This is a genomic window from Phenylobacterium sp., from assembly GCF_035309685.1.
Lineage (GTDB): Bacteria > Pseudomonadota > Alphaproteobacteria > Caulobacterales > Caulobacteraceae > Phenylobacterium.
On sequence record NZ_DATGEX010000009.1, the window covers coordinates 1 to 55,775 of the forward strand.

The window sequence follows — 55,775 nt, forward strand, 5'->3', positions numbered from 1 at the left end:
GTTCGGCGTGAAACTGGCCGACCTCGGCGGCCGCGTCTCCAGCGAGATCGTCGCCGAACTCGTCCCCGGCGCGCGGGTCGTCAAGACCTTCAACCACTTCGGCGTCGAGCTGCTGCTCGAGCCCGAGGTCGCCGGCGGCCAGCGCGTGCTGTTCTATTCGGGCGACGACCCCGCCGCGAAGGCCGAGGTGCGCCAGTTGATCGAGGCCCTGGGCTTCTTCCCGGTCGATCTCGGCGCGCTCAAGGTGGGCGGCGCGCAGGCCACGCCGCTGGGCCCGCTGTCGATGACCAACTTCGTCAAGGTCTAGCGCATTTCCGTTCGCGCAGGCCTTCATTGTCGCATTTTAGGAAACGATACTTTTCGGAAGTTTCTATTTTTGAGCTCAGACGGCCTGGCTAACGTCCCGGTGCGCAATGACAAAACGCCGCGCAAACCCGAGGAGGAACCCTGTCATGCAAGCCGCCGTCGCGCTCTCGACCGAACAAGGCCTTGGCCAATACCTGCGCCAGATTCGCGAAATGCCCATGCTGCAGCCGCAGGACGAATACATGCTGGCGCGCCGCTGGCAGGAACACCAGGACCCTGACGCCGCCCAGCGGCTGATTACCTCGCACCTGCGGCTCGTGGCCAAGGTCGCCATGGGCTACCGCGGCTACGGCCTGCCGGTCTCCGACCTGATCTCCGAGGGGAACATCGGCCTGATGCAGGCGGTGCGCCGCTTCGATCCGGACCGCGGCTTCCGCCTGGCCACCTACGCCATGTGGTGGATCCGCTCGACCATCCAGGAGTTCGTGATCCGCTCCTGGTCCCTGGTGAAGATGGGGACCACCGGCGCCCAGAAGAAGCTGTTCTTCGGTCTGCGCCGCGCCAAGCAGGCGATCTCCGCCCTGGAGGACGCCAATCTGCGTCCCGAGCAGGCGCAGGCGATCGCCGAGCGGCTCGGCGTCCTGCCGCAGGAAGTCGTCGAGATGAACCAGCGGATGGCCGGCGACAACTCGCTGAACGCCCCGATGGCCGACGCCGAAATGGGCGGCGCCGAATGGCAGGACCAGCTGGCCGACCAGGCGGCCTCGCCGGAAGCCGAGCTGATCGAGAGCCAGGAGACCGACTACCGCCGCCAGGCGCTGACATCCGCCCTGACCACGCTCAGCCCCCGTGAGCGGGCGATCTTCGAGGCGCGCCATCTGCGCGAGGAAGCGGCCACCTACGGCGAACTCTCCGAGCTGCATGGGGTCTCCCGGGAGCGGGTGCGCCAGATCGAGGCGCGGGCGTTCGCCAAGGTGCAGTCCGCCGTGCTGGGCCGTCCGATCGGCGCCTCCGATGCGCCACGCACCGACATCCGCCGCCGCGCCCGCAGCACGGGGCCGGTGGCCATGGAGCTGCGCGCCGCCTGACCGGCCGGCGCCTCGCCCGGCCCGGACCCTCTCCAAGACCCCTCACCGACGCCGGGCGCGCCACACGCGACCCGGCGCTCGGCGTTGGCGGCCGTGTCAGTCCGGCGCGGCGGGGCCCGCCAGCTGCCGCCGGCGATAGGCCTGCGGCGTCAGGCCGAAGGCGTGGCCAAAGGCGGTCGTCAGGTGCGCATGGCTGGAAAAACCGGTCTGGACGGCGAGCAGGGCGAGGTCCTCGGCTCCTGCCTCCAGCCGCTGGCGCGCCTCGGCCAGCCGGCGCGTCAGGACGAACTGGTGCGGGCTTTCACCGGTGGCGGCCTGGAAGGCGCGGGAGAAATAGCCGCGGCTCAGGCCCGCCACGCTGGCCAGCTCTTCCACCGTGATGCGCTCGGCGAGCCGGCTGTCGATGTGCTCCTGCACGCGGCGCAGATTGAACGGCGCGAGGTCGGGGCGCCGCCGGCGCGGCGGCTCGGCGCCGCTGACCTGCAAGGCGCGCGTGACCAGGGTGTCCGCCAGACCCGCCAGATAGTCCCGCGCCTGATCCCCCTCGCTCAGCAGCACGCGGCGGATCTCATGCGCCAGGGCGCGCACGCCGGGATCGGCGCCCCTCAAGAGCGCCGCCTCCGGCGACTTGACCTTGCTGCACGCCGCCGGGAGGTCGAAGGCCACCGCCAGAGTCTCAACCGGCCCGGCGCTCTCCAGGCTGCGCGGCTGGCCTGGCAGGAGGACGCTGAACACGCCGCGCGGAATGGCCGGCCCGCCGCTCGCCGGCCGGGCGGGACTGAACAGGAAGATCAACATCGGCCGCCGGCCGTCATACTCAAGGCGGAACGGCGCCAGCGTCTGGTGCCGGATCCAGATCCGCGTCAGGTCGACCAGGGTGACGGGGCCCTGGGCGGCCAGCCCGAGGGGTGGGCCGGCGCCGTCGGGCGCCGTCAGTGAGGCTCTTAGGGTCACGCGCAACGCTCTCCGTCTGCGACACAGATAGGCGCGGCAATCTGGACGGCAACAGCCTGAGCGACTCGGCGAATTCCGGCGAGACCTTGTCGGGAATGCGCGACTTTTGGGTCACGCCTTTGAAAGGCTGACGCCATTCCTGGAAGCGAACCCGCGCCGCGGCGCCGATCTGCGACATCACAAGCCCGCAAACGGGCCGACGTCCAAGTCGGAGTACAAGAAAATGAAATCTCTCATCCTATCCGCGGCCGCTGCGGCCGCCTTGACTGCCGCCGCCGCGCCGGGTGCGTCCCAAGCGGCCGACGACAACAGCTGGTACGTCCGTGGCGACGCCGGCGCGACCTTCTCGGGCCGCATCGACGGGACCAACGGCCCGCGCAGCGACGACGGCTGGACCGTCGACGTCGGCGCCGGCAAGAGCCTCGGCAACGGCTGGCGCGCCGAAGGCCAGGTCCTCTACCTGGACAACAGCGGCAAGTCCGGCGCCGGCGACACCAAGGTCACGGCGGGCCTCGCCAGCGTCTACTACGACTTCCTGCCCGACAGCCAATGGCGGCCCTTCCTGGGCGCCGGCGTCGGCATCGCCCAGGTGAAGGAAGACGGCGGCCCGGCGACCGCCCCGCACGGCGAAAAGACCACCTTCGCCTACCAGCTCGGCGGCGGGATCAGCCACCCCTTCAACGACCAGCTGACCGGCGAACTCGCCTACCGCTACCTGGGCGCGCCCAGCGTGAAGTTCGGCGCCGCGGGGAACCGCGTGAACGGCGACTTCGGCGCGTCCCTGGTCACCGTCGGCCTGCGCTACCGGTTCGGCGGATAGCGTGGTCCCAGGGGCCCCGCGCGGCGTCTCCCTCCCCCCGGACCGCGCCGCGCGGGGCTCCTCCCCTTCACCCTCCAATCCGGCAGCCTCGCCATGACCACCTCCCGCACCTTCGCAACCGCCGCCGCCAACGCCTGGACCCAGGCCCGGTTGGCGAGCTTCCTGCTGCTGGCGGCCCTGGTCCTGCTCTCGGCCTGCGCGCCCAGGGGCCTGCAGTTCATCGAGGCGACGCAGGCCGGCCCGGCGGCGCCGCACATCTCGGTGCTGCAGAGCGACGTCCTGGTCATCGACGGCCAGACCGTCCATCTCGCCGACGCCGTCACCCCGCAATCCTCGCCCGACGCCCGCTGCGCCGCCGAGGCCCTGGCTTCACGCCAGGCCGCCCATCGCCTCAAGGAGCTGGTCCACGGCGTCCGCACCGTGACGGTCACCCCGACCGGAACCCGCGACGACCAGAACCGTCCGAACGCGCGCGTGCTGCTGGACGGCGAGGATCCGGCTCACGAGCTGATCGAGGATGGCCTGGCCGTCGCGCCGGGCGCCAAGCGGTTCGACTGGTGCGCCCCGATCTCGGCCGTCTTCCCCCGCGCGGAGCACATCGCGGCCCTGTCGTTCTCGGGGACCTGACCGTGCCTCCCAGGCGGGCGGGCCCCTGCGCCGGCGTGGCCCAAGCCCCTCAGCCTTGATCTCGGGCCGCCGGTGCTCCTTGATGCCCCGGAGCGCCATCAGCTGAGGCCGCCGTGCCGGGCCCATCGCACCTTTTCGCCGCTGTGGCCGCCGCCGCGAGCCTGCTGCTCGCCGGCTGCGGGTCGATCGAGCGCCCCGACCTGGCGGGCGCCGTGGCGGCCGAGCCGTCCGGTCCGCTTGAGGCGATGAGATTCGCGTCGGCCGACCGCGAGGCCTTCCTGCGCTGGGACGGCGCCTGGACGGCGCAGCGCGAGGCGCGGCGCCTGGGCGGCGTCACGGTGCTGGCGCTGTCCGGCGGCGGGGCCAACGGCGCCTACGGGGCCGGCCTTCTGGTCGGCTGGACGCAGGCCGGGACCCGCCCGCAGTTCGACCTGGTCACCGGCGTCAGCACCGGAGCGCTGATCGCCCCGCTCGCCTTCCTGGGTCCGGCTTGGGACGGCAAACTGGCCGCCGCCTATCACGACCCGGCGCTGCAGCACGTGACGCAGGGCCGGCTCGGGGCCCTGGTGCGGCCGAGCCTCTACAGCTCCAGGCCCCTCGCTCAGATCATCGCCCGCTACATCGACGACGCCACCCTGGCGGCGATCGCGCAGGCGGACGACCAGGGCCGGCGCCTGGTCGTGGTCACCACCGACCTCGACCGGCAACAGGCCATCCTGTGGGACATGGGCGCGATCGCCCGGTCCGCCCGCGCGCCGGACGACCATGGCGCGGCGGTGACGCTGTTCCGCCAGGTGCTGCTCGCCTCGGCCAGCATCCCCGGCGTCTTTCCCCCGGCGCTGATCGCCCCCAGAGGGGCCGGGCAGCGGGCGGAACTGCACGTCGACGGCGGGGTTGCGTCGCCGTTCGTGGTCATTCCCGAGGCCATGACCTTCTGGACGCCCAGTGGCGGGACGCGCCCGCAGCACCTCTACGTCATCGTCAACGGGCCGCTGAACCCCAGCTACGCCCGCACCAAGGGCGGGTTCGGCGCGATCCTGCTGCGGGCCTACGACACCCTGAGCCGGGGCGAGGTCCGAACCCAGATCGACACCGCGCGCGTCTTCGCCGAACGGAGCGGGGCGCCGCTCAGCATCGCCTGGCTGCCGGAAGAGGCCGCGGCGGACCCCCTGGACTTCCGCCCCGACCACCTGGCGAGCCTGTTCGAACTTGGCCGCACCCAGGCGGTCCGGTCGCAGGCCTTCCGGCCGACGCCGGCGATGGCGGCGGACAGCGCCCCGCCGCCCTAGGCCCGACGGACGCCGGGGTGACCGATCTCCAGTTGATCCCCATCACCAGTTGACGTGAGCCGGACCAGGGCCGAGCCTGCGGGCATGTGGCTCCGGGGACTTGCATCCATGAGACGCTCGACAATCGCTGGCCTGACCGCCGCCGCGTTTGGCCTGGCCGTGGCCGGCCTCGCCCAGGCGGCCGATGGCCCAGGCGGCGGCGCCGCGGGCGACTATCACGCGCCGCGCAACGGCTTTGGCCAGCCGGATTTCGGCGGCAGCTGGACCAACACCACGCTCACGCCGCAGGCGCGCCCGGCGCTCTACGGCACGCGCCGCGCCCAGACCCCGGAGGAGGTCAGGCTGCTGGAAGGCGCGGTCGCGGCCAAGGACGCCGCCTCCGCCGCCCCGGTCACCGCCGCCAGCGCGGGCGGCGCCTCGGACAATGTCGGGGCCTACGACCGCGCCTGGATCGACCAGGGCGCCAAGGTCATGCGGGTGAACGGCGAGCCGCGCACCTCGCTGATCACCACCGCCGACGGCCAGCCGCCGCCGCATAGGGGCGAGGCCGCCCACGCGCTTCCGCCTGGCGCGGGCTCGGTGGACGCGGGGCGGACGGCGGTGAAACAGGCCGCCGACTTCGACCAGTTCGCCGCCCAGGGCAACGTCGCCATCGGCAAGATGGGTTCCTTCGACAATCCCGAGAGCCGCGGCGTCGGCGAGCGCTGCATCATCGGCTTCGGCCGCAACGCCGGCCCGCCGATGTTCCCCAACGGCTGGTACAACAACAACTACCTGATCGTGCAGGGGAAGGACGAGGTCGGCATCGTGGTCGAGATGAACCACGACGTGCGCCACATCCGGCTGAACGCCCGCCACCGCACCGACGACGTCCGCCCCTGGTTCGGCGACTCGATCGGCCGCTATGAGGGCGACACCCTGATCGTCGAGACCGACCACTTCCCGCAGGCCCAGGCCTATTTCGGGGCCTGGAAGGACCTGAAGGTCACCGAGCGCTTCACCCGCGTGGGCAAGGACCGCGTGCTCTACCGCTTCACCGTCGAGGCGCCGTCGGTCTGGGACAAGCCCTGGGGCGGCGAATACGAGTTCGCGCCGCTGAAGGGCCAGCTCTACGAATACGCCTGCCACGAGGGCAACCACGCCCTGCCCGGCATCCTGTCGGGCGCCCGGGCCGAGGAACGCGCGGCGGCGGCGCAGGGCAAGGCCGGCCCGGCCGGCGGCGGAAAATAACACCGCGCCATCGCGCGCCATCTCTAGGGGGAAATCCGATGAAAGCCGTCGTCAAAGCCGCCTGCGCGCTCGCGCTGGTCCTGCCCGCAACCGCTGCGCTCGCCCAGCCGCCGGCGCCGCCGAAGATGCAGACCGAGGCGCCGAACTACGTCTCCATTCCCATGCAGATCGACGTGAAACGGCCGGCCGCCGAGGTCTGGAAGCGGATCGGCAAATACTGCGACATCGCCGAGTGGCTGCAGATCGCCACCGGCTGCCAGATCACCTCGGGCAAGGACGGCGAGGTCGGCGCGGTGCGGACGGTCGGGCGCGAGATCCTGGTCGGCAAGACCGACCTTTCCTACACCTACACTCAGCCGGTCTATGAGGGCCGGCCCTACAACCTCTATCACGGGACGCTGGAGGTGAAGCCGCTCACCGCCAAGACCAGCCGAATCGTCTACACCCTGATCTACGACAACTCCCGCATCCCCGGCGACGACGCCGCCAAGGCGGCCGAAATCCAGCGCCGCCGCACCGCCTTCGAAAAGGGCGTGGCCAACATGAAGATCCTCGCCGAGGGCGGGACCCTGCCGCCGCCGGCGCCCCCCGCGCCGCGCTAGACGGTCCGAAGGTCCACGTTCTTCAGCGGCAGCTTGCGCACCCGCTTGCCGGTGGCGGCGAAGATCGCGTTGCAGAGCGCCGGCGCGATCGGCGCCACCGAGGGCTCGCCGATGCCGCCCCAGCGCGGCCCGCCGGTCAGCACCAGATGGGTCTCGATCGGCGGGGTCTCGGCCATGGTCAGCAGGGGATAGTCGTTGAAGTTGCCCTGCACCGGGGCGCCGTCCTTGATGGTGATCTCGCCGTGCATGGCGGCGGTCAGGCCAAAGACGATGCCGCCCTCGATCTGCTGGGCGATCGTGTTGGGGTTGGCCGCGTGGTAGCAGTCGACGGCGGCGACCACCCGCTCCACCTTCAGCTTGCCGGCCTCGCTGACGCTGACCTCGATCACCTGGGCGGTGACGGTGCCGTAGGTGTCGACGATGGCGATGCCGCGCCCATGGCCCTTCGGCAACGGGGTCCCCCAGCCGCTCTCCTTGGCCACCTTGTCCAGCACCGCCACATAGTCCGGCCGGTCGGCCGCCAGCTTGCGGCGGAACTGGTAGGGGTCCTGCCCGGCCTCATGCGCCAGCTCGTCGATGAAGCTTTCCAGGAAGAAGGTGTTCTGCGAGGCGCCGACGCTGCGCCAGAACATCACCGGCACGTGGGCGTTCTTCAGCACCACGTCCACGCGGTTGTTGGGGATCTTGTAGGCGTGGGTGGCGATAACCTCCACGGCCATGGGTTCGAGCCCGTTCTCGACCTTGCTGGCGCCCAGGGAGCGGAGCAGCGAGCCGACGGCCACCTGGCTGGCGATGGCCGTGGGCGTCCCGTCCGGGCCCAGGGCGGCCCTGAAACGGACGGCGGCCTGCGGGCGGTAGCGGTCGCGGCGGATGTCCTGCTCGCGCCGCCAGATCAGCTTCACCGGCTTTCCCACGGCCTTGGCCGCGGCGATGGCGTGGATCAGCTCGTCGTGCTGGGTGCGCCGCCCGAAGCCGCCGCCCACGAAGTGGTTGTGGACGTAGACGTTTTCCGGCGCGACGTTCGCCTGCTGGGCGGCCAGCCGCAGGACGGCCATGGGCGCCTGAGTGCCGATCCAGACGTCGACGCGGTCGGGGGCGAGCTTCACCGTGCAGTTCAGGGGCTCCATCGGCGCGTGCGCCAGGTAGGGCGCCTCGTAGAGCGCCTCGATCACCTTGGGCGCGGCCGCCAGCGTGGCCGGCGCGTCGCCGACGTTCTTGGCCTGGACCAGCGGCCCGTCGAGCGCGTCGCGGTAGGCCTGGTCGAGCTGGGCGCTGTCGACCTTCGAGGCCCCGCCGGAGGCCCAGACCGGCTTCAGCAGGTTCAGCGCCGAGCGGGCCCGCCAATAGCGGTCGGCCACGACGATCACCGCGTCGTCGGTCTTCACCACCGCCAATACGCCGCGGCGGCCCTGGATCGGGGTTTCGTCGACCGAGACCAGCTTGCCGCCGAACTCGGGGCAGCTGAGGGCGTCGGCGTAGACCATGCCTTCGACCTGGGCGTCGAGGCCGAACTGCGCCGAGCCGTCCAGCTTCGAGGCGGTGTCGAGCCTGGGCGTCCACTTGCCGAGCAGCTTGTACTGGTCGGGCGTCTTGATCGCCGGCTCGGCGGTCAGGCTGACCTTGGCCGCGTCGGCGGCGAGGTCGCCGTAGGTGAAGCTGCGGTTCGACGCCTTGTGCAGGCACTTGCCGGGCGTGATGCTGCAATCGGCCGGGTCGACCTTCCAGCGCTGGGCGGCGGCGAGGCGCAGGCGCTCGCGGGCGCTGGCCCCGGCCTGCTGCATCATGGCGACCGAGGAGCGCACGCCCGCGCTGCCGACGGTCTGCATCTGGCCATAGAGCTTCATGCCCGACCGGGCGTTGCGGTTGGCCGAGGCGTATTCGACGCGCACCTTGGCCCAGTCGCAGTTCAGCTCTTCCGCCACCATCATGGCGAGCGCCGTCGAGGTGCCCTGGCCCATCTCCTGGTGCGGCAGGCGGATGGTGACGCTGCTGTCCGGGTCGATCACCAGGAAGGCGGTCATCTCCGGCTTCAGGTCCTGGCCGTCGGCCCAGGAGACCTTGCGCAGGCCTTTCGTGGCCGCGCGCACCGGAAAGCCGATGGCCAATCCCCCGGCGGCGGAAAGCCCGCAGAGGATGGCGCGGCGGCTGAGCTTGGGTTGGAAAGCGATGTCGTTCATGGCGCTACGCCTTGACCTTGGCCGCCAGCGCGGCGGCGCGATGGACGGCTTTCCGGATGCGCGGATAGGTGCCGCAGCGGCAGAGGTTGGTGAGATTGGCGTCGATGTCGGCGTCTGTGGGTTCGGGGTGGGTCTTCAGGAAGGCCGCCGCGCTCATGATCTGGCCGGACTGGCAGTAGCCGCACTGGGGCACGTCCTCCTCCAGCCAGGCCTGCTGCACCGGGTGGCGCAGATCGGGCGACAGCGCCTCGATGGTGACGATCTCGGCGCCCTGGGCGGCCTTGGCCGGCAGGATGCAGGTGCGCTGCGCCTTGCCGTTCATGTGCACCGTGCAGGCGCCGCACTGGGCGATGCCGCAGCCGAACTTGGTCCCGGTCAGGCCCAGCTCGTCGCGCAGCACCCAGAGCAGCGGCGCGTCGTCCTCGACATCGAGTTGATGGGTCTTGCCGTTCACTGAGAGGGTGATCAAAGCGAACCTCCTGCACGACATCGCCACGATCTAGGCCCCTGCGGACGGCTTTGACAAGGAAGGCCTGGGCGCGGGCTCGGCCTGTCCAGCCGGCCTGTCTCAAATCGCCCTGCGGGGACAGGATTGGACAGAACGGCGCCACGCGGCTTATGTCGCCGATCGGCAGAGCGGTGAGAAGGCCCAAAGCACATGCGCGCGACGATCAAGGACGTCTCCGCCATCGCCGGCGTCTCGACCAAGACCGTCTCGCGGGTGCTCAACAAAGAGCGCTATGTCTCCGATGAGACAAGGCTGCGGGTCGAGGCCGCGGTGGCGCAGCTCAACTTCCGCCCCAGCGCCGCGGCCCGGACGCTGGCCGGCCGGCGCAGCTTCCAGATCGCGCTGATCTACGACAACCACAGCCCGCACTACATCCACCAGATCCAGACCGGGGTCTGGGCGCGCTGCATCGAGGAGGGCGTGCGCCTGCTGGCCCAACCCACCGACGCGGCCTCCACCCAGCTGGCCGATGAGGTCGGCGGCCTGATCGACCAGACCCAGGTGGACGGCGTCATCCTGTCTTCGCCGGTCACCGACGCGGCGGCGGCGCTCGACGAGCTGGAGCGGCGCGGCATCCCCTATGTGCGGATTTCGCCCGGCACCGACCACGGACGCTCCTCCTCGGTCTCCATGGACGACGTCCAGGCGGCCGACGAGATGACCAGCCACCTGATCGCACTCGGCCACCGGCGGATCGGCTTCATCATCGGCCACACCAACCATACGGCCAGCGACCTGCGCCTCTATGGCTATCGCCGCGCGCTGGACCGGGCCGGCATCGATTTCGAGCCGAAATATGTGCGCCAGGGCCAGTTCGATTTCGCCTCGGGCGAGGCCGCCGCCGACCGTCTGCTCGACCTGCCGATCCCGCCGACCGCGATCTTCGCCAGCAACGACGATATGGCCGCCGGCGTGCTGACCGTCGCCCACCGCCGCGGGATGTCGCTGCCGCGCGACCTTTCGGTCGCCGGCTTCGACGACACCGCGCTCGCCGGCCAGCTCTGGCCGCCGCTGACCACGGTGCGCCAGCCGACCCGCGACCTCGCCTACGCCGCCACCGACCTGCTGTTCGAGGGCCAGGAGGCCCCGGTGCACCGCCGCCTCGCCCACGAGCTGGTGCTGCGCGCCTCGACCACCGCGCCTCGCCCCGACGCCAGCTAGGCGATTCCCCAACAACCGCTGGCCGGCGCCATTGTCAGGGTTCCGAACGTCTGGTTAGTATGACAGCGATGTCAGAACTCCCAGCGCCTTCGCCGACACGGCCGCTCTACGCGGGCGGCCCGACCGTCTCGTCCGTGGCCTGGGGCATGTGGCGGTTCGCCGGCGAGGACGTCGGCCTCGCCGAGGCGCGGGTGCAGGCGGCGCTGGACGCCGGCGTCACCCTGTTCGACACCGCCGACATCTACGGTCCCGACAACGGCGAGCCCTTCGGCGCCGCTGAGCTGCTGTTGGGCAAGGTGCTGAAGCGCAATCCGGCGCTGGCCGACCGCATGGTGCTGGCCACCAAAGGCGGCATCTCCATGGGCGTGCCCTACGATTCCAGCGCCGACTACCTGACCTCGGCGATCGATGCATCCCTAAGGCGGCTGGGCGTCGAGCGCGTGGCGCTCTGGCAGATCCATCGGCCGGACATTCTGACCCATCCCGCCGAGATCAGCCGCGCGATGGAGGCGGCGCACGCCGCCGGCAAGATCGGCGCCTTCGGCGTCTCCAATTTCACGGCCGCTCAGGTCGCCGCCCTGGCCGCCCACTCCGCCCTGCCGGTCGTCAGCACCCAACCCGAGTTCTCGCCGCTCGCCATCGAACCCCTGACCGACGGCGTCCTCGACCAGGCCGTCGCCAAGGGGATCACGGTGCTCGCCTGGTCGCCGCTGGGCGGCGGGCGGCTGGGCGATCCGCGCGACGAACGGACCCTTGCGGTCGCCAGGGCGCTGGATGCGAAAGCCGAGGCCTGCGGCGTCAGCCGCGCGGCCGCCGCCTACAGCTGGATCATGGCCCATCCGTCGCGGCCGATCCCCATCGTCGGGACCCAGACCCCGGCCCGCATCGCCGAGATCCCCGACGCCTATCGCCCGACCTGGACGCGGGCCGAGTGGTACGCCGTCCTGATCGCCTCCAGGGGAGAGCCGCTGCCATGAACCCCCTCCCTGTGATGAAACCTTGCGAGATCAGCTGGTTCTCCGCGCTCTGCGACGACGACTACGAGTTCCTGGGCGTGCCGGACCCCATGCTGCAGTCGAGCTGGGAGCATTGCCGCGACATCGTCTGCCAGGCCGAGGCCGGCGGCTTCGACAACATCCTGCTGCCGTCGGGCTACGAGCTCGGCATCGACACCACCGCCTTCGCCGCCGGCATCGCGCCGCTGCTTAAGCGCATGCGGCTGTTGATGGCCACCCGCATCGGCGAGGTCTGGCCGCCGCAGCTCGCCCGCCAGATCGCCACCATCGACCGGATGCTGGGCGGCCGGCTCACCATCAACATCATCTCTTCCGACATGCCGGGCGAGAAGCTGGCGTCGGCGCCGCGCTACGCGCGCACGGTCGAGGCGATGAGCATCCTGAAGACCCTGCTGAACGGCCAGCCGCTGGACCACGACGGCGAGTTCTGGAAGCTGAAGCTCAACCCGCCGCGCATCGGCACGCTCAGCGGCAAGGCGCCCCTGCTCTACTTCGGCGGCCTGTCGGAGGACGCGCGCGAAGCGGCGGCCAAGGGCTGCGACGTCTTCCTGATGTGGCCCGACAAGAAGGAAACGGTCGCCGCGATCATCGAGGACATGACCGCGCGGGCCGCCAAATACGGCCGCACGCTGAAGTTCGGCTACCGCGCCCACATGATCGTGCGCGACACCGAGGCTGAGGCCCGCACCGCCGCCGACCGCCTGCTGTCGAAGCTCGACGACGAGGTGGGCGCCGCGATCAAGGCCAAGGCGCAGGACTCGACCTCGGCCGGCGTGCAGGCCCAGGTGGCGCTGCGCCAGTCGGCGGCGGACGACGGCTATGCCGAGGCCAACCTGTGGACCGGCGTCGGGCGCGCGCGGTCGGGCTGCGGCGCCGCCATCGTCGGCGACCCGGATCAAGTGCTGGCCAAGCTCAACGACTACCGCGCCATGGGCATCGAGGCTTTCATCCTGTCCGGCTATCCGCACGCCGCCGAGGCCGACCTCTTCGCCCGCCACGTGCTGCCGCACATCGACCACGGCCCGCTCGTCATCTGACCTGACAGCGCTGTCTCCACACCCCCGGGAGTTGAAACTTGAGGAACACCGTCCGCTACGGCCTGGTCGGGACCGGCCTGATGGCCAACGAGCACCTGCGCAACCTGGCGATCACGCCGGGCGCGGTGGTGACCGCGCTGGCCGACCCGGTGGAAAGCTCGCTGGCGACCGCCAAGGCGACGCTCGGCGCGGCGGCGGACGAGGCCCAGACCTTCGCCGACAGCGCGGCCCTGGCCGCCAGCGGCCTCATCGATGCGGTGATCGTCGCCAGCCCCAACTACACCCATCGCAGCGTGCTCGAGCCGCTGTTCGAGGCGGGCGTCGCGATCCTCTGCGAGAAGCCGCTCGCGACGACGCTGGAGGACGCCCGCTGGGTGGCCGGCCGCGCCGCAGAGTCCAAGGCCCCGTTCTGGGTGGCGATGGAATACCGCTACATGCCCCCGGTCGTGGAATACATCGACCAGATCCGCGCCGGCCGCATCGGCACGCTGCACATGCTGTCGATCCGCGAGCACCGCTTCCCGTTCCTGAAGAAGATCGGCGACTGGAACCGCTTCAACCGCAACAGCGGCGGGACCATGGTCGAGAAGTGCTGCCACTTCTTCGACATGATGCGGCTGATCACCCAGTCTGAGGCCGTGCGCGTCTACTGCTCCGGCGCCATGGACGTGAACCACCTGGACGAGCGCTACGGCGGCGAGACGCCCGACATCATCGACAACAGCTACACCACCGTCGACTTCGCCAATGGCGTGCGGGCCATGCTGGACCTCTCGATGTTCGCGGACGGCGCGGAGAACCAGGAGGAGATCACCGCGGTGGGTGACAAGGCGCGCCTAGACGTGCTGATCCCGGAGGGCGCGATCGTCTATTCGCCGCGTGTGGGCGTGCGCAATCCCAAGCGCGTGGAGCGCCAGGTGGTCGAGGTCGATCCGGCCGCCCTGAAGGCCGGCAGCCACCATGGCTCGACCTTCTACGAGCACCAGAAGTTCATCGCCGCCGTGCGCGGCGAAGGTCCGGTGGAAGTCACGGCGCACGACGGCCTGATGGCCGTGGCCATCGGCATGGCCGCCGAGATCAGCGCTCGCGAGAAGCGGGTGGTGGAGATGTCCGAACTGGGGTTCTAGACCGCGACGGGCTCGGCGACGGGCGTCAGCCGCGGCACCCAGAGGTGCAGCCAGACGAGGCCCAGCAGGTAGGACACCGCCGCGATCGCCAGCAACGGCATGTAGCCGAGGCCCGCGGTGAGGATCTGGCCGGCCAGGTAGACGATGCCCATCCCGGCCAGGTTGCCGCAAAAGGCCCCGAACGAGGTCACCGTGCCCACCCGCGACCTGGGCGTGATGTCGGCGATGATCGAGAAGATGCTGACCGAGAACCCCTGATGGCCGGCCATGGTCACCGCCAGCAGGCCCGCGGCGGCCCAGAGGTTGTGGGTCACCAGCGCCAGCGGCAGGGTGGTCACCAGCAGCGCGCTGACCAGCATCACGCTCTTGCGCACGGTGTTGAGCGAATAGCCCCGCGCCAGCAGGCGCGTGCCGGCCCATCCGGCGATCACCGACCCCAGGGCCGAGCCGGTATAGGCGACCGCCAGCGGCGGCCCCAGCTGGGCCACGCCCACGCCATAGACCCGGTGGAAGAAGTCCGGCGCCCAGAACAGCAGCAGCCACCAGATCTGGTCGGAGAGCACCTTGGCGCCGGCGATGCCCCAGGTGCGCCGGTCGCCGAGCAGGGTCTTGAGGCCGCTCAGCCTCGGCAGCCGCGAGGCGGCCGGCTCGGTGTCGGCGAAGCTCACGCCGCGGCTCACCACGATCCAGACCGCGACCCAGACGAAGCCCAGCACGCCCACGAAGAAGAAGACGCCGCGCCAGCCGAGCGCCAGCCCCATCAGCGGCAGGAACAGCGGCGTGACGATGGCGCCGATGGACGAGACGCCGTTGGAGAAGCCGAAGGCCAGCGACCGGGTCCGCGCCGAGAAGATGCCGCCCAGCGTCTTCACCCCTGTGGGCGTGCCCATCGCCTCCGTGGCGCCGAGCGCGATCCGCACGGCGGAGAACTGGCCCAGCGTCACCGCCCAGCCGTGGGCCATGGCCGCGAGGCTCCAGGCGAAGACGCCCGCCGGGCCCGCCCATTTCGCGCCCAGCCGGTCGACGGCCCAGCCGGCGCCGAGGAAGGCGATGGCCGCGGACAGCTGGAACAGCGAGGCCAGGCGGCCGTAGTCGACATCGGTCCAGTGCAGGTCGGCCTCGATCAGCGGCTTCAGCACCGAGATCACCTGGCGGTCCACCAGGTTCAGGATGCCCGCGGCCATCACCAGGGCCAGCAGCCACCACTTGCGTCGCTCCAGCAGCCCGCCCCGCGCGATGACCGCGCCTTCGGCTGCGTCGGCGAGCGCCTCAGCCACGGGTCACGTGCTCGCCCTTCTGGACGACCGGAATGGCGTTGCGGCGCAGCTGGCGGGTGCCGGGGTTGAGCATCACCTCGGGAGTATACTGCGCCAGATACACCCTGCGCATCTTGTCGGTCCGGTTGGCGCCGGTGGTGTGCAGGAGGCGGCTGGAGAAGGCCACTACGCTGCCGGCCGGGACCTCCAGCACCACGCCCTCGTCGTTGCCCTTCCAGCCGACCAGGTCGTTAGTCCCGGGCTGGCGCTCGTGCGGCATGATCCAGTCGCGCGACAGCGGGACCTCGCTGAACGGCAGCACCCGCACCGTGCCGTTGTCGGCGGTGGCGTCGTCCAGCGGGCACCAGCAGGTGAGGTAGGGCGCGTGGTCCACCGGCCCGCCGTTGCCGACCACATAGCCCGAGTCCTGATGCCAGCCGAACGGCAGGCCGCCCTCGGGCCCCTTCACGACATACTGGTCGAAGAAGAAGTAGGCGTCGTCGCCGAGCGTGGCGCGGCAGACGTCGGCCATCGTCTCGCTGAACAGCATCTGGCGCAGGCTGGGTTCCTCGCGCTGGCACTCGTTGGCGAAGTAGCGTTTGCCCCGGTGGCTGATGCCCAGCGTGTCGACGCCGGCGGCGTCCATCCGCGCGTCCTCGCGCGCCACGAAGGCCGCGCACTGCTCACGCAACAGCTCCAGCAGCTCGCCCTCGAGCACCCGCTCGAACACCGCGTAACCTTCGCGCGCGAACTGCTCGCGCTGTGGTTCGAAGCCCATGGTCGTTCCCTGAGTTACAAGGTTCTCACGTGACAGGCGGGGCCAGTCATGACAACGTTATCATGACGCAAACCCACGGGGAGGCAAATTGCGATCCCAAGCTGAGCCGAGTCGCCTCTTCGGCTGAGGATTCCGCGGATTATGGTGTTTCCATAAGAAATCCGCGACGGGGCGCGAGAAAAATTACAACGACATCCCGTAGTTGCAGGTTCTAAATCCTACTTGTTAGATAGGATAATGACAGCGCTATCATGATCGCCGGCAGGCTAGAGCGCCGGCGCACCAAGACAAAAAACGATAGGGGGAAGACCATGATTTCAGCCAAGACCCGCCATCCGCGCGCGCCACGCGCGGCCGGCCGCATCCTGCTCGCCGGCCTGCTGGCCAGCTCCAGCCTTGTCGCGGCGACGTCGGCGATGGCCGCCGAAGCCGCGGCCGGCAAGACCGACGCCCAGGGCGTCACCACGCTCGAGGATCTGGTGGTCACCGCGCGCCTGCGCTCGGAGACCCTGCAGAACGTCCCCGTGGCCATCAGCGTCGTCACCGGCGCGCTGGCCATGGAGGAAAACCGCAACGACCTCACCGCGCTGGTCGCGGTCATCCCCAGCGTCGAGTTCCGCAGCCAGCCCTCCAACAAGGACCAGGACATCCTGATCCGGGGCCTGGGCACCATCACCACCTCGGCGGGCGCGGAGCCGACCGTTTCGACGGTCATCGACGGCGTGGTGCTGGCGCGGCCCGGCCAGATGGTCTCCGACCTCATCGACCTCGACCACATCGAGGTGCTGCGCGGGCCGCAGGGGACGCTGTTCGGCAAGAACGCCTCGGCCGGCGTGATCAGCATCGTGACCAAGGACCCGACGCCGACGCCCGGCGGCTTCATCGACGCCAGCTACTACACCGGCAACGAGTACCGCATCGCCGGCGCCGTGAACGGCGAGATCATCAAGGACAAGCTCAGCGGTCGCCTCGCCGGCGTCACCAGCAGCTTCGACGGCAACGTCACCAACGTCTTCAACCACACGAAGATCAACGGCGACGACTTTCAGGGCGCGCGCGGCAAGCTGCTTTGGACGCCGTCGAGCGACCTGCGCGTGGTGTTCGGCGCGGACTATATGTACACGACGCAGTCGGGGAACCCGGGCGTCTTCATCAACAACCGTAACGTCGCCTATCCGACGGGCGTGGTGACCACCAGCGCGAACCTGCTGTCGGTCCTGACCACCGAGGGCGTCACGCCCTCGTTCGGCAACCACAACGTCTCCCAGAACTCGCCCTACGACGACCGGGACCTGACCTCAGGGGCCTATGTGCAGGCCGACTACTCGTTCGGCGGCGGCTACACGCTCACCTCGATCAGCGCCTACCGGTACTGGCGCAACGTCCAGCGCGGCGACCTCGACCTGTTCTCGATCCTGACAGCGCTCTCGCCGACCCAGCAGGTCGATCTGGGCCACGTCTGGGAGAAGCAATATTCCGAGGAAATCCGCCTGGCCTCGCCGAAAGGCAACCTGCTCGACTATGTGATCGGCGCCTACTACCTGCATGAGCCGGACAAGGAACAATACCGCCGCGACGTCACCCAGCTGACCGCGGCGACCGGCGCGCTCACCTCGAACTTCGGCGTGAACAACTTCGGGGCGAGGACGACGAACTACTCGGTGTTCGGCGAAGCCAACATCAACTTCACCAAGGACTTCCGCGCCATCGCGGGCCTGCGCCTGGTGCATGACGATCTGAGCTTCTACACCGGCCGGACCTCGACCTCCGCGACCGCGGTCCCAGGCGTCTCGCCGGCCTTCGCGGCGACCGGCTCGACCGGCGTCAGCGGCTACGCCGACCGGCTCGGCCTGCAGTACGACATCAGCCCCACGGCCAACGCCTATTTCACCTATTCGCGCGGCTACAAGGGCCCGGCCTACAACGTCTTCTTCAACATGACGGCGCTGCAGACCAACCAGCTGAACCCGGAAACCTCCAACGCCTTCGAAGTCGGGTTCAAGTCCAAGCTGCTCGACAACCATCTGCAGCTGAACGTCGCGGTGTTCGACGACAAGGTCTCCAACTATCAGGCGAACGAGCCGGACCTGGTCGCGGGCACGGTGGTCACCCGGCTGATCAACGCCGGCGACGTGTCCACAAAGGGCGCCGAGGTGGATGCGGTGGCCCGGGTCCTCGACAACCTGACCTTCAGCCTCGACTACTCCTACGTCGACGCGCGGATCGACAGCTTCAGCTGCCCGCCCGGCTCGGCCATCAGTTGCCAGGTCAACGGCAAGCCCCTGCCCTTCGCGCCGAAGAACAAGTTCACGATCCGCGGGGATTGGACGGCCTGGACCAACGGGCGCTACGAGGTCGCCTTGAAGACCGACTACTCCTGGCAGGCCAAGCAGCAGGACAGCATCGGCCAGACCCCCGACACCATCCAGCCGGCCTATGGGATCTGGAACGGGTCGATCGCGCTCACCGACCGCCAGGCGGACTGGAACGCGCGCCTGATCTTCAAGAACATCGCCAACCAGCACTACTACCTGATCCAGGCCGAGGGGAACGGCGGCCTGATCGGCAGCGTGCCGCGCGACTTCAGCCGCTACGCCGGCATCTCGCTGCACAAGGACTTCTGACCTCGACGCAGATCCACGAGCCGGCCGGGGCGCGTCGCAAGGCGCGCCCCGATGGCTGTGTGGTCGCGCCACTGGACAAGGCTTCCGGTCGGGGTGACGGTGCGCGCCGTTCGCTAAGGCGTCCTGGGGAGGAACCTGCATGCCGTCGATCGCCGTCCGCACGATGCTGGCCGCAGCCCTGATCTCGGCCGGCGCCTCCGCCGCCCTCGCCCAGGCCCCGGGCGCGCCGCCGGCGGCCTCCGCGCCGCGCCCGCCACTGGTCGTCAAGCCGGTGAAGCCCGGCCTCTTCATGATCGTCGGGGCCGGCGGCAACACCACCGTCCGCGTCACCGACGACGGCCTGATCCTCGTCGACTCCAAGAACCCCGGCCAGTCGATCTATGACGAGATCGTCGCCGACGCCCACACCATCAGTCCCAAGCCGATCAAGTACCTGATCGACACCCACATGCACGCCGACCACACCGGCAACAACGGCCGCTTCGAGGCCGCCGGGGTCAAGGTCGTCGGCCAGAAGAACATCGGGGTCCAGCTGGCGAAGTTCACCCCGCCGCCGAACAATCCGGCAGCGCAGGCGCCGGCCAGCCCCGACGTCACCTACGACAAAACCTACGAGATCAAGCTCGGCGGCAAGACCGTGAAGCTGAACCACTTCGCCCCGGCGCACACCGATGGCGACACGGTGGTCTATTTCCCTGACCTGAAGGTGGTCTCGATGGGCGACGAGCTGGTGGCCGTGACCCCCAACTGCGACTACGGCGGCGGCGGCTCGATCACGGGATGGCTGAGCTCGCTCGACCAGACCCTGAAGCTCGACTGGGACCTGGCCATCCCCGGCCACGGCGACACTCCGCTGACCAAGGCCGACATGAAAGCCTTCCGCGACAAGTGGGCGACCTTCCTCGACCGCGCCAGGGCGGCGGTGAAGGCCGGCGCGACCAAGGACAGGCTGGTCGCGGCGATCAAGACCGACGACCTCTGGACCTTCAACCCCAACGCCTGGACGGGCGCCCGGCTGGACGGCCTCTACGCCGAGGCCGGCGGGAAATAGTCGTGAGCGAGCGCGCCGACAGCCTCGCGCGAGCCCTGGCCGAGCGGCACGCGCGGCGCGAGGTCTTCACCAGCATTTTCGAGAAGGGCGAAGCGCCCGACGTGCCCCTCGCCTATCGGGTTCAGGAGCGCTTCGTCGCGGGCCTGGGCGGGACGGCGGTCGGCTTCAAGGTAGGGCTCACCACCGCGCGCATGCAGCAGATGTGCGGCGTGAACGAGCCGATCTCCGGCGTCGTGCTGGCCTCCCGCGTGCTGCGCTCGCCGGCCAGCGTGAAGACGGGCGACTATGTGCGCCTGGGCCTGGAGAGCGAGATGGTGGTGCGGATTGCCCAAGGCGCTGGACGGACCGGCTTGGAACTGCAGGACCTGCCGCTGCATCACCTGATCGACCAGGTCTGCGCCGCCTTCGAACTCGTCGAGGACAGCGGCGCGGACTACAGCAAGCTCTCTGCCGCTTCGATCGTCGCCGACAACAGCTGGAACGCCGGCCTGGTGCTGGGCCCGCCGATCCCGGTCGGCGGCCTCGCCCACCTGCGCGGGCGCAAGGGCGTGCTGAGTCTGAACGGCGAAGAGGCGAACCAGGGCATGAGCGACGAGGTGCTGGGCGATCCGCTGAACGCGGTCCACTGGCTCGCCTCGCACCTGCGCCGGCGGGGCCAGGCGCTGCGACCGGGCCAATGGGTCAGCACCGGCGCCATCGTCCCCACCCGCTTCGCCCAGCCGGGCGAGGCCTACCGTTTCGAGATCGACGGCCTGCCGCCGGTCGAACTGCAGGTGAGCTGATGGACCTGGGCATCAAGGGCCGCAGCGCCATCGTCTGTGGCTCCAGCAAAGGCCTGGGCCTCGCCTGCGCCACCGCGCTCGCCGACGCCGGGGTCGAGGTCCTGTTGAACGGCCGATCGCCGGAGCCGCTGGCGGCGGCGGCCCAGCGGCTTTCCGACCGCGTCGGCCGGCCGGTGGCGTCCGTCGCCGCCGACGTGACGACCGAAGACGGCCGCGCGCGCCTGCTGGAGGCGTGCCCCGAGCCGGACATCCTGGTCACCAACGCCGCCGGCCCGCCGCCCGGCCAGTTCGAGGACTGGGGCGAAGCCGAATGGCACGCCGCTGTCCAGGCCAACATGGTCGCGCCGCTGCAGCTGATCCGCGCGACGATTCCCGCCATGCGCCGCAGGGGTTGGGGCCGCATCCTCAACATCACCTCCTCGGCGGTGAAGTCGCCGGTGGCGATGCTGGGGCTTTCCACCGGCGCGCGCTCGGGCCTCACCGGCGCGGTCGCCAGCCTGGCCCGCGAGGCGGCGGCCGACGGGGTGACGATCAACAACCTGCTGCCGGGCTATTTCGACACCGACCGACTGGCCGGGGTCTTCGCCGCGCAGGCCGCGCGGGCCGGCGTCCCGGCCGCCGATCTGCGGGTCCGCGCCGAGGCCGCCAATCCCACCCGCCGGGTAGGGCGTCCCGAGGAGTTCGGCGCGGTCTGCGCCTTCCTGGCCAGCCAGCACGCCGGCTTCATCAACGGCCAGAACCTGCTGCTGGACGGCGGCGCGTTCCCCGGCGTGTTCTGAAGGCGGCGAGCTCCGAGCTTGACCGTGCCGTCCGCAAGCCGCCAGCTAGGACGACTTCGCGCGAGCCGCGGGGATGGGAGCGCGCGATGACCAAGGAAACCACCCTTCTGGGCCTGATGGGCTTCGGCATCTGGCTGTCGGGCGCCGTGGGCTTCCGCCTGGGCGGGACGCTGCTGTTCGAGAGCGGGCCGCTTGTGCTGGCGATCGTCGCGCTCGTCATGGCGGCCAGCGTCTGCCTGCTGCTGAAGGCCACTATGGATTGGCGCAAGGTCCCGGTCGCCCAGTCGGCCAGCGTCGCGCTGATCATGACGCTCGGCGGCCTGTTCGGCGACGTCGCCTATATCGCCGATTTCAGCCAGATCACCGGCCTGAGGCCCGCCACCGCCGGCCCGTTCGCCGCGGTGCTGATCTTCGCGACGGCGGCGCTCTATCTCTTCGCCCTGGTGCGCGCGGCGCGGGCCAAAGGCTAGGGTCCGACGATCCCCGCCGCCGGCATCGGCGGATCGCTCGGCCGCGCCTTACAGCCGAGCCAGGCGTAGTAGAGGATGTAGAGGTAGCAGGGCGCCATCAGGACGGCGAACACCGCCTGGAAGTCGTAGTGCTGCTTCAGCGCCGCGAAGGCCTGCGGGATGATCGCCCCGCCGGCGATGCCCATGACCAGTAGGGCCGAGCCGGTCTCCGTCGCCTTGCCGAGCCCGCGGATCGCCAGGGGGAAGATCGCCGGCCACATCATCGCATTGGCGAAGCCGAGCGAGGCCACGAAGCCCACCGAGATATAGCCCTTGGTCAGGAAGGCGCCGCCGACCAGCACCAGACCCAGCAGCGCCGAGGCGCGCAGGTAGGTGTCCTGCGAAACGATCCTGGGCGTGAACACCAGGCCGGCGATATAGCCCAGCAGCATGGCCGCCAGCGTAAAGGCGGTGAAGAACTTGGTCTGGTCGAGCGGCAGGCCGAACGCCCGGCCGTAGGCCCCGATGGCGTCGCCGGCCATCACCTCGACGCCGACGTAGACAAACAGGCAGACGACGCCGAGCCAGAGGTGCGGGTAGCTGAAAACGCTGCGCCCATCCGCCTCGCCCAAGGGTGTCGAGGACGCGTTGACCTCCGAGGCCTTCAGGTCCGGCAGGGGCGACCGGAGGATCCCCGCCGCGACCGCCAGCAGCAGCGCGGCCATCGCCAGGTAGGGCAGATGGATCTTGGCCGCGAAGCTGTCGAGCAGGGCCTCGCGGGCCGGGCCGCTGACCCCTTGCAGCCGATCCGCCAGATCGCCGATCCCGCGCAGCACCAGGGCGCCGATCACCAGCGGGGCTGCGATGCCGGCGGCCTTGTTGCAGATGCCCATCAACGCGATCCGCCGCGCCGCGCCCTCGATGGGCCCCAGGATGCTGACGTAGGGATTGATCGCGGTCTGCAGCAGCGCCAGGCCCCCGCCGATGGTGAAGAGGCCGGTGAGCGCGCCGGGATACCAGCGCCGCGTGGCGAACTCCCCGAACATCGCCGCGCCCACGGCCATCACCGTCAGGCTGAGCGAGAGCCCGCGCTTCAGGCCGGTCCTCCGCAGGATCATCGACGCCGGCAGGGCCAGCACGAAATAGGACAGGTAGAAGACCATCAGCACCAGGAACGAGTTCACCTCGTTCAGGTCGAAGGCCAGCCGCACGAAGGTGATCAGCGGCCCGTTCAGCCAGGTGAAGAAGCCGATGATGAAGAACAGGCCGCCGGCGATGGCGATCGACCGGGCCGGGCTGTCGGCCCGGCCCGCCGGCGCGGCGGCCACCGCGGTCACCTGCCGCCCTTCCCAGACGCGGCAGGCCCGTACTCCAGCCCGTTGAACACGAACTTGAAGGTCCCGTAGGACTGGCCGCGCATGGCGACCTCCGGACCCAGCAGGAAGACCTTGCCCTTGCCATAGCTGGCGTCGACCACGCCCACCGTCCCGTCCAGCGCCTTCTGCCCCCAGGCCCAGCCGGAGAGCAGCGGGTCGGCGCCCTGGAACCACGACACCGACTTGGCGTCGGCCGGCGCGGTGATCTTGAACACCGGGCTTGAATCGAAGAACACGTCGACGTGGTCGGCGAAGCCGAAGCCCAGCGGGTCCTTGTTGTCGACCTTGGCTTCGAGGATCGAACCCGGGATGTAGAACTTGGTCGACGGGATCGGCTCGGGCTTGCCGTCCTTGCCCGGCGCGACCAGGCCATTCTCGGTCAGCTTCAGATATTCGCCGAGCCGCGTGGAGCCGCCGACGGCGATGGCCGTGCCCCCGTTCTGGATGAAGGCCTGCACCTGCGGGAGCGTCTTCTCCTGGGTGATGTTGCCCAGCATCTTGCGGTACTTCTCCGGCACCTCGTCGGGCTTCGGCAGGCCGCGCCCGCCGCCGCCGCCACCGTAGCGGCCGTTGCCGCCCGGGATCGCGCCGTCGACGAACAGCAGCACATCGTACTTGGCGTTGAGATTGCCGGCGTCGAGCTCGGGCCCGTAGACCAGGCTGTAGGGGAACTCGAACTGCTCGACGACCCACTGCATCCAGCCCGAGGTGATCAGGCCGCCGTAGGTGTCGACGATGCCGATGCGCGGCGCCTTCAGCGCGATCTTCTCGCCCTTGGGCGCGGCGCTCATCGCATAGGCGTTGACGCCCAGGTCGGCGACGCCCTTGTCGACGATCGCCTTGGCCTTGCCGCTGGCCGGAACCCAGACCGCGCCGGGTGCGAAGGTCCTGCCGTCGGCGCTGACCTCGCTCTTCAGCCACGAGACCGGCACGCCGGCCTTCTGCAGCCGGTTGGTCAGCGTGAAGCTGTTGTTGACCCCGTGATCCAGCAGCCAGCCCGCGCCGCCCGTTCCCACCACCTTGCCGGGCGGCGGCGCCATGACGTCGTTGATCGGCTGGAAGGGGCCTGAGAAGCCCTCCAGGATGCGGTCGTACTTCACCCCCATCTGGTAGCTTAGGTTATAGCCGGTGATGTCATAGGGCTTGATCGGCGGGCCGCCCGGGAATTCGAAGTCCTGCGGGTGGTCCTGCGGCTCGAACATGTCGAGGATGTGCGGCCGGTAGGCCTGGTCGCAGAGCACCACATAGCTGCCGGCCGGATAGGTCTTGCCGGCCACCGTGAAGGGCGCCGTCGCCTTGTCGATGACGATGCCCGACTTGATGAGCGCGTTCAGGAACTTGACCGTGGTCGGCATGTCCGGCTGGTCGGGCGGCAGGATGTAGCCGCGCGGATCGCGCTCGTTCGGAGCGTGCAGCACGCTCTCGTAGAGCTTGGGATCGACCACCTGCGACTGGTCGCCGTTGCCGGCCAGGCCGTCGCCGCCCCGCGTGCGCGGCGGCGCGCCGCCCGCGGCCTTCGAGGCCTCGACCACCGCGTTCACCCGCTTGGGCGTCACCGTCCAGTTGTCGCGGGTCCCGCGGGTGATGGAGTTCTTGCCCATCAGATAGCGGTTGTAGAGCAGGTCTTCGCGGTTCTTCGACGCGTAGTCCATGACCGCGCGGTTCAGGCTCTTCACGTACTCGACCGTCTGGCGGAAGTGCCAGATCTGCGGCGCCACCGGATAGAGCTCGTCCTGGTTGGAGAGCTGCTTGGAGGGCACGAAGGGCAGCTGCATCGGGGTGGGCGAGCCGATGATCTCGGTCAGGATGCCGACCACGTTGTGGAAGTAGCCGGTGGTCCGCAGGCCCCCGTTGAACCAGGTCGAATAGGGCGCCGCCGAGCGCTCGCCCGAGCCCGGCTTGTCCTCCTGGATCAGGCGCGAGTGCATGGCCGCCGACACCCCGTCCAGCTCCGAGAGCACCAGCGGGTCGAAGTGGTAGTTCGACGGATTGCGGAATGGCGGCACGAAGACCACCTCGCCCAGCGGGCCGGTCTGGTGCTCGTTGTAGACGATCTGCGGGAACCAGTCCTTGAACATGGCCTTGTTGATGGCCGTCGTCTCCGGCTGGTTGGACATGTAGTATTCGCGGTTGTTGTCGTGCCCGACGTAGCGCTGGTAGATCACCGGCAGGTCGGCCAGCGAGCGAGCCTTCGGGTCGGCCTTGCGCATGTACCAGTCCGCGACCAGCTGCTGGCCGTCCGGGTTGGGCAGCACGAAGAGCGTGATGTCGTCGGCCAGGAAACGCAGCGTCTCCGGGTCGTTCTTCGACAGCATCTCATAGACGATCTGGATCTGGCTCTGGGCGCTCGACACCTCGCTGGCGTGCAGGCCGCCGTCGATCCACACCATGGCCTTGCCTTCGCGCGCCAGCGCATGCGCCTGCGCGTCATCCAGGCCCTTGGCCAGCGCCAGCCGCTTGTCGATGTCGACGTAGTGGTCGAGCTTCTTGAGGTTCTCGGGCGACGAGACGATCGCCATCCAGATCTCGCGGCCCTCCACGGACTTGCCCAGGCTGACCAGCTTCACCCGGTCGCTCTCGGTCGCCAGCTTCTTCCAGTAGGCGGTGGTCTGGTCGTAGTTGGCGAGGAAGTAGTCGTCCCCCGGCTCGGCGCCGTTGAAGGCCTCCTTCGGCGTGGTGATGTGTCCGCCTTGGGCGATAGCCGCGCCCTGCCAGACCAGAGCCAGCGCGACGCCGGCCAACAACGCTGATTTCATCGACAGTTCCCCGTGCCTGGGCCGCAACCACCGGGCCCAGTCTCGTCGCGCACGCTAGCCCGCGCGCGCGGCTTGTCGATGGCTAAGCTGAAACCTTTCGGCGTTCTGCGAGCGCGGCGCCTTGACTGTCGCCAGCGGAAGGCCGCCACTTTCGCGAAACGCGCCGACTCTTCCCTCAGATGAGGAGCGGTCTAGGGGGACGAACGCATGAAGCTGGGCGCGGTCGATTGGGGCGTCATCGCCCTCTACCTGATCTTCGTGCTCGGCATCGGGATCGTCTCCGCCCGGCGCGCCAAGAGCGGAAACGACTTCTTCCTGGCGGGGCGCGCGATCCCGGCCTGGGTCTGCGGGCTCGCCTTCATCTCGGCCAATCTGGGCGCCCAGGAGGTGATCGGCATGGGCGCGTCGGGCGCCAAGTACGGCATCTCGACGGCGCACTTCTATTGGATCGGCGCCATCCCGGCGATGGTGTTCATCGGCGTCTTCATGATGCCGTTCTACTACGGGTCGAAAGCCCGCTCGGCGCCCGAATACCTGCGCATGCGGTTCGACGAAAAGACCCGCGCCCTGAACGCGGTGACCTTCGCGCTGATGACGATCCTGAACTCCGGGATCTCGATGTATGCGCTGGCCAAGCTGATCCAGACGCTGCACGTCTTCGACGGCCCGTTCGCCGCGCTCGGCCTGCCGCAGGCCTGGATCTTCCACGGGGCGATCCTGACCGCCGCGGCCGTGGTGCTGGTCTACATCTACATGGGCGGGCTTAGGGGCGCGATCTACAACGAGGTCCTGCAGTTCTTCCTGATCGTCGCCGGCTTCGCGCCCTTGGTATGGCTCGGCCTGCGCCAGGTCGGCGGCTGGCACGGGCTGCAGACCACGCTGGGGCCCAGCTACACCCACGCCTGGGCCGGCATGGCGCACGCCACCACCAACAAGCTGGGCGTCGACTGGTTCGGGCTCTCGATGGGCCTCGGGTTCGTCCTCTCCTTTGGCTATTGGTGCACCGACTTCCTGGTCGTCCAGCGGGCCATGGCGGCCAACTCCATGTCGGCGGCCAGGCGCACCCCGCTGATCGCCGCCGGCGTGAAGATGTTCATCCCCTTCATCGTGATCCTGCCGGGCCTGATCGCCATCGCGCTCACCTCTGCCCCCGACCATCCGGGCAAGGCTTCAGTGCCCGCGGTGCGGGCCGGCGAGATCGTGCAGCACGACCCGGGCGTCATCCCGATCAAGATCGATTCCACCACCGGCAAGCCGATGCTCGACGCCCGTGGCGAACCGCAGCTCGACTACGACCTGGCGACGCCCAACCTGCTGCTGCGCTACTTCCCGATCGGCATGGTGGGCGTGGGCCTGACCGCGCTCCTGGCCAGCTTCATGTCGGGGATGGCCGGCGGCGTCACCGCCTTCAACACGGTGTTCACCTACGACATCTACCAGGCCTACATCCGGCGCGAGGCGCCCGACGCGCACTATCTGATGGTCGGCAGGCTCGCGACCCTGTTCGGCATCGCGGCCTCGGTGGCGGCGGCCTATCTCTGCAGCCAGTTCAACAACATCAACGACTTCCTGCAGCTGGTCATGGCCTTCGTGAACGCCCCGGTGTTCGCGACCTTCCTGCTGGGCATGTTCTGGAAGCGGACCACCGGCCACGGCGCCTTCATCGGCCTGGCGGCGGGCACCATCACCGCGGCGATCCATCACGGCCTGACGCTGCCGGTGAACGACATGGCGGGGCTGAAGGGCGGCTGGCTCGGCGTCACCCACACCTACGCCAGCGAGATGGCCCAGAACTTCTGGATCGCCATCTGGGCCTGGAGCGCCTGCTTCATCGTCACCATCGCCGTCAGCCTGGTGACCCGGCCCAAGCCGCAGGGCGAGCTCACCGGCCTGGTCTATTCCCTCACCCCCAAGATCGTCCGCGAGAACGGGCCCTGGTACATGCGCCCGGTGCTGCTGGGGGTGATCATGCTGACCCTCACCGTCATCCTCAACCTGATCTTCCGCTAGGAGCCGCAAGCCATGCTCTTCGACGTGCGCCTGCCCATCGGGCTCCTGTTCCTGGCCATCGGCCTGCTGGTCGGCGGCTACGGCGTCCTTGGCCCCGCCACGCTGTCGGCCGGGGTCAACATCGACCTGATCTGGGGTGGCGTGATGGCGGCCTTCGGCGCGCTCATGCTGGTCCTCGCGGCGCTCGCCAAACGCGGCCGGCTCGACCCGCCACCGGAAGACCAAACCTAAGGGAGATGGACATGCTCGACCGGCGCGCAGTGACGGCTGGCCTGATCGGCCTCGGCGCGCTGCCGGGGCGCGCCACGGCGGCCCAGGGCGTCGTCGAGGGTGAGCCGACCTGGAGCGAGTCGGCGATGGTGCTCTACTTCGATCCCGACGCGCGCAACGGCCTCTCCTTGCGCATCTCGCGCTATCCGGAGCGCGGCAAGACCTGGGTGTGGCTGCACCTCCTGGCCGACGGCGTGCTCTACACCTTCACCGACAGCCAGGTTCCCAGCTCGGCGGACAAGATCACCGCCGAACTTCCCAGCGCCACCTATCCATCGCCTGGCCTCAAGGCCTCGATCTCCCGCGTCGGGACCTCCGGCGATCTCAAGGCCATGTCGTTCCGCGCCGAGCTCGGGGCCCACAGGGGAACCAGCGGGACGGACGGACCGGGCGCCGCGCTGGTCAGCGTCGAAGGCGTCTTCCATCCGGGTCAGTTGCTGGCCGGCTCGCCCAAGGGCCGCTTCGAACACACCGGCCGGGTGGAGGCCACGCTTCGGGCCGCCGGCAAGACAATCCATGTCGGCGGCGTCGGCAAGGCGCACGAGCAGACCCAGACCAACCCACGGTTCACCGCCCCCTTCACCTACGCCATGCTGTGGAGCGCCGACTCCGGAATGATCGGCCTGTTGAGCCCTGGGCGCGGCTATGGCGACCTCGACCTCGGCGGTCAGGACACCCCGATGGAGAGGTTCCGTATCGAGCCCTGGTCGCCCAAGCGCCGCTTCGCCGCCCTGTTGAAAGACGGCCGTAGCGTCGAGGGATCGGCGGAGACCGTGGTCAGCTATCAGGTGCCGATCTTCGGGCGTCAGTGGAGTGGCAACGTGGTCCGCGCGCAGGTCGCCGGCCATCCGATGGTCGGCATGATCAACGACTGGAAGCCGAAGGAGCAGCCCTACGGGCTCAGCTGAGCTCGCCCTCCTTGCCCGCCGCACTCCACCGCGCCTCGTCCAGGCCAAGCGCGATCTGGCCGGCGAGCGCGCGCAGCGGACCCAGATACTTCCTGACCGCCTCGGCCTCGCTCATCACCGACTGGTAGTAGAACATGACGATCGCGCCGAGCGGGCGGTCCGGGACCCCGGCCTCCAGCACCGGGACGGCGATGCTGCGGGTCGGATCGGCCGGCGGGCGCACAATGGCCGCATAGCCGTCGCCCCGGACCTTCTCGACCATCGCGGCGATGCGCTTGGGCCCGCCGACGCTGGCGACCTGCTCGGGGTAGGCCGTGCGCACCAGCTTGAGGATGGTCCGCCGCTCGCCGGCCGAGCAGAAGGCGAAATAGGCCTGGCCGATGGCGCTGCGCAGCATGCCGACGCGGCGGTTCAGGAACACCTCCTCGCGGGCGAAGGGGCTGATGTCGCGGGTGGTGGCGCGGACCAGCATGCTGTCGCGCTCGCTGGTGGCCAGCGACACCTGCCATTTGTGTTTGCGGGTGAAGGCCTCCAGCGCCGGCCGCGCGATGTCCACCAGCACGTCGCGGCGCCGCACGCCGGCCGAGAGCAACAGCACGCTGTCGGTCAGCGAATAGCCGTCGCGCCGCGAGACCCGCACCACATAGCCCGCCGCGATCAGGGTCTCCAGCAGCCGGATCAGCGTCGACTTCGGCAGGCCGGTCCGGCCGTGCAGCACCTCCAGCGACGTCACCCGGTGCTGGTTCAGCGCCTCGATGACGGTCAGCACGCGCAGGGCGGACTGGACGGTGGCGTCTGCGGCCATGGCGCTCGGTTCCGCAATTCCGGGAGACGGAATTAGACCCGGCCTTGGCGTCGCTTCCAGAGGAAATAGGCCGCGGTGAGCAGCAGCACCCACGGGATGCCGACGATCCAGGAGACATTGAAGTCCGGGCTCAGGCCCATGGTCGCCAGGATCGCGCCGATCAGGATCAGCCCCACGATCTGCAGGACCGGGAAGAACGGCATCCGCACCGGCAAGGTCTCCGGCCGATGCCGGCGGCGAAAGGCCAGGTGGCTGAGCAGGATCACGATCCAGACGAACAGCGCTCCGAACAGCGCGATCCCGAACAGGTAGTTGTAGGCGAGCGGCGTCAGGCGCGAGACCATGGCGCAGGCCAGGATCACGCCGCCGGAGAACAGCACCGCCGGCGCCGGCGCGCCCGCCTTGTTCAACACGCCGAACTGCCTGGGCGCATAGTTCCCGCGCGCCAGCGAGAACAGCATCCGGCCGGTCAGGTAGGTGTTGGCGTTCATGCTGGAGAGCGCCGCGGTCAGCACCACGAAGTTCATGATCGCCGCGGCGTAGGGCACGTGGGTGTATTCGAAAACCTTCACGAAGGGGCTCTCGGACACGACCTTCGCGCCGACCTCCGTCCAGGGGACGAAGCTCACCACGATGGTCAGGCCGACCAGGTAGAACAGCCCCAGGCGCGCGGTCATCGATCTGAGCGCCGCCGGAATCGCGGTCTTCGGGTCGGGCGTCTCGGCGGCGGTCACCGCGATCAGCTCGACCCCGATGAAGGAGAAGATGCCCATCATCGTCCCCATCCAGATCCCCTTCAGCCCGTGCGGGGCGAAGCCGCCCGGCAGGCCGGTCAGGTTGTGGAAGCCCACCGCCGGCTGCGCCACGCCCAGGATCGCCGCCCCGCCCAGGATGATGAACAGGATGATGGCGGTGACCTTGATCAGCGCGAACCAGTATTCGACGGTCCCGAAGTTCTTCACCGAGCGGGAGTTCAGGAAGATGATCCCCACGGCGAATCCCAGCGACCAGATCCACACCGGCACGCCCGGCAGCCAGAAACCCATGTAGGTCCCGGCCGCCACGGCCTCGCCGCCGATGGCGACCACCTGGCAGGCCCAGTAGGTGTAGCGCACGGCGTAGCCGGCCCAGGGATTGAGATAGGTCTCGGCATAGACCCCGAAGGAGCCCGCGGCCGGATGCATCACCGCCATCTCCGACAGGCTGAAGACCATGATCACCGCGATGAAGGCGGCGATGGCGTAGCTCACGACCACGGCGGGGCCGGCATAGCCGATGGCGATGCCCGAGCCCATGAACAGGCCGGTGCCGATGGCGCCGCCCAGGCCCATCATGGTGATCTGCGCGCGCGTCAGGCCCTTGCTCAGCCCGGCCTCGCGCTCGATGATCGCGTCTTCGTCGGTCACGCCGCCCCTCACCGGAATCCCAGCCCCATGAACGCAGGTTCGCCGCGCCGCACAAGGCGCCCCGTTTGACCGCTCAACCGGACTGGACAGCCTTCCGCGCGCTGTTCCCGACGCTCAAGCACAAGACCTACCTGGCCAGCGGCTCCTACGGCCTCTTGGCGGCGCCGGTGGAGGCCGCCTTCCGGCGCTACCTCGACGACCGGCTGGCGAAGGGCGTCGACTGGGGCGGATGGGGCGAGCGGCAGGAGGCGGTGCGGGGCGCCGTCGCCGGCCTCCTGAACGCCCAGGCGGACGAGATCGCCGTCACCACCTCGGCCTCGGCCGGGATCAACAGCCTGGCGAGCGCGCTCAGCTTCGAGGGCCCGCGCAACAAGGTGGTGGTCTCCAACCTGGAATTCCCCACCGGCGCCCAGATCTGGCACGCCCAGGCTTCGCGTGGGGCCGTGGTCACACACGTCCCCGAGGCCGCCGACGGGACCGTGCCGCTCGAGCATTTCGACCGGCTGATCGACGAGCGGACCAAGCTCGTCCAGGTCACCCACGTCTGCTACCGCAACGGCGCGCGGATCGACGTGGAGGGCGTGGTGAAGCTCGCCCACGCCCGCGGCGCGCTGGTCTTGCTGGACGCCTTCCAGTCGGCCGGCGCGGTGGACATCGATGTCGCCGCGCTCGGCGTCGACTTCGCGGTCGGCGGGATGCTGAAGTACCTGCTGGGGACGGCGGGCGTCGGCTACCTCTACGTCGCCAAACGCCACATCGAAGCGCTCACCCCCACGGTCAGCGGCTGGTTCGCCCAGGCCGACATCGGCGCCATGGACATCTTCGCCAACACGCCGTCCTCCACCGCGCGCCGCTTCGAGACCGGCACGCCGCCGGTGCCCAACTGCTACGCCGCCGAGGCCGGGATCGGGCTGATCCGCGCATGGGGCGTCCCGGCCATCGAGGCCCGCATCCGCGAGCTCACCGGAACCGCCATGGACCGCCTGGCCGCCGCCGGCTGCACGCTCGCCACCCCGCGCGACGACGCCCGGCGCGGGCCGCAGGTGGCGGTTCGGTCCAAGGACGCCGCGGCCATGACCGAGCGGTTGGCCGAACACGGCGTGGTCGTTTCGTGGCGCGAGGACAAGGTCCGCGCCATGTTCCATGCCTACAACGACGGCAGCGACATCGACGCCCTGGTCGAAGGCCTCACGGCCAACCGGGACCTGCTGGCGTAGCGCGCGGTTACCGGCCAAGGTGGCGCCCATTCGGTCGGCGGATTTCGGGGGATTTCGAGATGAAGAAACTGGCGCTTCTGGCGGCCTGCGCCCTGTTTGCGGTGACGGGGTCGCTGGCCCTGCCGCGCATGGCGCTCGCCGAAACCTGGGCCATCGAGCACGTCACCCTGATCGACGGAACCGGCCACGCGCCCCAGGCCGACATGACCGTCACGGTCGACGGCGACAGGATCGCGAGCGTCGGCCCCAGCGCCCTTGCGAAATCCAAAGGCAAGGTCATCGACGGCCACGGCAAATACCTGATGCCCGGCCTGATGGACGTGCACATCCACCTGCACGGCGGCGTCGACAACAGGACCGACACCAACGAGAGCCGCACCGCCGCACTCGCCAGCTACATCTATTCCGGCGTCACCACGGTCTATGACGCCGGCAATCAGGTCGACAACATCCTGCCGCTGCGCGCCGCCGAGCGGGCCGGCAAGATTCTCAGCCCACGCATCTTCTGCACCGGCAATCTGATCACCTATCCGGGCAGCCACGGCAGCGGCATGGCGGTCAACGTCTCCGACTTCGAGAAGGACAAGGACAAGCTCGACCGCCAGATCGCCGAGCAGCAGCCCGACATCATCAAGCTCACCCTGGAGGAAGAGGGCTGGGGCGCGCGGCCGATGATCACCCTGATGCCCGAACAGCTGCTCAGGGACGTGATCCGCTACTACAATCTGCACGGCATCCGCACGACCATCCACGTCTCCTCGGAGCTGCGCGCGGAAGAGGCGATCTTCGCCGGCACCGACAGCCTCGCTCACCCGGTGATCCAGGGCCCGGTCAGCGATAGCTTCGTCAAGCTGATGGGGGCCAAGAAGACGCCCTTCGCCAGCACGCTCACCATCGGCGAGAACTACAGCCGGCTCGCCGAACACCCGGAATATCTCGACCAGCCGCTCTACGCGGCGAGCTTCAGCCCCGCCGACCGCGCGACGCTGAAGACCAAGGTCCGCGCCGAATACCAGGCCCGCATGTGGACCGCCTGGATGAAGCTGATGACGCCGGTGGCCGAAGAGAACATCCGCAAGGTCTGGGCGGCCGGCGGCGTGGTGGCGGCCGGCACCGACCAGTCCAGCGGGCCCGCCCTGCAGCGCGAGCTGGAGCTGCTGGTCGCGGCCGGCATCAAGCCCTTCGACGTGCTGACCATCGCCACCCACAACGGCGCGGTGCTGCTGGGCAAGGCCGATACCCTGGGCTCCGTCGAGCCCGGCAAGCTCGCGGACCTGTTGCTGCTCAACGCCGACCCGACCGCCAGCATCGAGAACGTCAAGAACATCGCCTTCGTCATGAAGGCCGGCCAGATCATCGACGAGTCCAAGCTGCCGCTGGCCGGCGGCCCGCAGAAGCGGCGGTTCACACCCTAGAACGGAGTCCCCTTCCCCTCGATGGGGAAGGGTCGGGGATGGGGTGTGTGCAGCGAGATGAGGCGTGAGGCTGCGCCGGGCGAAGGCGCCGTTCCGCGCCATCGACACCACCTCAACAATCACACCCCAACCCAACCCTTCCCCATCGAGGGGAAGGGCTAAGAGGCCGATGCCCCGGCCGGCAGCATCACTTCCAGCAGCTGGAGATCGTCCGACGCGTCGCTGAGCCCCCAGGTCTCGCCGGCCGGGATGACGAAGGCGTCGGTGGGGCCAAGCGCGTGGGCGCCCTGGCAGTCCAGCGTGGCTGAGCCCTCCAGCACGAAGCCGAAAAAGAACTCGCCGTCGTGCGGTTGAGCGCTGAAGCCCCGCGCCCCGGCGGGCCGGATCGCGCGCACGTCGGCGAGGCCGCCGGTGGCAGCGGCCATCCCCGTTTCGCGCGCCTCGAAGCCCGGCACGCCGTGCGGCGTCCAGGGCGTCTCGGCGGCGACCGCGTGCAGGAACCGCTGGCCGCCGAAGTCACGATCGCGCGCGAGCGTCGCGGTCGGCAGCGCCATCTCGTGGTCGGCCAGGGTCTCGTGCAGGGCCGGGCAGCCGATCTCCATCACCTCGAAGGCGTCGGAGCTTTCCTGCACCCGGTGGCGGATGCGCGGCGGCTGCAGCACGCAGTCGCCCGCCTTGAACAGGAACGGCTCGCCCTGATCCTCGTAGACCAGCCGCACCCAGCCGCGCCGGCAGACCAGCATCTGGAAACGGATTTTGTGAAAGTGGACCCAATCGGCGACCGGCCCGCCGGTCGGGATGGAGATGTGCGAGGCGATGAAACGGCCGCCGAGCCGTCCCGGGATCAGGTCGCGGTAGAGCATGCCGGCCCGCCCCGCGCCGCCCGCCGGACCCTCGCCCGCCCGGGTGACGATGAACTGGGGCTGCAGCGGCGGGACCTCCAGTGGCGGGTCGGGATCGACGAACTCGATGCGCGTGCCGTTGGGCGCGGTCAGCGGCTCGCCGGCGCCCGCCATCCGGATCACCCCGGGATCGCCCCCGGGCGCCAGGCGCAGGCGCAGGCCATGGCCGGACAGGGTCGCCACCTTGGGATCGTCGGCCGGGAAGATCGTCTCGATGCGGAAGCCCAGGCGCCCCACGAAGACCTCCAGCGCGGGCGCAAGGTCTTCACAGCCGATCTGGACCTCGGCGAGCAAGCTGTCGGGGGCGGAAGCGTTCACGCCGCCATCTTCGGGTTGCGCGGCCAGTTTGCAAGCCGCCCCGTTTTCGAGGTCGCGGCGAAACCGCGTTCATGGAACATCTATCGGCACGATTAATGTCAGTATATAGAACTCGCCGACGGATGGTCGGAGGCGGTCATGAAGCTGTGGACCTGGCTGGGCGCGCTCGTGCTCGTCGTGCTGGCGGCGCTCGGCCTCGCCTATTCGAACCGCGCGACGATCCTGGCCATGGTCGCCCATTCGCGCCTGCCGCACGTCGAGCCGAACCACGCGGTGACGTGGGATGAGGGCCCATCGGCCCCACCGCCGGGGCGGCGCCGGCCGAACGTCGTCTTCATCCTGGCCGACGACATGGGCTTCAACGACATCACCTTCAACGGCGGCGGCGTGGCGCGGGGCGCCGTGCCGACGCCCAACATCGATTCCATCGGCCGCGACGGAGTCGACTTCACCAACGGCTACTGCGGCAACGCCACCTGCGCGCCCAGCCGCGCGGCGATCATGACCGGCCGCTATCCCACCCGCTTCGGCTTTGAGTTCACGCCAGCGCCCGTGGCCTTCGAGAAGATGGTCGGCACCGAGGCGGAGCCCGGCGCCATCGTGAAGCCGAAGTTCTTCAAGGACCGCCTGGCCCAGATGCCGCCCGGCTCGACGTCGGCCTCGCCGTCAGCGGTCAACATGCTGGCCGTGCCCGCCAGCGAGATCACCATCGCCGAGGTCCTGAAGACCCAGGGCTACCACACCCTGCATTTCGGCAAGTGGCACCTGGGCGGCGTCAAGGGCTCGCGGCCCGAGGATCAGGGTTTCGACGAAAGCCTGGGCTTCATCCCAGGCGCCTCGATGTATCTGCCCGAGCACGACCCGGGCGTCGAGAACTCCAAGCAGCCGTGGGACCCGATCGACAAGTTCCTGTGGCCCAACCTGCCCTACGCCGTGCAGTTCAACGGCAGCCCCATGTTCGCGCCCAAGGGCTACATGACCGACTACCTCACCGACGAGGCGGTCCGGTCGATCCACGCCAACAAGAACCGCCCCTTCTTCATGTACTTCGCGCCCAACGCCATCCACACGCCGCTGCAGGCCACCAAGGCCGACTACGATGCGCTGCCTGGGATCAAGGACCACCGCCTGCGGGTCTATGGCGCGATGGTCCGCAACCTCGACCGCAACGTCGGGCGGATCCTGAAAGAGCTGAAGGACGACGGCCTGGATAAGGACACGCTCGTCATCTTCACCAGCGACAACGGCGGCGCCGGCTACATCGGCCTGCCGGAGATCAACCAGCCCTACCGCGGCTGGAAGTCGACCTTCTTCGAGGGCGGCATCCACGCGCCCTTCTTCATGCGCTGGCCGGGGCAGATCCAGGCGGGTTCGCGGTTCAACTATCCGGTCGGCCACGTGGACATCTTCGCCACCGCCGCCGGCGCGGCCGGCGCGCAGGTCCCCAAGGACCGGGTGATCGACGGCGTCGACCTGATGCCCTTCCTCCAGGGCAAGCAGACCGGCCGTCCGCACCAGACGCTGTTCTGGCGCTCGGGCCAGTACAAGGTCGTCCTCGATGGCGACTGGAAGCTGCAGTCCAGCGAGGCGCAGAAGAAGGTCTGGCTCTACGACCTGGCGACCGACCCGACCGAGCGCCACGAACTCTCCGCCGCCCAGCCGCAGCGGACCAAGGCTATGCTGGCCCTGCTCGCCGCCCAGGACCGCCAGGACGTCAAACCCATGTGGCCGTCGCTGCTGCAGGGGCCGGTCTTCATCGACCACCCGAGCGGCGTTCGTCAGCGCAAGGGCGAGGAATATATCGAGTGGGACAACTGAGCGGAGCGATCCGATGAGCTTCCTGCCGCCGTCGACCAATGCCGACTATCGGGGCTCGCCGCTGTCGCCCTGGTTCCTGGGCCTCGCCGCGATCCTGACGCTGGCCCCGGGCCTGATCCACAGCTTCCTGCCGGACGGCGGCGCGGGCGTGATCGCCCACCTGGACATGGGCGACCGCGCCGACCTGGTGCGCGGCGTCTTCGCTTGGGAGGGCGCGACGCAACTGGCGCTCGGCATTCCGATGCTGCTGGTGGCCCTGCGCTATCGGCCGCTGACCCCGCTGTTCCTGGCCATGGTCATTGTCGAGCGCGGGCTGATGGCGCTGCAGGGCTGGATCCTCATCCCGCCGGCGGGCGGCCACCACCCGCCGGAGCACTATGCGAGCCCGGTCGCCGTCGTCCTGGCGGCGGTGTTCCTGGTCCTGTCTCTGCGTCCCAAGAAGGCCTGAGCTAGAACCCCTCGCCGGGCTTGGTCCGGATGTTGAGTTGGCCCGCCAGGCCGGCCTTCCGATGATGCTCGATGGCGTGCATCTCCGGCGACATGGCCATGTTCCGGAAGGCTTCCAGCGACGGGTATTCGGCCAGCGCCACCACGTCCCACAGCTCTTCCACCTCGCCCAGCATCAGGCCGGTGACACGGCCCTGGTAGCGGACCTTTCCGCCCAGGCCCTCGACCAGCTTCCGCACGGCCTCGCCGTAGAGCATGTAGGCCTCCTGGCCGCTCAGGCCCCGGTCGCCGTCCTCGTATTTCGCACGGTCGTGGAACTTCAAGAGGTTGACCATCACGAACGGCCCGTCCTCGGCGCCGCCGAAGAACGCCATGGCGCGGGCCATGTCGGGCGTCACCTGGTTGACCACCTGCATCAGGCGAACCCCTTGGCGCGGCGCACGATCATGCCTTCGATCAGGGCGGCGATCTCGGCGGGGCTGTCTTCCTGCAGGAAGTGGCCGCCTGAGAGGGTCACATGCGGCTGGTCCTTGGCGCCCGGCACGCGGGCCTGGAAGGCCGCCTCGCCGCCGCGGGTCACCGCGTCGCCGTCGCTGAACGCAGTGATCAGCGGTTTGTCGAACCGCTCCAGCACCTTCCAGGCGGCCTCGTTCTCGGCGACCGAGGCGTGCTGCGGGGTGATCGGCACGAGAGTCGGGAACTGGCGAGCGCCCTCCTTGTAGCTCTCGTCCGGGAACGGCGCCTCATAGGCGGCGATCTCCGCTTCGCTCAGGTCGCGGACGCAGCCGCCGTTCAGGATGAAACCGATCGGCAGCACCGGAACCTTCTGGCTGAAATCGAGCCAGGCCTTGAAGCCTTCGGACAGCCCCGTCCCCGCCGGCAGGCCGGTGTTGGCCACGACCACGCCTGCGAACCGCTCCGGGAACGCCGCCACCAGCCTAAGCCCGATGAGGCCGCCCCAGTCCTGGCAGAACAGGGTGACGTCCTCGAGCTCCATCTGCAGCAGCCAGTGGCTCATCCAGGCCACGTGGCGTTCATAGGTGTAGTCGCCGCGCTGCGCCGGCTTGTCGGAGCGGCCAAAGCCGATCAGGTCGGGCGCGATCACCCGGCGTCCCTTGGCCACCAGAGCGGCGATGATCTTGCGGTAGAGATAGGCCCAGGACGGCTCGCCGTGCATCAGCAGCACGACCGCCCCGTCGCGCGGCCCCTCGTCCACATAGTGCAGGCGCAGCTGCGTCCCGTCGGCGTCGACCACGGTGGCGTAGCGCGGCGCGTAGGGCCAGTCGGCGAGGCCGGCGAACCGCTCGTCCGGCGTCCGTAGGATCTCCATCGCACTGCTCCTCAAGCTTGACTCGGCGCCGGCCAGCGTCGAATATAGTGGCAATATGAGTGTCACTACTTAATCCCATCGTCAAGCTTGGCCGGCGCGGATCGGCCGGTCCTTGAGGAGGTCTCGATGAAGCTGTGGCGGATCATCGCCCTCGTAGTCGTGGGCCTGGCGATCGTCGGCTGCCTGGTCTCGGGCTTGCGAGGGCCCATCTCGCTGGTGCGGGTCCAGCACAAGGCCGCCTTGGCCGGCGGCAAGGCGAACCTGGCGGCTATCACCCATGACATCCTCGTCTACCCCACTGCGCCCGAGGCGGCGGCCGCGATCGCTGACTGGAGCCCCATGACCGGAGATATGAGCGCATGACCCAAGCCATCGCCCTCTCCGGCGCGCCGGGCTCGCCCTACACCCGCAAGATGCTGGCCGTGCTGCGCTACCGGCGCATCCCCTACCGCTTCATCCTGCCGAACAATCCGGTGATGCGCGACCTGCCCAGGCCCAAGGTCTCGCTGCTGCCGACCTTCTACCTGCCCGACGAAGCGGGCGAGCTGCAGGCGGTCACCGACTCCACGCCGCTGATCCGGCGGTTCGAGAAAGAGTACGCCGGCCGCAGCCTGGTCCCGGCCGACCCGGCGCTGGCCTTCCTCAACGAGCTGATCGAGGACTACGCCGACGAATGGCTGACCAAGGCCATGTTCCACTATCGCTGGGCCTATGCCGGCGACATCGCCAAGGCCGCCGCCATCCTGCCCTGCTGGCGCGGCTACAGCGTGCCGGATGAGGCGCTGGCCCAGGCCGGCGCGATGTTCTCGCAGCGCCAGATCGGCCGGCTGCGCTACGTCGGCTCCAACGCCATCACCGGGCCGGTGATCGAGGCCAGCTACCGCCGCTTCCTGACGGTGTTCGAGGATCATCTGCGGCGCCATTCCTACCTGATGGGCGAGCGGCCGGGATCCTGCGACTTCGCGGTCTTCGGCCAGCTGACCCAGCTCGCCGAGTTCGATCCGACGCCCGCCGCGCTGGCGCTGAAGATCGCGCCCCGGGTCACCGCCTGGACCGGTATGATGGAGGACCTGTCGGGCCTGGAGCCCGCCGACGCCGATTGGATTTCCATGGACCCGATCCCCGCAACGCTCACCGCCATCCTGGCCGAGATCGGCGCCACCTATCCGCCGGTGATGCTGGCCAACGCCCAGGCGGTGATGAGCGGCGCGGCCGAGGTGACCGCGCAGGTCGACGGCCAGCCCTGGACCCAGAACCCGTTCCCCTACCAGGCCAAGTGCCTGGGCTGGCTTCGCCAATCGCGCGACGCCCTGCCCGGCCAGGCGCGCGGCCAGGTGGACGCCATCCTCGGCCCCGCCGGCCTTTCGGGCCTCTTCGCGTGAGCGGCGCCCCCGCGGCCAGACCCAACGAAGCCTTCCCCGCCAAGGACGGCCGCCGCCGGCGCGGCGAGGACAACCGCGCCAAGATCGTCGCGGCCATGCTGGAGATCATCCACGCCGGCGAGGTCGCGCCCAGCGCCGAGCAGGTCGCCCAACGCGCCGACGTCGGCCTGCGCACCGTCTTCCGCCACTTCCAGGATATGGACAGCCTCTACCGCGAAATGTCCGTCGTCATCGCTAAGGAGCTGCACGGCGCCGCCGAGACGCCGTTCAAGTCGCAGGACTGGCGCGAGCGGGTGGTCGAGCTGATCGGCCGCCGCGCCTGGGCCTTCGAGAAGATCGGGCCGTTCCTGCGGGCTTCCGCGGTGTTCCGCTACCGCTCCAAGTTCCTCGACGCCGACAATCTCGACTTCGCCGCCGCGCTCCGCGCCATCCTCAAGCGCCAGCTGCCCCCGGCCGTCGCCCGCGATCAGCCGAAGCTGGAAATCCTCGACCTGCTGCTCAGTTTCGAGACCTGGTCACGCCTGCGCCGCGAGCAGGGCCTGACGCCCAAGCGCGCCCGTGAAGTGCTGGAGACCGCGGTCAGGCGGCTGCTGGAGTAGGCGCTGAACCGGACGCGGCCCGCCTCCGCGCGACGCCGTGGGAGCGCTGAACCGGGCTCCTGAACCCGTTCAGCGAACGATTTTATCCGTACCCTGTAAATTAAGTGCAAATGCACGCATCATGTCCCGGATAAACAAATATCTGTCCCGGCCAAGCAAGCTAAGCCGCCGTTAACCATGTAGGCACACCGCCGAATCACCCCCACGGGAATTGGGCGAACGACCACCAGGTCCGAGCCCTTTTACTGGGTGGCTCCACAAGCGAAAACCCTTTTGGAATCAAAGGTCGCAATGCGCCCAGAGTTTCTCAACGATCGTCGTGTGTCGCCCGCGGATTCCAACGTCTCGGCGGTTCCCCCCACCGCCGACGCGCCGCTGCCGGAGGTCGCCCCCCAGGCCTCCGGCAGCCCTTCGCGCGATCTACCAACCCGCGATCTCTATGAGTTGCTCGCGGTGATCATCGGGGTCTGCGAGTCCCTGGCGGAGAACCTGTCGGACTGCCCGCAGCATGCGGAGCTGGCCCGGGTCGGGATCCTGGCCGCCGACCGCGCCGCCGACCTGGTCGCGAGCCTGAGGATGGCCCCCGCGCGCGACGACGAGATGTTCGGCGCCGAGCGGCCGCGCAAGGTGTTGGTGGTCGAGGACGACCCGGACCTCCTGATGCTGCTGACCGCGGCCTTTGCGCGCGAAGGCTTCCAGACCTTTTCGGCCCGCAACGGCCGCCTGGGCGTCGAAATGGTCAAGTCGATCAAGCCCGACCTGATGGTGACCGACATCGTCATGCCGGAGATGGAGGGGATCGGCGCGATCCTCGAGGCCCGGCGCTGTTCGCCCGCCACCAAGGTCATCGCCATCTCCGGCGGCGGCCACTACGGGCGCAGCCAGAACTTCCTGGTCTGGGCGCACGAACTGGGCGCCGACGAGGTGCTGGCCAAGCCGTTCCGCATGTCCTCGCTGATCATGGCCGCCCGGGTCGTGCTCGACCGTCCGCCCCTGACCCCGACCCTGACCCCGACCGGCGAAGACGACGCCGAACCGCATAGCCCCGAACCCCACGCTCCCGAACCACGGAGACTCGCCGCCAGCCGATAGGCGGCCCGCTCTGCAAAGACACCCCCGGCGGCCGAGAACGCGCCGCCGAGCGACCCTGCCTGCCCAAAACCCAACCGGAGGAGACCTGAAATGCGCGTACTCTTGATTGAAGACGACCGTTCGTCGGCCCGCAGCGTCGAGCTGATGCTCACCGCCGAGAAGTTCAACGTCGAGACCGTCGCCGATGGCGAGGAGGGCCTCGATCTGGCGCTCTCTTACGACTACGACGCCGTCCTCCTGGACCTGAACCTGGGCGACATGAGCGGCCTGGACGTGCTGCGCGGCCTGCGCCGCGCCGGCAGCAAGATTCCGGTCATCGTCCTCACCGGCTCGTCCGACGTGGCGATGAAGGTCCGCGCCTTCTCCGGCGGCGCCGACGACTATCTGGTCAAGCCCTTCCACAAGGACGAGCTGACCGCGCGCCTGCGCGCCGTGATCCGCCGCGCCTCGGGCCATGCGGAGTCGATCATCACCGTCGGCGACATCGCGCTCAACCTGGACTCGCGCACCGTGTACGTGAACGGGGCCCGCGTGCATCTGACCGGCAAGGAATATCAGACGCTGGAACTGCTCGCGCTGCGCCGCGGCAAGACCCTGCACAAGGATGTCTTCCTCACCAGCCTCTACGGCGGCATGGACGAGCCCGGCGGCAAGATCATCGACGTCTTCATCTGCAAGCTGCGCCAGAAGCTGGCCGCGGTCTCCGATCGCCAGCACATCGAGACGGTCTGGGGCGGCGGCTATGTGATGCGCGACCCCGACGAGATCCCGGCCAAGCGTGCGGCATGACCCGTCGGCGGGGCCTGGGCCTAGCTGACCGGGGCGCCGAGCTCCCGCGCATGGCGGGCGCGATAGGCGCTGGCCGTCGAGCCGAACTGGCGACGGAACCAGTGGGCGAACGCGCTCAGGCTGGAGAAGCCCAGAAGGTCGGCGACGTGCTGGAACGACCGCTCGCTGCGCGCCAGCAGCGGCTCGGCCACCTCGCGGCGCGCGGCGTTGAGCAGCTCGGAGAAGGTCGTGCCCTCCGCGACCAGCCGCCGGTGCAGGGTCCTGCGGTCCATGGCCAGGCGCTGCGCCACCCGCTCGACGGTCACCCCGCCGTCGGGCAGCAGCAGGACGATCATCTCGCCCACCTTGTCGCTGAAGCTGGAGCCGCGGCTGGCGGCGATCTGCTCCAGGTAACGGACCACCTGGCGGGCCATGGCCGGGTCGGCGGCGCCGATCGGGCGGTCCAGGTCGGCGCGCGACAGCACCAACCCGATGAAGTCCTGATCGAACAGCGGGATCACGCCATAGGCCCGCAGATAGCTGTCGAGCTTGGCCGGCGCGGCGTGCGGCACATGCACCTCCAGCGGCCGCCAGCTCTCGCCCAGCAGCTCACGGACCAGGCGCACGCCGACACCGACGGCGATCTCGACGCTCTGCCGGCCAGTCCAGGGCGGCGTGTGCAGCCGCATGACGGCGATGTCGCCCATCTCCTCCAGACTGGCCGAAAGGGCGTCGTTCTGCAGCCAGACGTAGCGCCGAAGCTGCGCCAGCGCGGCGCGCAGGTTGGGCTGCTCGCGGATCAAGAGGGCGACCGGACCCAGATTGGACAGGCGGCGGGTCTCGGCGAGCCGCAGACCGAAGTCGTCGGCGCCCGAGCGTTCCGCCGCCAGTTCGTGCATCAGGCTGATGGCGCGCGCCGGGATCCGCATGTCCGGATCGTTGAACGCCGCCGCCGGCACGCCCGCCTCGCCGGCGATCTTGTAGGGGTCGATGCCCAGCGAAAGCGCCAGTTCGACGAAACCGGTCAGACCTGCACTGCGCGCGAGATGCGCCATCGTGCCCCCCAAGGCTGCACTGATGTCGAATTCAGTCGCCTGATGTCCCGTAAAATCAAGTCCACCCTTAAGAGCATCGCGCCGTGATTCCGCCGCTTCCTCCCGAATTCCCCCTTGAAGGCCCCGCGACAGCGTTCGCCGACCGCGCGCTTTCGTCGCGCCCGCCCCGCCGCCGGGTTGGCGAAGTCGGGCGTCTGCGCGAGCTGTTCGCCCAGGCGCCGGGCTGCATGATCGTCTTCGTCGGGCCCGACCACGTCGTGGAGATGGCCAACCCCGCTTACCTCGCCTTCACCGGCCTGACCGCGGCGATCGTCGGCCGTCCGGCCCGCGAGGGGCTGAAGCGCGGCTACTCGCGCGGCTTCGGCGCGCTGCTCGACGCGGTCTATGCGTGCGGCGAGCCTCGCGTGGTGCGCAACAGCCGCCTGTTGATCAACCGCACGCCGGGCGGCCCCGACGAGGAAGCCTTCGGCGACTTTGTCCTGGCGCCTCTGCGCGACGCGAGCGGGGCGATCTACGGCGTCTTCTGCCAGGGCCACGAGGTCACCGTGCAGAAGCTGGCCGAAGACCGTCTGCGCCAGGCGCAGAAGATGGAGGCGCTCGGGCGGCTGACCGGCGGCATCGCTCACGACTTCAACAACCTCCTGGGCGTGATCATCGGTGCGACGGAAAACCTCGCCACGGCGCTGGGACAGGACCCCGAGCTGCAGTCGGCGGCGCTGCTCGCCCTCGACACCGCCGAGCGTGGTTCGGACCTGGTGGCGCGGCTCCTGGCCTTTGCCCGAACGCAACCGCTGGCGCCGAGCGCCATCGACTGCGGCGCCTTCCTGCGCGACCTGTCGCCGATCCTTGAACGCACGCTCTCCAAGGCGATCGAGATCGACCTTGAGGTCCCCGAGCGGCCGCTGTTCTGCCTAGCCGACCACGCCCAGTTGACCTCGGCGCTGCTCAATCTGTGCATCAACGCCCGCGACGCCATGTCGGCCGGCGGGCGCATCACCGTCAAGGCCGCGTCGGAGGACTGCGCCGCCGCCGGCGCACCGGCCTATGTGGTCTTCTCGGTCAGCGACACCGGCGAGGGCATGTCGGCCGAAACCCACGCGCGCGCGCTCGAACCGTTCTTCACCACCAAGCCGGACGGCAAGGGCTCGGGCCTGGGCCTCAGCACGACCCACGGCTTCGCCAGCCAGTCCGGCGGGCGCCTCGAGATCGACAGCCAGCCCGGGTGCGGAACGCGGGTGCGGATCTTCCTGCCCCGAACCCCCGCTCCGGCGACCGCGCCGGCGGATCAGGCGACCGCGGCCGCCGTGGGGTGAAAATCCGATAGGGTCACCGCGCCCAGGATGGCCGTGAACAGGGCCTCCACATTGATCGGCTTGGAGACCACTTCGTTCATGCCCGCGGCGCGGTAGCTGGCGATCTGGTGGATCATGGCGTTGGCGGTGACCGCGATGATCGGCGTCATCGGCCGGCCAAGCTGCGCCTCGCGCTCGCGGATGCGCCGCGTCGCCGCCTGGCCATCCATCACCGGCATCTGGACGTCCATCAGGATCACGTCCCAGTGGGCCTGTTCCCAGGCGCGCACCGCCTCCTGTCCGTTCTCCACGAACACCGGGTCGATGCCGATCTGCGCCAGCAGGGCTTTCAGCACCATCTGGTTCACCGGATTGTCCTCGGCGGCCAGGACCTGCAGCGGCCCGGGGCTCGAGGCCGCCGGCGCGGCCTCGGCGGGTTGCGCGCGGCTGGGGGTCATCGGCAGGTCGACGCCGAACTGGCTGCCGCGCCCGGGCAGGCTGCAGACGCGCACGTCGCCGCCCATCGCCAGCGCGAGCCGGCGGCAGATAGCGAGGCCCAAGCCTGCGCCGCCATAGCGGCGGGTCATCGAGGAATCGGCCTGGGTGAAGTTCTCGAACAGCGCCGCGGCGCGGTCCGGCGGAATGCCGATGCCCGTGTCGTTGACCTCCAGACTGACGCCGCCCGCAGTCCGAGCCAACCGCACGAGCACTTCACCCGTGTGGGTGAACTTGATGGCGTTGGAGATCAGGTTGCCGAGGATCTGGCGCACCCGTCCCGGATCGGCCTGGTAACGGCCGGCCGCGGCGGGATCGAGGTCGAGGATGAAGGACAGGCCCTTGGCCACCGCTTCGGCGGCGTAGGCGGTATGCACGCTCTCCACGAGCGCGGTGAGGTCGCAGTCCTCGCGCACGATCTGCAGGCCGCCGGCTTCGATCCGCGACAGGTCCAGCAGGTCGTCGACGATGGTCAGCAGCGCCGAGCCCGAGTCGCTGATCACCCGCAGCCTCTGGCGCTGCAGCTTGGAGAGCGGGTTCAGCGCCATGGCCTGGGCCATGCCCAGCACGCCGTTCAGAGGCGTGCGGATCTCGTGGCTGATCACCGTCAGAAAGTCGCTCTTGGCGCGGTTGGCGATCTCGGCGGCCTGCAGGGCCTCCTGCTGCTCGCGCGCGGCGGTGCGCGCGGCGGTGACATCGACATAGGTCGACATGCACAGGCTCCAGGGCGCGCCCGGGCCCGGCGCCACGCGGAAATGCGCCTCGACTTCCACGACCTGGCCATCCGGGCGGATGACTCCGGCGGAAAACGCCGGCAGGTCGCCCCCTTCGGTAATGCTGTTCAAGGCCTCGCAGAGGGTGTCCAGCGTGGCCTGCGTCAGGTGCGGCTGCGCCAACTGTTCGCCGCACAAGTCGCGCGCGACCTGATTGCTCTCCAGCACGGTGATGAGCGCAAACACCTCGTCGATCGACGAGAACGTCTCGCGCAGACGGTCGCCAATCCGGGCGCCGGCCAGGAGGCCATCGATCTCCAGGGCCTGGTAGAGGCGCGAGGCGTCGACGCACAGCAGGGCCATGGGGCTGTGGTGGAAGATCATCTCCCAGCGCAGCCGCCCGTCCTGCGCCTCGCGGCCGGCTTCGAGCGCCAGCGCGCTGTGCCGCGCCAGGCCGTCGAGCGCCGCCTTGAGCGCCAGGCTACGGCTGTAGAAGGCGCCGCCCATCCGGATGATGAAGACAACGAAAGCGGCGCTGGCGACCGCCATCAGGGCGACGTCGAGACGCGCGATCGGATAGCCGATCAGCCAGGCCGTTAGCGGCCCGAGCGTGAGCAGCGCCGCGCTCGGGGTCACCAGCGCGGCGGTGGCCAACCTGGAGCCGCTGCACATCATCGCATTGTTGAGGCTGGCGGCGCACAGGATCAGCACCGCCTCGGCCAGGTGCACTGTCGTCGCGGGCCAGGACAGCAGGATCGCGGCGAGTGCGAAGCTGCCGGCCGATGCGGCCCAGCTCGCCGCCACCAGCGCCGAGGCGCGGGGCGTGCGCGGACGCTGCAGCAGCCACGTGCTGAGCCGGCTTTCGAGGGCCCCGCAGCCCAACGACACCACCAACCAGGCGGCGACCAGATCGTGGCGGCCGCCGAACCAGGACAACACCGCGACCAGCGCCGCCCAGGCGCAGCGCTCCCAGAACGTGCTGGCGCGCCAGGCGAGCGCCCGCCCGAAGGCGTCGAGGTCCGGATCGGCGTGAGGGATCGCGGCGTCGCGCGTCATCGGGGGAACGCGCCGATCGGCAATGGCAGGCGAAGCGATAAGCGGGGCACAGCACAATTCCAGTGGAACGGCCCCAGAGAATGCCCTTCGAGCGATAATTGATCGTTAAAAGTGGGAAAACATGGGAATTCCTAAATCCCCGGACTTCAGCCGCGCCCCGGTCCACCGCCGAAATTCAGCAGGTCCGCGGCCAGGATCTCGTTGCCGGCCAGCTTGCGCAGCGTGTTCTGCAGCACCGCCATGGCGTGGCGCATCTGGCTCGGCGCCTCGTCGCGCAGCAGATGCACGTTGTGCGGGTCGAGGATGGCGGCGCCTTGGGCGAACGCCTGCTCGCCCAGCTCGCTCAGCGACAGGTTCACCTGGCGGCGGTCGCTTTCCGGCACCCAGCGCTCGACCAGGCCGCGCCCCACCAGCTGGTCCACCGCGCGGGTCAGGGTGGTCCGCTCGATCGTCGAATAGCGGGCGAGCGAGCTCATGGTGCAGACCTCCATCCGCCGCACGATCGCCAGCGACCTCCACTGCGCCATATTGAGGCCGCAGGCCGCCAGCGCCTTGTCGCAAAAGAGGTCCCGCTGCCGGGCCACCTGGAACAACAGATAGAAGAAATACTCCGACGCCCCCAGCGGCAGCTCGCCGTCCGGATCGATGACCTGATCGGGGGTTTGGTCGGGCGGGGTGGGTGGCGTGGAACGTGTCATTGGGGCCGCACTCAACGGCATTTCGCACAACGCCACAATGAGCAATTCGGATATTCCGCTATACATTAGGTGCAAATGCACATTTTTAGGTTCGATTAACCGGCCGCAGCTATGCCGTTGCGTCACCGCTTGAGGAGCCCCTGCTGTGCGCGAAAAACTCGCCGTCGCCGAAGACGATAATGGCGCTCTGCGCGCGATGGATGCGGACTTGCAGGCGGCGCTGGCGCTGAGCCGCGCGACGCTGCGTGCGCTGGCCGCCTTGTCGCCCCTCCTCAACACCGCCGCCGATGCGGCGCTGGAGGATGAGGCCAACCGCTGCGCCCAGTTGGACGCGCCGCAACGCACCTTGGATATCGTCGAGGGCGCCCGCCAGGACCTGCAGCGCGCGCCCGCCGAAGCCTTGAGGGTTCGGGCCCTGGAGCGCGCCCTGGTCAACGCCGCCGACGCCCTGCACGCCTGACGCCGCGGCGGCGTCGCCGCCAGATCGTCCGGTCCTAAATTACCACCGGCACGAACCGCGCCCGCACCCGGCGCAGGCCTTCCAGCACCGACGCCGCGCCCTCCGAGGCGCCATCGACCCGGCCGGTCGCCAGCAGGCGAATGCCGTCCACGTGCACGTCCACCGCCGACCAGTTCACCGTCTCGCCATTGCGGAAGCCGTGCAGCAGATCGCACAGGCTGCAGGCCGCCTCGGCGAGCGCCTCCAGCCCATAGACCCCGGCCACGCCGAAGATCGCATTGCTGATGTTGTAGAGCCCGTCGAGGGTTTCCGACGCCAGCGCGTCACGGTCGCCCGCCGCCGTCTCCGCCAGTTGCTCGGCCTTCAGCGCCAGCGCCGCCACGCAGCGCTCGCGCACGGACTCGATCCGCTGCTCGGCCGAGGTCACGGCTTCCTCGACGGTCTTGCCGCCGGGCGAACGGGCCAGCTTGGCCAGCCGGTTCTCCACCTTGAACACTTTCGCCAGGGGCGTTTTTGCCGCTGTCATCGGATGACCGCCTTCGGTTGGAACAGGGCGTCGATCTCGTCCTGCTCGAGGTTGGGTGTCTTGGCCTCGCCGACTTCCACGGAGAGGTCGTCGTGCCGGCGGCCCTTCATGCCCACCGGCGGGCCGACCGAGCGGACGCGGCGGTCGGGGCCGTAGTAGCCGGGCGAGGTCACGAAGGACCGAGGATCATTCAGCAGCCAGACGATGCGCTGCATCATCACCAGCGGCGGCACGGGCTTGCGGACCACGAAGCTCGCGCCCGCGTCGCGGCCGCGGAAGATCTGCGAGGGCGTGGTGTGGCCGGTGACCAGGATGGTCGGCGCCCAGGCGTTGGGCGAGCCGCAGCGGCGCAGCCATTTGATGAAATCGTAGCCGTCGGTGTCTTCCAGAGCGCTGTCGACCACCACCAGGTTGATGTCGCGCTCGCCGACCACGGTCATGGCCTCCGCGCCGGAGGAGCAGCGGCGCGGGGTGTGCACGCCGAAGCCGGCGAACATCTGCGCCAGGATCTCCACGCCGTCCGGGTCGCCACCGACGATCAGCACCTCGGCGGTCGACAGGTTGACGCGTTCCTGGCGGCGGAACGGGAGGTCGGACACGGCCTAGTCCCCGAAGAGCTGCAGCTCGCCGCAGCTCTGCGGCGGCTCGGCGAAGGGCAGTTCGGCGGCCGGCGGCAGCCCGGAGAGCCGCCGCGCCTGTTCGGCCAGCGTCAGGTTCATCACCGCGGCATAGACGTCGGTGGTGACGTTTTCCGGCGCCGAGGCGGCGATCACCCGCAGGAAGGCGGCCATGCCCTCCAGGCGCTGGCTGAGCAGGTCGGCGGCCTGGGCCTCGGTGAGGAAGGCGGCGTCGGGCGCGCCCTGGGTCTCGGTCAGCCGCCCGATCGCGCGCTGCAGCTGATCGGAAAGCCGCGCCAGGTCGGCCAGCTCGATGGCCGCCAGCCGCAGGGGCTCGGCCAGCGGGCGCAAGGCGGGGCCGTCGTATGACTCGCAAGCAGGCATCAGAAGAGCTCCAGGGCGCCGGATTGTTCCGGCGCGGGCGGGGCGACGGCGCGGGGACGCTCGGCGGCGAAGACCTTGGAGCCGGCGGACTCCAGCAGGACCTGACGGGCCCTGCCGCTCACCGGCCAGTACTGGATGCGCCGCGCCTGCTGGCCGCGCAGCGAGCCGCCGGCCGCCTGCAGGCCTTCATCGCGCACGAAACGCTCGGCGAAGGCGGCGTTCTGCGAGCCCACGTCGGTGAGCCCGTCGATCAGCCGCGCGCCGCCGAACAGCTTGACCTCCAGCCGGTCGCGCCGGGCGCCGCGGCGCAGCAGGGCGTTGACCAGCAGTTCCATCGACTGGACGCCGTAGCGCAGCCCCTCGCCACCGGTCTCGCCGGGCAGCAGGAAATGGTTCATGCCGCCGACGCCGGCCACCGGGTCGCGCACGCAGGCCGCCACGCAGGACCCCAGGATCGTGGTCAGCACCAGGTCCGGCTCGTCGGACACATAGTACTCACCCTGGATCACATGGACCTTGCGCGGTTCGGCGCCGATGGCGCGGCGTTCCGGCTCCCAATCGCTGTTGGGCGTGGCGGCGGCGACAGGGCTCATGTCAGCTTGCCGAAGACCGCTTCAATCTTCTCTTGCAGGATCGCGACGGTGAACGGCTTCACCAGGTAGTTGTTGACGCCGAACTGCACGGCGCGCTGCACCAGGTCCTTGTCGGCCCGGCCGGTCAGCATGATGAAGGCGGTCTTCTGGATCGGCGGGTGCGAGCGCACCGCGCGCAGCAGGCCCAGGCCGTCGAGCTTGGGCATGTTGAAGTCCGAAATCACCAGGCCGAACGGACGCGTCAGCATCTGGCGCAGGCCCTCTTCGCCGTCGATGGCTTCGTGGATAGTCTTGAAGCCAAGCTCCTGCAGGCCGCTGCGCACGAGCGAGCGGATGGTCTGCTGGTCATCGACGACGAGGCAATTGATGGTCGCTGCGGCAGGCATCAGCGCGGCCCTTCTCGGTTGGTGAGTTGACGGATGGCGGGTCCGATCTTTTCCAGCGGCAGCTGGCGTTCGACGGCGCCGAGTTCGAAGGCGGCCTTGGGCATGCCGTAGACCACGCAGGTGCCCTCGTTCTGGCCCAGGGTGCGGCCGCCGGCGTCGCGGATGGCGAGCAGGCCCTTGGCGCCGTCGCGGCCCATGCCGGTGAGGATGACGCCGAGGCCGCGGCCCTTGGCGACGCGCGCCACGGACTCGAAAAGCCGGTCGACCGAGGGGCAATGGCCGCTGACCGGCGGGCCCGGCGCCACGCGGCAGCGCAGGTGGTTGACCCCGTCGATCTCCAGATGGCTGTCCCCGCCGGGGGCCAGGAACACCTTGCCGGGCGCCAGCGGATCGCCGTCGCGCGCCTCGCGCACCTCGGCCGCGCAGGTGCGGTTCAGGCGCTCGGCGAAGCTCTTGGTGAAGGTCGCCGGCATGTGCTGGGTGATCACCGTTGGCGCGCAGTTGGCCGGCAGGTGTTCAATCAGCGTCAGCAGGGCCTCGACCCCGCCGGTGGACGAACCGATCGCCACCACCCGGTCGCCCGGCGCGAACTCGCCCTGGCTGGCGCAGGGCGTGGCGGCCGCGGGCGCGCCGCGCGGGCGGACCCGGGCGTTGGCCGCGGTGCGGACCTTGTCGACGAGCACGTCGAAGGCGTGCGGCGTGTTGGCGGCCGGCTTAGCCACGCAGTCGACCGCGCCCAGCTCGAGCGCCGCCAGCGTCGCCTCCGCGCCGCGGGTGGTCAGCGTCGAGACCATCACGACCGGCATCGGCCTAAGCCGCATCAACCGTTCGAGGAAGTCGATGCCGTTCATGTTCGGCATCTCGACGTCGAGAGTGATGACGTCAGGATTCAGCGCCTTGATGGCTTCACGGGCCTGCAGCGGATCGGCGGCTTCTCCAACCACCTGGATCTCCGGGTCGGCCGACAGGGCCGCGCGAATCAGGCTCCGCATGGTCGCGGAGTCGTCGACGATCAGGGTACGGATCATCGCACCATCTCCCGTGTCAGGCGGTAGGTGGTGATACCGTCCGGCTCGAAGGCGCTGGCGGCCGGGCCGGCGACGCGTTCAGAATGGCCGATATAGAGATGGCCGCCGACCTTCAGCAGTGGCGCGAACCGGCTCCACAGGCGCGCCTGGGTGTCGTCGTCGAAGTAGATCGCCACGTTGCGGCAGAAGATCGCGTCGAACTTTCCCTTCATCGGCCAGTCGCCGATCAGGTTCAGCTCATTGAAGGTGATCAGCGCGCGCGCCTCCTCGGCGATCTGCACCGAGCCCGGGCGGTGGGCCGAGGGCGCGGTCCAGCGGCGGCGCAGGTCGTCGGGAATGCCGGCGAGCAGCGAGGGCGTATAGATCCCCTGGCGCGCCTCGGCGACCATGTTGGGATCGATGTCCGTGGCCAGGATCTTGATGTCGAGGCTCGGCGCGTCCGGCGCCGCGGCCAGGATGGTCATGGCCGCCGAATAGGGCTCCTGCCCGCTCGAACAGGCCGCCGACCAGATGCGGATCTTGCCGCCCGCCCGCGCCGCGCTCAGCAGCGGCGGCAGGACCTTGTCGCGCAGGTGGTCGAAATGGTGCGGCTCGCGGAAGAAGCGGGTGACGTTGGTGGTCAGCGCCGCCAGCATCTTCTGCCGCTCGTCGAGGCCGTCCTTGCCGGCGACCAGGGCGCAATAGTCCTGGAAGCTCGCCAGCCCCAGCGCGCGCAGCCGCTTGGCCAGGCGCGAATAGACCAGGGTCGCCTTGGTCTCGTGCAGGGCGATGCCGGCGTCGCCATGCACCATGGCGGCGATCTTGCGGAAATCGCCTTCCGTGAAGACGAATTCGCCTTCGACCATGGCCGGCTCTCGGCGCTTCAGGGCGGCTTGCGGGCTCATGCGGCCTCGAGATCGAGGTCCGGCAGGACGCGCTCAAGGCCGATCAGGCTGATCATCCGCCCGTCGATGGCGAGCAGGCCGCGCACGAAGGTCTTGGCCGTGTCGGAGGCCACGTCCGGCGTCGGCTGGATCACGTCGTCGGTGACGGTCAGGATGTCGCTCACCGCGTCGACCAGCAGGCCCACGACCTGCTCGCCGATCTGGGCGACGATAATCACCGAGCGCTCGCTGGTGTCGGAGCCCTCGAAGCCCAGCCGCGCGGCCAGGTCGACGATCGGCAGCACCGCGCCCCGCAGATTGATCACGCCACGGACGAAGGACGGCGACTGAGGCAGGGCGGTCGCGGCGGTCCAGCCGCGGATCTCGCGCACCGCCATGATGTCGACGCAGAACTCCTGGGCGCCGATGCGGAACGAGATCAGTTCGCGGAGCGACCCCGCGGTCGGATTGGCCTGAGAATGCGTCTGGGTCATGAGGTTCAGCCTGTAGCCGCCAAGCGCTTTTCTGCGCGGAGGGAGTCGGCGCCGCGGGAGACCGCGACGATGGTGTCGATGTCGAGGATCAGGGCCACGCGGCCATCGCCCAGGATGGTGGCGGCGGCCACGCCCGGCACCTGCCGGTAGTTGGCTTCGAGGCTCTTGATGACCACCTGGCGCTGGCCCTGGATGGCGTCGACCAGCAGGGCCGCGCGCGCGCCGCCCTCGCCTTCGATCAGCAGGGCCACGCCCTGCGTCGCATCGAGCGGCGTGGTGCGGTAGCCCAGCGCCATGCCGACGTCGATCAGCGGCGTGTAGCTCTCGCGGATCGCGATCACCCGGGCGTGGCCGCCCAGGCTGTGCACGTCGCTTGGCTTGGGCAGCAGGGTCTCGACGATGGCGGTGATCGGCGCGACCAGGGTCTGGCCCTGCACCGACACCACCATGCCGTCGAGCACGGCCAGCGTCAGCGGCAGGCTCATGGTGAAGGTCGAACCCTTGCCGGGGCGGGACGAAATGGTGATCCGTCCGCCCAGCGCCTGGATCGAGCGCTTGACCACGTCCATGCCGACGCCGCGGCCGGAGATGTCGGAAACCTCGCTCGCCGTCGAGAAGCCCGGCATGAAGATCAGGTTGTCGATCTCCTCGTCGGAGAGCGGCGCGTCGGGCGCGATCAGGCCCTTCTCCACGGCGATCGCCTTGACCCGCTCGCGGTTGATGCCGCCGCCGTCGTCGGCGACCTCGATGACGATGCGGCCGGACCGGTGGGCGGCGGTCAGGCGCACCACGCCTTCCGCGGGCTTCCCCGCCGCCTCGCGCTTCTCCGGGCTTTCCAGACCGTGGTCGATGGCGTTGCGGATCATGTGCGTCAGCGGATCGGCCAGGCGCTCGATGACCGTCTTGTCGACCTCGGTGCCCTCGCCCTCGGTGACCAGGCGCACCGGCTTGCCGGTCATGGCCGCGACTTCGCGGACCAGTCTGGGCATGCGCTGGAACACCGACTTCACCGGTTGCGCCCGGATCGCCATGACGCTGTCCTGGATCTCGCGCGTGAGCTGCTCGAGCTCGTCGAGGCCCATGGCGACGCCGGAGGCGCGCGCGAAGCCCGCCTCCATGACCCGTTGGGACAGCATCGCCTGGTTGATCACCAGCTCGCCGACCAGGTCGATGAGCCGGTCGACGCGTTCCAGGTCGACGCGGATGGTGGCGCCGGCCTCCGGCTTGCGCGGTTGACCTTGGCCGTCAGGGGGGGACGGTTCTGCCAGGGTCGCCGCAACAGCCGGGGCCGGCGCGCCGGGAGACACTTCAGGCGTGGACGGAGGGGGGTCCGCCACGGCCTGAACGCGCGCCAAGAGGGCGCCGATATCCAGGGTCTCGCCGGGATCTTGAAGGGTTTCGTCAGGGGTAGGATCGAGGCCGCCGCCCTCGGCGCCGCCATCTGGGGCGCCACAGATCGGCGTGACCTCCAGCTCGCAGTCGCCGTCGACGAATTCAAAGACTTCGCGGACCGCGGCCTCGTCGGCCTCGCCGCTCAAGGTCACGTTCCAGGCCAGGTAGGCCGCCTCGGGGTCGAGGTCGGTCAGCGCCGGAAGCGCGCTGTCGTCCAGCTCCACCTGCGTCTCGCCCAGACGGGCAAGCTCGCGCAGCAGGAGCGCCGCCTCATTGGCCTTGGCGTAGAGATCGGCGCGCGGCTTGAACCGCACCTGCCAGCCCGCGACGGCGGGCGCCGCAGGCGCCTCGATCGACATCGGCGTGAATTCGAAGTCGCCCCAGTCGTCCTCGCCGCCCTCGTCCTCGGCGCCGGCGCCGTCGGGACCGAGCGCCTTCAGCTCCTCGGCCAGCGCCGCGGTGTGGGCCTCGTCGACGCTGCCGCCGTCGTGCGCGGCGCGCACATGGTCGGCCAGCACGTCGGCCGCGCGCAGCATGGTCTTAAGCGACTCCGGCGTCGGCGTCAGCCGGCCCGAACGCATCTCGTCCAACGCGGTTTCGAACACGTGGGCGAAGCGGACCAGCGCCTCGAGGCTGAAAGCCCCGGCGCCGCCCTTGATCGAGTGCACCGCGCGGAAGACGGCGTTGATCGTCTCCGGATCGGTGTCGCCGGCCTCCATGGCCAGCAGGCCGCTCTCCAGTTCGGCGAGCTGTTCCTCGCATTCCTGGAAGAAGGTTTCGCGAATAGCCGCTAGGGGATCCATGACGGGTGCGTCCGGTTCAGGTTCAGGCGGCGACGCGGCGGATCGCGTCCACCAGCTTCACAGGGTTGAAGGGCTTGACGATCCAGCCGGTGGCGCCGGCCATCCGGGCGCGGTTCTTCTTCTCGGCGTCGCTCTCGGTGGTCAGCACCAGGATCGGCACGCCGCGGTAGTGCGGATCGGACCGGACTTCCTCGATGAAGCCGAAGCCATCCATGCGCGGCATGTTGATGTCGGTGACGATCACCTCGGGGGCCTCGGCCGCCAGGACTTCCAGCCCGTGGAGGCCGTCCTCGGCCTGCACCACGCGGTAGCCGGCGTCGGTCAGCGCCAGGCGCAGCATCTCGCGCATGGTGCGGGAGTCGTCGACGGTGAGAACGGTCATGCTCATGGGATCAGTCCTGCGTCGCGAGGGCGAGGTGGGGGCAGCCCATCAGGGCCAC

General features: G+C 69.5%; 56 protein-coding genes (1 of these 56 running past the window's edge). 30 read left to right on the forward strand and 26 right to left on the reverse strand.

Annotated elements, in window-relative coordinates:
- Nucleotides 1–307 (forward strand): NADPH-dependent F420 reductase (locus tag VKQ35_RS02035; RefSeq protein ID WP_414692305.1); only part of this gene is annotated, 307 nt, incomplete at its 5' end.
- Nucleotides 308–452: 145 nt separating this feature from the next.
- On the forward strand, nt 453–1,394 hold the full coding sequence (gene rpoH / locus VKQ35_RS02040; protein WP_324358381.1) for an RNA polymerase sigma factor RpoH: 942 nt from the start codon (nt 453–455) through the stop codon (nt 1,392–1,394).
- 96 nt (nt 1,395–1,490) lie between these two features.
- Here the strand turns inward: rpoH and VKQ35_RS02045 are convergent, their stop codons facing one another.
- Nucleotides 1,491–2,348 (reverse strand): AraC family transcriptional regulator, encoded by an 858-nt coding sequence (locus tag VKQ35_RS02045; RefSeq protein ID WP_324358382.1) that lies wholly within the window; start codon nt 2,346–2,348, stop codon nt 1,491–1,493.
- A gap of 223 nt (nt 2,349–2,571) precedes the next feature.
- On the opposite strand from VKQ35_RS02045, the gene VKQ35_RS02050 reads away from it, so the two are divergent.
- From VKQ35_RS02050 to VKQ35_RS02070, 5 genes are all read left to right on the forward strand, one after another.
- The gene (locus tag VKQ35_RS02050; protein WP_324358383.1) at nt 2,572–3,168 is read left to right on the forward strand and encodes an outer membrane protein; all 597 of its coding nucleotides are present in this window, start codon (nt 2,572–2,574) and stop codon (nt 3,166–3,168) included.
- 93 nt (nt 3,169–3,261) lie between these two features.
- Nucleotides 3,262–3,795: a hypothetical protein gene (locus tag VKQ35_RS02055; RefSeq protein WP_324358384.1), complete on the forward strand. Its 534-nt coding sequence runs from the start codon at nt 3,262–3,264 to the stop codon at nt 3,793–3,795.
- A 113-nt stretch (nt 3,796–3,908) separates the two neighbouring features.
- The gene (locus VKQ35_RS02060) at nt 3,909–5,084 is read left to right on the forward strand and encodes a patatin-like phospholipase family protein (RefSeq protein ID WP_324358385.1); all 1,176 of its coding nucleotides are present in this window, start codon (nt 3,909–3,911) and stop codon (nt 5,082–5,084) included.
- A gap of 108 nt (nt 5,085–5,192) precedes the next feature.
- Nucleotides 5,193–6,314, forward strand: coding sequence for a hypothetical protein (locus tag VKQ35_RS02065; RefSeq protein ID WP_324358386.1), 1,122 nt, complete (start codon nt 5,193–5,195; stop codon nt 6,312–6,314).
- Between the two features lie 38 nt (nt 6,315–6,352).
- Nucleotides 6,353–6,916, forward strand: coding sequence for an SRPBCC family protein (locus tag VKQ35_RS02070; protein WP_324358387.1), 564 nt, complete (start codon nt 6,353–6,355; stop codon nt 6,914–6,916).
- Here VKQ35_RS02070 and VKQ35_RS02075 read toward each other — a convergent pair.
- Complete coding sequence (locus VKQ35_RS02075; RefSeq protein ID WP_324358388.1) at nt 6,913–9,093, reverse strand: xanthine dehydrogenase family protein molybdopterin-binding subunit; 2,181 nt, start codon at nt 9,091–9,093, stop codon at nt 6,913–6,915. The genes VKQ35_RS02070 and VKQ35_RS02075 overlap by 4 nt on opposite strands.
- A gap of 4 nt (nt 9,094–9,097) precedes the next feature.
- Nucleotides 9,098–9,562 carry a (2Fe-2S)-binding protein gene (locus tag VKQ35_RS02080; RefSeq protein WP_324358389.1) on the reverse strand — a complete coding sequence of 155 codons (465 nt, stop codon included), beginning with the start codon at nt 9,560–9,562 and terminating at the stop codon, nt 9,098–9,100.
- A 189-nt stretch (nt 9,563–9,751) separates the two neighbouring features.
- On the opposite strand from VKQ35_RS02080, the gene VKQ35_RS02085 reads away from it, so the two are divergent.
- From VKQ35_RS02085 to VKQ35_RS02100, 4 genes are all read left to right on the forward strand, one after another.
- Nucleotides 9,752–10,762, forward strand: a complete 1,011-nt coding sequence (locus VKQ35_RS02085) for a LacI family DNA-binding transcriptional regulator (protein WP_324358390.1) — start codon at nt 9,752–9,754, stop codon at nt 10,760–10,762.
- A gap of 68 nt (nt 10,763–10,830) precedes the next feature.
- Nucleotides 10,831–11,739: an aldo/keto reductase gene (locus VKQ35_RS02090; protein ID WP_324358391.1), complete on the forward strand. Its 909-nt coding sequence runs from the start codon at nt 10,831–10,833 to the stop codon at nt 11,737–11,739.
- Nucleotides 11,736–12,815 (forward strand): LLM class flavin-dependent oxidoreductase, encoded by a 1,080-nt coding sequence (locus VKQ35_RS02095; RefSeq protein WP_324358392.1) that lies wholly within the window; start codon nt 11,736–11,738, stop codon nt 12,813–12,815. Before VKQ35_RS02090 ends, VKQ35_RS02095 begins: the two co-directional genes overlap by 4 nt.
- Nucleotides 12,816–12,853: 38 nt before the next feature.
- A complete protein-coding gene (locus tag VKQ35_RS02100; protein ID WP_324358393.1) occupies nt 12,854–13,942 on the forward strand; it encodes a Gfo/Idh/MocA family oxidoreductase in 1,089 nt (362 codons plus the stop codon).
- Here the strand turns inward: VKQ35_RS02100 and VKQ35_RS02105 are convergent.
- Both VKQ35_RS02105 and VKQ35_RS02110 read right to left on the reverse strand, forming a co-directional pair.
- Complete coding sequence (locus VKQ35_RS02105; RefSeq protein ID WP_324358394.1) at nt 13,939–15,219, reverse strand: MFS transporter; 1,281 nt, start codon at nt 15,217–15,219, stop codon at nt 13,939–13,941. The genes VKQ35_RS02100 and VKQ35_RS02105 overlap by 4 nt on opposite strands.
- Nucleotides 15,212–15,976 carry a phytanoyl-CoA dioxygenase family protein gene (locus VKQ35_RS02110; RefSeq protein ID WP_324358395.1) on the reverse strand — a complete coding sequence of 255 codons (765 nt, stop codon included), beginning with the start codon at nt 15,974–15,976 and terminating at the stop codon, nt 15,212–15,214. Before VKQ35_RS02110 ends, VKQ35_RS02105 begins: the two co-directional genes overlap by 8 nt.
- A 311-nt stretch (nt 15,977–16,287) precedes the next feature.
- Between VKQ35_RS02110 and VKQ35_RS02115 the strand changes: the two genes are divergently transcribed.
- From VKQ35_RS02115 to VKQ35_RS02135, 5 genes are all read left to right on the forward strand, one after another.
- Nucleotides 16,288–18,600: a TonB-dependent receptor gene (locus VKQ35_RS02115; protein ID WP_324358396.1), complete on the forward strand. Its 2,313-nt coding sequence runs from the start codon at nt 16,288–16,290 to the stop codon at nt 18,598–18,600.
- Between the two features lie 139 nt (nt 18,601–18,739).
- Entirely contained in the window at nt 18,740–19,651 is a 912-nt protein-coding gene (locus VKQ35_RS02120; RefSeq protein WP_324358397.1) for an MBL fold metallo-hydrolase, read from the forward strand.
- Between the two features lie 2 nt (nt 19,652–19,653).
- The gene (locus VKQ35_RS02125) at nt 19,654–20,433 is read left to right on the forward strand and encodes a 2-keto-4-pentenoate hydratase (protein ID WP_324358398.1); all 780 of its coding nucleotides are present in this window, start codon (nt 19,654–19,656) and stop codon (nt 20,431–20,433) included.
- Nucleotides 20,433–21,212, forward strand: a complete 780-nt coding sequence (locus VKQ35_RS02130) for an SDR family oxidoreductase (protein WP_324358399.1) — start codon at nt 20,433–20,435, stop codon at nt 21,210–21,212. Before VKQ35_RS02125 ends, VKQ35_RS02130 begins: the two co-directional genes overlap by 1 nt.
- Before the next feature lie 86 nt (nt 21,213–21,298).
- A complete protein-coding gene (locus tag VKQ35_RS02135; RefSeq protein WP_324358400.1) occupies nt 21,299–21,682 on the forward strand; it encodes a DUF5367 family protein in 384 nt (127 codons plus the stop codon).
- Here VKQ35_RS02135 and VKQ35_RS02140 read toward each other — a convergent pair.
- Both VKQ35_RS02140 and VKQ35_RS02145 read right to left on the reverse strand, forming a co-directional pair.
- Nucleotides 21,679–22,998 (reverse strand): sugar MFS transporter, encoded by a 1,320-nt coding sequence (locus VKQ35_RS02140; protein WP_324358401.1) that lies wholly within the window; start codon nt 22,996–22,998, stop codon nt 21,679–21,681. The genes VKQ35_RS02135 and VKQ35_RS02140 overlap by 4 nt on opposite strands.
- Nucleotides 22,995–25,793: a M14 metallopeptidase family protein gene (locus VKQ35_RS02145; RefSeq protein ID WP_324358402.1), complete on the reverse strand. Its 2,799-nt coding sequence runs from the start codon at nt 25,791–25,793 to the stop codon at nt 22,995–22,997. The genes VKQ35_RS02140 and VKQ35_RS02145 overlap by 4 nt, the downstream gene beginning before the upstream one ends.
- A gap of 207 nt (nt 25,794–26,000) precedes the next feature.
- On the opposite strand from VKQ35_RS02145, the gene VKQ35_RS02150 reads away from it, so the two are divergent.
- From VKQ35_RS02150 to VKQ35_RS02160, 3 genes are read left to right on the forward strand one after another with little or no spacing between them, the layout of a single operon-like run.
- Entirely contained in the window at nt 26,001–27,803 is a 1,803-nt protein-coding gene (locus VKQ35_RS02150) for a sodium:solute symporter family protein (RefSeq protein WP_324358403.1), read from the forward strand.
- A 12-nt stretch (nt 27,804–27,815) separates the two neighbouring features.
- On the forward strand, nt 27,816–28,034 hold the full coding sequence (locus tag VKQ35_RS02155; protein WP_324358404.1) for a hypothetical protein: 219 nt from the start codon (nt 27,816–27,818) through the stop codon (nt 28,032–28,034).
- A gap of 11 nt (nt 28,035–28,045) precedes the next feature.
- The gene (locus VKQ35_RS02160; RefSeq protein WP_324358405.1) at nt 28,046–28,981 is read left to right on the forward strand and encodes a hypothetical protein; all 936 of its coding nucleotides are present in this window, start codon (nt 28,046–28,048) and stop codon (nt 28,979–28,981) included.
- Here the strand turns inward: VKQ35_RS02160 and VKQ35_RS02165 are convergent.
- Together VKQ35_RS02165 and VKQ35_RS02170 are read right to left on the reverse strand one after the other, a co-directional pair.
- The gene (locus VKQ35_RS02165) at nt 28,974–29,786 is read right to left on the reverse strand and encodes a helix-turn-helix domain-containing protein (protein ID WP_324358406.1); all 813 of its coding nucleotides are present in this window, start codon (nt 29,784–29,786) and stop codon (nt 28,974–28,976) included. The two genes, VKQ35_RS02160 and VKQ35_RS02165, sit on opposite strands and share 8 nt — an antisense overlap.
- A gap of 32 nt (nt 29,787–29,818) precedes the next feature.
- Nucleotides 29,819–31,192: an amino acid permease gene (locus tag VKQ35_RS02170; protein WP_324358407.1), complete on the reverse strand. Its 1,374-nt coding sequence runs from the start codon at nt 31,190–31,192 to the stop codon at nt 29,819–29,821.
- A gap of 65 nt (nt 31,193–31,257) precedes the next feature.
- Between VKQ35_RS02170 and VKQ35_RS02175 the strand changes: the two genes are divergently transcribed.
- Nucleotides 31,258–32,409, forward strand: coding sequence for an aminotransferase class V-fold PLP-dependent enzyme (locus VKQ35_RS02175; protein WP_324358408.1), 1,152 nt, complete (start codon nt 31,258–31,260; stop codon nt 32,407–32,409).
- 59 nt (nt 32,410–32,468) lie between these two features.
- Nucleotides 32,469–33,824: an amidohydrolase family protein gene (locus VKQ35_RS02180; RefSeq protein ID WP_324358409.1), complete on the forward strand. Its 1,356-nt coding sequence runs from the start codon at nt 32,469–32,471 to the stop codon at nt 33,822–33,824.
- Nucleotides 33,825–33,982: 158 nt separating this feature from the next.
- Here the strand turns inward: VKQ35_RS02180 and VKQ35_RS02185 are convergent, their stop codons facing one another.
- Nucleotides 33,983–35,044 (reverse strand): hypothetical protein, encoded by a 1,062-nt coding sequence (locus tag VKQ35_RS02185; protein WP_324358410.1) that lies wholly within the window; start codon nt 35,042–35,044, stop codon nt 33,983–33,985.
- A 138-nt stretch (nt 35,045–35,182) separates the two neighbouring features.
- Here VKQ35_RS02185 and VKQ35_RS02190 point away from each other — a divergent pair, with 138 nt between their 5' ends.
- Both VKQ35_RS02190 and VKQ35_RS02195 read left to right on the forward strand, forming a co-directional pair.
- Nucleotides 35,183–36,862 (forward strand): sulfatase-like hydrolase/transferase, encoded by a 1,680-nt coding sequence (locus tag VKQ35_RS02190; RefSeq protein WP_324358411.1) that lies wholly within the window; start codon nt 35,183–35,185, stop codon nt 36,860–36,862.
- Between the two features lie 13 nt (nt 36,863–36,875).
- On the forward strand, nt 36,876–37,310 hold the full coding sequence (locus VKQ35_RS02195) for a hypothetical protein (RefSeq protein ID WP_324358412.1): 435 nt from the start codon (nt 36,876–36,878) through the stop codon (nt 37,308–37,310).
- 1 nt (nt 37,311) lies between these two features.
- Here the strand turns inward: VKQ35_RS02195 and VKQ35_RS02200 are convergent, their stop codons facing one another.
- Both VKQ35_RS02200 and VKQ35_RS02205 read right to left on the reverse strand, forming a co-directional pair.
- Nucleotides 37,312–37,725, reverse strand: a complete 414-nt coding sequence (locus tag VKQ35_RS02200; RefSeq protein ID WP_324358413.1) for a DUF1330 domain-containing protein — start codon at nt 37,723–37,725, stop codon at nt 37,312–37,314.
- A complete protein-coding gene (locus VKQ35_RS02205) occupies nt 37,725–38,639 on the reverse strand; it encodes a haloalkane dehalogenase (protein ID WP_324358414.1) in 915 nt (304 codons plus the stop codon). Before VKQ35_RS02205 ends, VKQ35_RS02200 begins: the two co-directional genes overlap by 1 nt.
- Before the next feature lie 126 nt (nt 38,640–38,765).
- Here VKQ35_RS02205 and VKQ35_RS02210 point away from each other — a divergent pair, with 126 nt between their 5' ends.
- From VKQ35_RS02210 to VKQ35_RS02230, 5 genes are all read left to right on the forward strand, one after another.
- On the forward strand, nt 38,766–39,002 hold the full coding sequence (locus tag VKQ35_RS02210; RefSeq protein ID WP_324358415.1) for a hypothetical protein: 237 nt from the start codon (nt 38,766–38,768) through the stop codon (nt 39,000–39,002).
- Nucleotides 38,999–40,021 (forward strand): glutathione S-transferase N-terminal domain-containing protein, encoded by a 1,023-nt coding sequence (locus VKQ35_RS02215; RefSeq protein WP_324358416.1) that lies wholly within the window; start codon nt 38,999–39,001, stop codon nt 40,019–40,021. The genes VKQ35_RS02210 and VKQ35_RS02215 overlap by 4 nt, the downstream gene beginning before the upstream one ends.
- The gene (locus VKQ35_RS02220) at nt 40,018–40,620 is read left to right on the forward strand and encodes a TetR/AcrR family transcriptional regulator (RefSeq protein WP_324358417.1); all 603 of its coding nucleotides are present in this window, start codon (nt 40,018–40,020) and stop codon (nt 40,618–40,620) included. The genes VKQ35_RS02215 and VKQ35_RS02220 overlap by 4 nt, the downstream gene beginning before the upstream one ends.
- A 291-nt stretch (nt 40,621–40,911) precedes the next feature.
- The gene (locus VKQ35_RS02225; protein WP_324358418.1) at nt 40,912–41,712 is read left to right on the forward strand and encodes a response regulator; all 801 of its coding nucleotides are present in this window, start codon (nt 40,912–40,914) and stop codon (nt 41,710–41,712) included.
- A 90-nt stretch (nt 41,713–41,802) separates the two neighbouring features.
- Complete coding sequence (locus tag VKQ35_RS02230; RefSeq protein ID WP_324358419.1) at nt 41,803–42,501, forward strand: response regulator transcription factor; 699 nt, start codon at nt 41,803–41,805, stop codon at nt 42,499–42,501.
- 20 nt (nt 42,502–42,521) lie between these two features.
- On the opposite strand, the gene VKQ35_RS02235 is transcribed toward VKQ35_RS02230, so the two are convergent.
- Complete coding sequence (locus tag VKQ35_RS02235) at nt 42,522–43,535, reverse strand: AraC family transcriptional regulator (protein WP_324358420.1); 1,014 nt, start codon at nt 43,533–43,535, stop codon at nt 42,522–42,524.
- 83 nt (nt 43,536–43,618) lie between these two features.
- Here VKQ35_RS02235 and VKQ35_RS02240 point away from each other — a divergent pair, with 83 nt between their 5' ends.
- Nucleotides 43,619–44,848, forward strand: coding sequence for a two-component system sensor histidine kinase NtrB (locus VKQ35_RS02240; protein WP_324358421.1), 1,230 nt, complete (start codon nt 43,619–43,621; stop codon nt 44,846–44,848).
- On the opposite strand, the gene VKQ35_RS02245 is transcribed toward VKQ35_RS02240, so the two are convergent.
- On the reverse strand, nt 44,821–47,091 hold the full coding sequence (locus tag VKQ35_RS02245) for a hybrid sensor histidine kinase/response regulator (RefSeq protein WP_324358422.1): 2,271 nt from the start codon (nt 47,089–47,091) through the stop codon (nt 44,821–44,823). The genes VKQ35_RS02240 and VKQ35_RS02245 overlap by 28 nt on opposite strands.
- 146 nt (nt 47,092–47,237) lie before the next feature.
- A complete protein-coding gene (locus VKQ35_RS02250; protein ID WP_324358423.1) occupies nt 47,238–47,789 on the reverse strand; it encodes a MarR family transcriptional regulator in 552 nt (183 codons plus the stop codon).
- 145 nt (nt 47,790–47,934) lie between these two features.
- Here VKQ35_RS02250 and VKQ35_RS02255 point away from each other — a divergent pair, with 145 nt between their 5' ends.
- On the forward strand, nt 47,935–48,249 hold the full coding sequence (locus VKQ35_RS02255) for a hypothetical protein (protein WP_324358424.1): 315 nt from the start codon (nt 47,935–47,937) through the stop codon (nt 48,247–48,249).
- Nucleotides 48,250–48,283: 34 nt separating this feature from the next.
- Here the strand turns inward: VKQ35_RS02255 and VKQ35_RS02260 are convergent, their stop codons facing one another.
- The 11 genes in view from VKQ35_RS02260 to VKQ35_RS02310 are tightly spaced (at most 22 nt apart) and all read right to left on the reverse strand, a layout consistent with a single transcriptional unit that may run on beyond the window.
- Nucleotides 48,284–48,775, reverse strand: a complete 492-nt coding sequence (locus VKQ35_RS02260; protein WP_324358425.1) for a hypothetical protein — start codon at nt 48,773–48,775, stop codon at nt 48,284–48,286.
- A complete protein-coding gene (locus VKQ35_RS02265) occupies nt 48,772–49,374 on the reverse strand; it encodes a response regulator (protein ID WP_324358426.1) in 603 nt (200 codons plus the stop codon). Before VKQ35_RS02265 ends, VKQ35_RS02260 begins: the two co-directional genes overlap by 4 nt.
- 3 nt (nt 49,375–49,377) lie before the next feature.
- Nucleotides 49,378–49,776, reverse strand: a complete 399-nt coding sequence (locus VKQ35_RS02270; RefSeq protein WP_324358427.1) for a hypothetical protein — start codon at nt 49,774–49,776, stop codon at nt 49,378–49,380.
- A complete protein-coding gene (locus VKQ35_RS02275; RefSeq protein ID WP_324358428.1) occupies nt 49,776–50,369 on the reverse strand; it encodes a chemotaxis protein CheD in 594 nt (197 codons plus the stop codon). Before VKQ35_RS02275 ends, VKQ35_RS02270 begins: the two co-directional genes overlap by 1 nt.
- The gene (locus tag VKQ35_RS02280; protein WP_324358429.1) at nt 50,366–50,755 is read right to left on the reverse strand and encodes a response regulator; all 390 of its coding nucleotides are present in this window, start codon (nt 50,753–50,755) and stop codon (nt 50,366–50,368) included. The genes VKQ35_RS02275 and VKQ35_RS02280 overlap by 4 nt, the downstream gene beginning before the upstream one ends.
- The gene (locus VKQ35_RS02285) at nt 50,755–51,783 is read right to left on the reverse strand and encodes a chemotaxis response regulator protein-glutamate methylesterase (RefSeq protein ID WP_324358430.1); all 1,029 of its coding nucleotides are present in this window, start codon (nt 51,781–51,783) and stop codon (nt 50,755–50,757) included. The genes VKQ35_RS02280 and VKQ35_RS02285 overlap by 1 nt, the downstream gene beginning before the upstream one ends.
- Complete coding sequence (locus tag VKQ35_RS02290) at nt 51,780–52,667, reverse strand: protein-glutamate O-methyltransferase (RefSeq protein ID WP_324358431.1); 888 nt, start codon at nt 52,665–52,667, stop codon at nt 51,780–51,782. Before VKQ35_RS02290 ends, VKQ35_RS02285 begins: the two co-directional genes overlap by 4 nt.
- Nucleotides 52,664–53,140 (reverse strand): chemotaxis protein CheW, encoded by a 477-nt coding sequence (locus VKQ35_RS02295; RefSeq protein WP_324358432.1) that lies wholly within the window; start codon nt 53,138–53,140, stop codon nt 52,664–52,666. The genes VKQ35_RS02290 and VKQ35_RS02295 overlap by 4 nt, the downstream gene beginning before the upstream one ends.
- A 5-nt stretch (nt 53,141–53,145) precedes the next feature.
- Nucleotides 53,146–55,335: a chemotaxis protein CheA gene (locus VKQ35_RS02300; RefSeq protein ID WP_324358433.1), complete on the reverse strand. Its 2,190-nt coding sequence runs from the start codon at nt 55,333–55,335 to the stop codon at nt 53,146–53,148.
- A 22-nt stretch (nt 55,336–55,357) separates the two neighbouring features.
- Nucleotides 55,358–55,723 (reverse strand): response regulator, encoded by a 366-nt coding sequence (locus tag VKQ35_RS02305; protein WP_324358434.1) that lies wholly within the window; start codon nt 55,721–55,723, stop codon nt 55,358–55,360.
- 4 nt (nt 55,724–55,727) lie between these two features.
- Nucleotides 55,728–55,775, reverse strand: partial view of an STAS domain-containing protein gene (locus tag VKQ35_RS02310; RefSeq protein ID WP_324358435.1) — the end only. The gene runs 276 nt beyond the window's last position; the window shows 48 of its 324 coding nt (coding positions 277–324); its start codon lies off the right edge, out of view; the stop codon is at nt 55,728–55,730.

Coding starts and splice junctions, on each gene's coding strand:
- rpoH (WP_324358381.1), top strand. CDS start 453: ATGCAAGCCGCCGTCGCGCTCTCGACCGAACAAGGCCTTGGCCAATAC.
- VKQ35_RS02050 (WP_324358383.1), top strand. CDS start 2,572: ATGAAATCTCTCATCCTATCCGCGGCCGCTGCGGCCGCCTTGACTGCC.
- VKQ35_RS02055 (WP_324358384.1), top strand. CDS start 3,262: ATGACCACCTCCCGCACCTTCGCAACCGCCGCCGCCAACGCCTGGACC.
- VKQ35_RS02065 (WP_324358386.1), top strand. CDS start 5,193: ATGAGACGCTCGACAATCGCTGGCCTGACCGCCGCCGCGTTTGGCCTG.
- VKQ35_RS02070 (WP_324358387.1), top strand. CDS start 6,353: ATGAAAGCCGTCGTCAAAGCCGCCTGCGCGCTCGCGCTGGTCCTGCCC.
- VKQ35_RS02075 (WP_324358388.1), bottom strand. CDS start 9,093: ATGAACGACATCGCTTTCCAACCCAAGCTCAGCCGCCGCGCCATCCTC.
- VKQ35_RS02085 (WP_324358390.1), top strand. CDS start 9,752: ATGCGCGCGACGATCAAGGACGTCTCCGCCATCGCCGGCGTCTCGACC.
- VKQ35_RS02090 (WP_324358391.1), top strand. CDS start 10,831: ATGTCAGAACTCCCAGCGCCTTCGCCGACACGGCCGCTCTACGCGGGC.
- VKQ35_RS02095 (WP_324358392.1), top strand. CDS start 11,736: ATGAACCCCCTCCCTGTGATGAAACCTTGCGAGATCAGCTGGTTCTCC.
- VKQ35_RS02110 (WP_324358395.1), bottom strand. CDS start 15,976: ATGGGCTTCGAACCACAGCGCGAGCAGTTCGCGCGCGAAGGTTACGCG.
- VKQ35_RS02115 (WP_324358396.1), top strand. CDS start 16,288: ATGATTTCAGCCAAGACCCGCCATCCGCGCGCGCCACGCGCGGCCGGC.
- VKQ35_RS02120 (WP_324358397.1), top strand. CDS start 18,740: ATGCCGTCGATCGCCGTCCGCACGATGCTGGCCGCAGCCCTGATCTCG.
- VKQ35_RS02130 (WP_324358399.1), top strand. CDS start 20,433: ATGGACCTGGGCATCAAGGGCCGCAGCGCCATCGTCTGTGGCTCCAGC.
- VKQ35_RS02135 (WP_324358400.1), top strand. CDS start 21,299: ATGACCAAGGAAACCACCCTTCTGGGCCTGATGGGCTTCGGCATCTGG.
- VKQ35_RS02145 (WP_324358402.1), bottom strand. CDS start 25,793: ATGAAATCAGCGTTGTTGGCCGGCGTCGCGCTGGCTCTGGTCTGGCAG.
- VKQ35_RS02150 (WP_324358403.1), top strand. CDS start 26,001: ATGAAGCTGGGCGCGGTCGATTGGGGCGTCATCGCCCTCTACCTGATC.
- VKQ35_RS02155 (WP_324358404.1), top strand. CDS start 27,816: ATGCTCTTCGACGTGCGCCTGCCCATCGGGCTCCTGTTCCTGGCCATC.
- VKQ35_RS02160 (WP_324358405.1), top strand. CDS start 28,046: ATGCTCGACCGGCGCGCAGTGACGGCTGGCCTGATCGGCCTCGGCGCG.
- VKQ35_RS02165 (WP_324358406.1), bottom strand. CDS start 29,786: ATGGCCGCAGACGCCACCGTCCAGTCCGCCCTGCGCGTGCTGACCGTC.
- VKQ35_RS02180 (WP_324358409.1), top strand. CDS start 32,469: ATGAAGAAACTGGCGCTTCTGGCGGCCTGCGCCCTGTTTGCGGTGACG.
- VKQ35_RS02190 (WP_324358411.1), top strand. CDS start 35,183: ATGAAGCTGTGGACCTGGCTGGGCGCGCTCGTGCTCGTCGTGCTGGCG.
- VKQ35_RS02195 (WP_324358412.1), top strand. CDS start 36,876: ATGAGCTTCCTGCCGCCGTCGACCAATGCCGACTATCGGGGCTCGCCG.
- VKQ35_RS02200 (WP_324358413.1), bottom strand. CDS start 37,725: ATGCAGGTGGTCAACCAGGTGACGCCCGACATGGCCCGCGCCATGGCG.
- VKQ35_RS02205 (WP_324358414.1), bottom strand. CDS start 38,639: ATGGAGATCCTACGGACGCCGGACGAGCGGTTCGCCGGCCTCGCCGAC.
- VKQ35_RS02210 (WP_324358415.1), top strand. CDS start 38,766: ATGAAGCTGTGGCGGATCATCGCCCTCGTAGTCGTGGGCCTGGCGATC.
- VKQ35_RS02215 (WP_324358416.1), top strand. CDS start 38,999: ATGACCCAAGCCATCGCCCTCTCCGGCGCGCCGGGCTCGCCCTACACC.
- VKQ35_RS02225 (WP_324358418.1), top strand. CDS start 40,912: ATGCGCCCAGAGTTTCTCAACGATCGTCGTGTGTCGCCCGCGGATTCC.
- VKQ35_RS02230 (WP_324358419.1), top strand. CDS start 41,803: ATGCGCGTACTCTTGATTGAAGACGACCGTTCGTCGGCCCGCAGCGTC.
- VKQ35_RS02235 (WP_324358420.1), bottom strand. CDS start 43,535: ATGGCGCATCTCGCGCGCAGTGCAGGTCTGACCGGTTTCGTCGAACTG.
- VKQ35_RS02245 (WP_324358422.1), bottom strand. CDS start 47,091: ATGACGCGCGACGCCGCGATCCCTCACGCCGATCCGGACCTCGACGCC.
- VKQ35_RS02250 (WP_324358423.1), bottom strand. CDS start 47,789: ATGACACGTTCCACGCCACCCACCCCGCCCGACCAAACCCCCGATCAG.
- VKQ35_RS02260 (WP_324358425.1), bottom strand. CDS start 48,775: ATGACAGCGGCAAAAACGCCCCTGGCGAAAGTGTTCAAGGTGGAGAAC.
- VKQ35_RS02270 (WP_324358427.1), bottom strand. CDS start 49,776: ATGCCTGCTTGCGAGTCATACGACGGCCCCGCCTTGCGCCCGCTGGCC.
- VKQ35_RS02275 (WP_324358428.1), bottom strand. CDS start 50,369: ATGAGCCCTGTCGCCGCCGCCACGCCCAACAGCGATTGGGAGCCGGAA.
- VKQ35_RS02280 (WP_324358429.1), bottom strand. CDS start 50,755: ATGCCTGCCGCAGCGACCATCAATTGCCTCGTCGTCGATGACCAGCAG.
- VKQ35_RS02285 (WP_324358430.1), bottom strand. CDS start 51,783: ATGATCCGTACCCTGATCGTCGACGACTCCGCGACCATGCGGAGCCTG.
- VKQ35_RS02290 (WP_324358431.1), bottom strand. CDS start 52,667: ATGAGCCCGCAAGCCGCCCTGAAGCGCCGAGAGCCGGCCATGGTCGAA.
- VKQ35_RS02295 (WP_324358432.1), bottom strand. CDS start 53,140: ATGACCCAGACGCATTCTCAGGCCAATCCGACCGCGGGGTCGCTCCGC.
- VKQ35_RS02300 (WP_324358433.1), bottom strand. CDS start 55,335: ATGGATCCCCTAGCGGCTATTCGCGAAACCTTCTTCCAGGAATGCGAG.
- VKQ35_RS02305 (WP_324358434.1), bottom strand. CDS start 55,723: ATGAGCATGACCGTTCTCACCGTCGACGACTCCCGCACCATGCGCGAG.